Source organism: Streptomyces sp. NPDC088157, from assembly GCF_044741545.1.
GTDB lineage: Bacteria > Actinomycetota > Actinomycetes > Streptomycetales > Streptomycetaceae > Streptomyces.
The window spans coordinates 178,207-235,877 of sequence record NZ_JBIUSU010000009.1 but is presented as its reverse complement, the minus strand read 5'-3'; the positions used below and the strand labels follow the sequence as shown (position 1 = coordinate 235,877).

The window sequence follows — 57,671 nt, the reverse complement described above, 5'->3', positions numbered from 1 at the left end:
AGAGGGCCGTCGCCTGCGGCCAACCGGCATGCATCGCTCTGTACCTCGCCCCGCCCCGCTACGGCCTGGACGCCGTACGCGCGGCCGCTATCCGTCTCGGCTGGGACGTCCCGGCCTCCGGCCTGTCGGTCCGCTGCCCGGGCTGCCGGGTCGGCTCCGGGCCCGTGACCGAGCGCGGTCTCTGCCCGTGCTGCGGCGGCTCCACGACGCCCACGGAGTTCGGCGCGCACTGCACCTGGTGCGGCCGCACGAGGCCGTACGACCGCGCCGCAGTCGACTCCCACCCGGTTCTGCCGTAGCGGCCGCCGACGACCACCAGGAGGACACCGACCCCATGACCATGACCCGGGCCATCACCTGCAACACCACAGGCTGTGTCGCCCTGTACCTCGGGGATCCGTTGCTCACCCTCACCGCCGTCCGCCTCTCCGCCCAGCGCGCCGGGTGGGACGCCAAGGACGCGGGCACCTCGGACCGCTGCCCGAGCTGCCGAAGCGGCGGGCTGCCCGTCCTGGAGCGCGGCGAGTGCCCCGTGTGCTGCGGCTCCACGTTCGCCACCGGGGAGGGCGACCGGTGCCACCACTGCGGGCACGTCATCCCGGCCCCGCCCGACGAGCTCGCCGACGAGGACGAGGACCAGGAGCACGGCGAGCAGCTGCACGCGGCGGAGGACGACCGGTGACCGGCGGCCCGCTTGACGGCCTCCCGGTCCGGCCCGAAGACCTCTCGCACTCGATGCTCGTCGCCGTCCTCATGGCGCACGGCGGCTCCCTGACCATCCCGGTCACCGCGTTCGAGCCCGACTCCACCGGAGGCCCTGACGGGTCCTGGCACGCCGTGGCCCTGGAACCGCTGGGGGACGGCACGGTGCGCCTGTCCGTCCGCCCCCGGCCGCCCGAGGTCGACGGCCCCGGCGTCCGGTTCGAGTGACACCCGCACCACACCGGCGGCCGCCGCTCCAGGCCGCCGCCGGCCTTCCCGACACCACCGAAGGAGCACCCCGCATGCGCACCACGACCAGCACCGCCGCGGCCGCCCAGTTCGCCGCCGTCTACGCCCTGCTCACCGCGTCCCACGAGGTCGCGGACTACTGGGTGCAGCAGGACAGGGACGCGGTCGCCAAGGGCCGCCAAGGGCACGAGGGACGGGCCGCCTGCGCCCGGCACGTCGCCTCCTACACCGCCACGCAGGCCCTCGCCCTGGCGGCCGCCTCCCGGCACCTCGGGCTGCGCCTGGACTGGCGGCGCGCTGCCGCCGGGCTCGCCGTCTCCGCCGTCACGCACTACGTCGCCGACCGGTGCGCCGGCCACTGGCGCGAGGACGGACCGGAGGCCCCGGCCCTGGTCCGCTTCGCCCACCGCAGCGGCAAAGGTCAGTGGCTCACCCGAGACCCGGGCGCCGGGCCCCTACTGGATCAGTCCTGGCACAAGGGATGGATCGCCCTCGCCGCCCTGATCGCCACCGGGCCCACCGGCTGACCGACGTACGGCTTTCCGCGCGGCCGCCTCCGTCCTCGAGGCGGCCGCGCGGCACGAGTGATCCGCCCTCAACCCGTCCACGTCCACCGGCCCGGCCCACGCAGCCAGCAGGTCACCGACACGAGACGAGGCAACACCGTGACACTCATCAGCCCGAACACCGTCCTCGCGAACGCCCTGACGAACGTGGAGGACGTCCTCGCGCCGCGCATCCACGCCAACAAGCCGCAGCGGATCGCCCTGGTGGTGGGCACGCAGATCAACGGCGCCCCGCACGCCGGAACCTCGCTGGTGCAGTCGATGGCGTTTGCCACGGCCGCCCGGCTCCACGACCGCCACGGCCTGCCCGTGGAGGTCCGGTTCTCGGCACTTGACAACGCGCCCCACGAGATCGTCACCGACCCCGAATCGGGGAACCGCTATCAGCGGGCCTACGCCCACGCCCTCGGTACGGACGGCATCACCGGCCTGGTCGGCGCCCTCTACCGGCCCTTGTTCGACGCCCTGTCGGAGCGGCTGGGCGTGCCGTACGGCGTGGAGACCTACTCGCAGCAGCAGGCGACCGGCCTGTTCCGGGAGACGTGGCTGCGGGTGCTGCCGCGCCTGGACGCCGCAAGCCTCTGGCTGGCTCCCTCCACGGGAGTGCCGCACCTGCGGGTGCCCTGCCCGCAGTCCTGCGGGTGGGCGGAGAAGTACGCGCAGCGCACCCGTGTGGAACTCGCCGGCCGCGGCTTCGCCCGTGTGTCGGCGGTCTGCCTGCACCACGGCCCCTACGCGGCCACGATCACGCCCACCAGCGGCGGCTACCTCGACCTCGCCACGCTCTACCGGAACATGGTCAAGGAACTCGCCGCGCTCGCGGAGGCCGACGTCCTCCAGGTGATGGTCAAGGGCACCGACTGGATGCCCGGGAGCCTCCTGGTCGACGGCGCGCTTCAGGCCGTGGGCCTGACCCGTGGCCAACTGCCCGCTCGGCTGTTCTGCCCGATGATCGTCGCCGAGACGGGCGCCAAGCTCTCCAAGAGCCTCATCCGCTCCGGGGAGGCGGCGTTGCCCGCAGGCGCCGAACCCTGGATGCTCGACACCCGGAAGTGGCCCGGCACCGTGGGGGAGTTCGCGGACCGCCTGCTGAACCTGGCGGGACTGCTGCTGTCCCACCCCCGGCACTTCTTCCGCTCGTACTCGGCTGCGGAACTGGCGCGGCTGATGTCCGTACCCACAGGGAGCCCGACCACATGAGTCGCACCACCTCAGCCCGCGTCATCGAGCTGAACCTGTACCCCCAGTACTTCGACCTCGTGGCCACCGGCCGCAAGACCCGGGAAGTCCGGGTGAAGTACCCGAAGTTCGACGGCCTGGCCGTCGGTGACCTGATCCGGTTCGCCGTGAAGAACACCGACCGGTCATGCATGACGCGGGTGACACGGGTCGCCGAGTACGCCTCGTTCGAGGAACTCCTGGACGCCGAAGGGCCCTCCCAGGTGAACCCCGATGCGACCCGTGAGGAGCAACTGGCCAACATCCGGCGCATCTACCCGCCGGACAAGGAAGCGCTGGGGTGCCTGGCCATCGGTATCGAGCTGGTCGACTAACCCCACACACAAGGCCCCCGGCCGCCCCTCCACGGAGGGCGCGGCCGGGGGCCTTTTTGCGTTCCGGGGACGTCCACCTGATGCGCCACAGCGCACGAGGATTCGGCACCTGATGCGCTACACCGCATCTGGCCTCGTAGGAGGGCAGCCGGAATGCACCGGAAACGTGCCGTAAGCCGGGGCGGAACAGCGAGTTGCTCGCGACCTGGTGACCCTCGGCCCCAGTTGGCCAGACCGCTCCGCTGCGAGACGCCCGGTCAGCGCGTCCAGCCAGCCGCGCGCGCCTTCTCCAAAGCGCCGAGGAGCAGTAGGAGGGCCGCCCCTGCCCGGTGACCGTCCCGTATCAGGTACGGCTCGTACGGGCTGTAAGTGGTGTCCGGCTCAGAATGAGACCCCACCACGAACACGTCGGTGTAGACCTTCTTCTCGTTGTCGCTCACCTTGCCGACTTCGAGTCCCTTCTCATCCCAGACCTTGCCGTACTCGTTGACTCTCCCCCTGAGCATCCCCAACGTGTCGTAAACGCGCCCGGAGGCATCTACCGAGCCGACTTTGGATTCGGATGAGTCATACACGGAACCGGAGCGGTACCAGCCACTAACCATTCCCTTATCGTCGTAGATCTCGCCCATGGGCTGCTCCGTTCCGTTGAACGAGCCGCACAGCACATGAGTGGATGTACAGCCGCATTCCGGTGGGGTCTTGGAGGCGAACGAAATCCCCAACTTCCATTGCATCACCGCAGCCTGAGGAGTGCATCTGGGCTCAGGGCCAGCCCGGTCTGAGGGCATTCCCCCGGGCTGCGGGACGAGACAACCGGATGCACCGCCCGCTCGTTGGAGCAGTACCCCCGCCCCGGCATCGACACTGACGCCCTGCGGCACGTTTCCGGCGTATTCCGGCTGCCCTCCTCGTACGCGACACCGCATGTGGCCTGATGCGCTACAGCGCACGTAAAGAAGAACCCAACAACAAGAACCAACCCAAAACCTTTGCGGGGTGCGGAACGATTCCGACCTCGCGACTGTCGTCGCCTCGCGTGAGCCCGCGCGCGTAGGACGGTCTCACGAGTTCCACGCCGCCCCCCTCTCCGCAGGTCATAGCCCTGACGTCCGGTCTCACGAGCGGCCCGTCTTCCGCCGACACCGCAAGAGGCCGGAATGGGTTAAGGCGCCCGGCCGCTCCCGGCTGTCCCCGCATGGGACCGGCTGGGACGTCCGCCCGCACCCGAGCGAAGGAGGCCCCGTGGGCACCGCCGACGACGACGGCCCCGAGTGGCTGACGCGCGCCCAGTTCGCCGCCGCCCTCCAGGTTCACCCCAAGACCGTGTCCCGCTGGATCGCCGCCGACCGGGAGATGCGCGTACAGCGCCTCGGGCCCACCGGCCACCGCGTCCGCGTCCACCGATCCGAGCTGGAGCGCCGCCGCTCCGGCATGTCCCCAATTGGGGACACCACGGCGACCGCCTGACGTCGCCCGCGCGCTGTTCTGGGCCTGGCGCGCTGCACCACCCGGAGGCTGGCCACCGCGCCGCCTCCTGACGCCGATGGTTGAGGGCCTGGCGACACCCACGAGCACGGAGGCGCCCATGCCTGCCGTCGACCTCATCAGCCGACCGTCCGCCGGACCCGTCCCGGCCGCCTACCTCGGGCAGCTCGCCCGCGAGTGGGAGGCCACGATGCCGGCCGTCCTGCTGCGCTCCCGGTTCCTCGGGCTGCTGTACGTCTTGTCCAGGACCTCGCCCGCGGTGCCTGCCTGCGCACCGAGGACGCCGTGCGCTACCTCGCCGCCGCCGTCGCGGCCGGGGTCGTCGTACGCCGGTCTCCCGACGTGCTCACCCTCACGCCCTCCGCCGTCCCCGACTGGACGGCCGCCGTCGACCACCTCACCGCCCCACCGACCCGAGAGGACACCCCGTGAAGGCCAGCAAGCCCACCGCCGCCGACAGCATCGCCGGAAGCCGTAGCCCCGAGGACAACCGGTGCTGGCTGTGCGCCGCCCCCGGCATCCCGGAACGCACGCTGCGCGCCGACGTCCACGTATCCGGGCACCTCTGCCTGCGCTGCTGGGACCTCCAGCCGCGCGGCCGCAACTCGTGGTGCCGGGCCGCCTCCGCCCTGTACGTCGCCCTCGGGCTGCCCCGGTCCTGGCATGACACCGGTTACCGCGCCGGGTGGCTGGAGACCACCGCGAAGCGCTACGGCGTCACCGCCTGGCACGACGTCCCCCGGGCCACGGAGCCCCCGGCCGAGCCGTTCGGCTGGATCGCCCCGGACGTCCTGGAGGCCGCGGCCGCCGACCTCGCCCGCCAGGAGGAGGCGTTCGAGCAGGCCCGCATCCCTCCGTCCGCTCACGCCACGGGAAAGGCCGGCCACCGGTGACCCCTCCCCGCTCCCGGCCCGGCGAGGAGCTACAGAAGGGCTACGGAAGTACTGCAAAAACGCTGACTTTTGTTAACCCTCGCGCGGGCCGGGCCTCCGTACCGCTACACATCCGTGCAGGTCACGACCGGTGAGCCTGTATACGCCCCTGACCCCGAGTGCCAGACCCCACCGGAGGCCCGCCCCATGGCGTCCAAGCCGCTGACCACCCGCGTCTCCCCGGCCGTCCATGAGGCCCTGACCGCGCTCGCCGCCCGCCGCCGCATGTCCCTCGCCGCGACGGCCTCCGACCTGCTGAGTGCCGCCGTCGCCGACGAGGACGGCACACCGCCCCCACCGGACGGCGAACTGACCGCTGCCGTACTGCGCGCCCTGGAGGAGGTCACCGCACCCGCCGCCGTGATGCACCGGGAGGTCGCCCTACAGATGGCCCGGATCATCGAGCGCGACGGACGCGGCGCCACGGGTGCAGCGCGACGACTCATGGAGGCCGCCGACAAGGCCCTCCACCTCCAGGAGCGCGCGGACCGGCCCCTCGACCCCGCCATGGGCACCCTCCTGGCCGGACTCTTCCCGGGCCTGTAGGGACGGCCGGGAGGCCCTTCCCGGACACTCCCGGCCCCTCTACACCCCGGAAACCGCCCCTTCCCGCCCACACCCCACCGCCCCACGACCAGGCCCTTTCGCACGCTGAGCGTTCGCTCACTAGGTGACAAGGGATGCGAACAAGGACAACGACCACCAGGAGGAGCCCATGGCGTCCGCTGCCCAGCTCGCCGCCCGTCCCGTCGTCCCGCGCCTGCCTGACGGCACGTACGCCGTCCGCGACCCCCACCACCCGGAGGTGACCACCCTGTGGCGCGTCGACGGGGGCAAGCTGCACCCGTGGCCGCTGCGGCAGCGCTGGGCGCCCCGGCCGCCGAAAGCCGACCCGTCCGTCCCGCCCGAGGAGCGCCGGGCCCGCCGTGAGCGCTGGTACGCAGAGGTCTACTGGCCGTGGAAGCTCGCAATCGCCGAGGAGATCCGCCGCGCGCCCCTCACCGCGGGCGACCTGTTCGAGCGCCTGGTGCCCGAGCACGAGCGGCCCCGGGCCGTGTTCGCCGCCATCCTGGACGGCCGCCCTACGCGCGAGGAGCTGGACGAGGCGGAGCGCCAGGAGGAGGCCGACCGGGACCACCTGCGCACGGTCGCGGTCCTGGCGGCCGCCGGCCTCCCGTACCGGCACATCGCCCGGGCCTACCGGGTGTCGACGTCGACCGCGTGGCGCTGGGCGCAGCGCGGCACGGAGCTATGGCACCGGAAGGGCAGCCCCGAGGCCCTGGCGGCCGCTCTCGCCGCCCTGCCACCCCTGGACGACCTCAAGGCCCGGACCGCCCGCCCGACCGTCCCCACGGCGCGACAAGAGACGCCCGAGGACCCGCAGGACCGGCCGCTGCCCGAGGACACCGACGAGGCGTTCACCGCATGGGCAGAGGCCCGCTTCGGCGTTGACCCGGCGGACCTGGCGGAGTTGCTGGACGTCGCGGCCGCCGACGACTTGACCGAGCTGGAGACCGTGGCCGCCCTCGACGTCGACCAGCTCGCCGCGCTCCTGGACGACCTCCCCGACGAGGACCTCGGAGCCTGACCGGCCGCGCCACAAGACGCGCCGCACCCTCGGGCCTGTACGTCAACGTGATGACGTACAGGCCCGAGGGATGACGTACGCGGCGAGCACGGCCTCGCCCCCGCCAGAACCGCGCACGCGGTCAGCGCGAGCACGGCAACCAGAGCGTGCCGTACGCCGCGGAGGGTCTCGCGGATCGGGCACCTCGGCCAGCCGCTCCAGCAGGCGCGGGACCTCGTCGGATATGACCTCAGGATGCTCGCGGAGCTGGTCAAGGGCAGACGGGATCAGCGATGATGCGTCGGCAGGCACGGTCTTCCAGTCGGATCACGGAGCGTAGAGAACTCCATGATCTTGGAAGCCGTGCCTGTCGCGTTCCAGAGCACACCAGCAAGCTGACAGAACGTCATGACCCGGTCGTCACACGACTACGTCGAAGCCCTGGGGGATCGACCGGTTGGAGTCGGTTCTACGGCGATGTCGGCGCCGGCTCTGCGGTGCCGGTGCTCGGCTCCTTGATCACGAGCGGGTGCAGCTCCCACGCGTCGACCGCGAACCCGAGGCGGGTACCCGGTGCGCTGCGGGCCTCAAGTCGCCACGGGCCTTGCCCTGTGGGATAGCAGCGCAGGGTGAGGACCTGGCCGGTGGTGATCAGGAAGATTTCGACGATGGAGTGGTCGACGACCACGCGCAGGTCGACCGGCTGACCAGAGGGGCAGGGCATCCGGTACGAGCCGCCGCGGGCCCGGTTGTCCAGTGAGGCGTGGTCGCGGTCGACGACCAGTTCGCCCGCATCGGTATCGACGCGGATGTCGAGGTACTCCGAGCCGTCCGGGGTGGTGAGCAGCCGCAGACCGGCGTTTCCGGTCGGCTCCAGACAGGCCGTCAGGTCGAAAGCGCGGCCCACGCTGCCGAGGTCCACCGGCTGCGGGCCGTGCGTCGCGCCTTCGGCGTGGATGGTGTGCTCGCCGCGCAGGGCGAGCAGTTCGGTGGCGGGCTGCTGGCGCAGTGTGCCGTCGTCGTGGACGTGGATCTCGCGGGGCAGGGTGAGGACCCCGGCCCATCCGTCCGCGACGGCCCAGGCTTCGTCGCGGGCTTCCCATGACCAGCCCCACAGCAGCCACCGGTCGCCCGGTGCCCGCAGCAGGGCGGGCGCGTAGCAGTCGGGGCCGTGGTCGGCGGGTACCGCTGGGCCGGCCTCGAAGTGGCCGTCATGCTCTTCGCCGATCAGGGCTGTGACGCGCATCGGGCCGGTGGGTTCGGTCCAGGTGCTGAAGATGAGGGCGCCGGGTCCGTCGGCTGCCGGGAGGTATTGGGGGCATTCCCAGCCATCGCCGGTGAGCTCCTCGGTGCCGCCGACGGGCTCTGGACGGCGGGCTGCGAAGGGCCCCCGGTAGGTCCAGTTCTCCAGGTCGGGTGAGTCGTAGAGAAGGGCGGCGGCGCGGCCGTCCGCGAGGGCGGCGCCGACCAGCATCCGCCAGCCGTCGCCGTCCTGCCAGACGTACGGGTCGCGGTACATGGTGCAGCCCTCGGGCAGCTCGGGGATGAGTAGTTCGCCGCGCGGGCGGAAGCTGTTGCCGCCGTCGTGGGAGACGGCGCAGGTGACCGGCTGGTGCTGGAACGAGCGGTCCTCGCGGTGCGCGGAGTAGAAGGCGACCAGCCGGTCGCCGTCGGAGACGGCGTTGCCGGAGAAGCAGCCGTCGGCGTCCACGCCACTGGGGGTCGGGGACAGGGCGATCGGCAGCGGCTCCCAGGTCAGCAGGTCGGGGCTGCGGAAGTGGCCCCAGTGCATGTTCGCGTGGGTCGCGCCGTACGGGTTGTACTGGTAGCACACGTGGTAGTGGCCGTCGTGGAAGACCAGCCCGTTGGGGTCGTTGATCCAGTTGCGGGGCGGCCGCAGGTGCGCCACGGGGCGGTGCGGATGGCGGGGTGTGGTGGACACACGCGTGCCTTTCGGTGTTTCAGATGGAACCCGCCCCGCCGGCCCTCGATTTGGCGGGGCAGCAGGCCGGCGGGGCGGGGGTCTTCGAGCCCGTATGCGGGCTACAGGTTCAGATACGGGGTTCAGGTCCCGATGCGGAATCCCGCGCTCAGCTGCTGCTCCCGCCGTGAGCTGGGGCCGACGCGGAGCATGAACTCACCCGGTTCGACCACTCGGCGGTTGTCCGCGGTGACGAGTGAGCAGTGAGTGGCCGGGATGTTGATGGTGGCGTCCAGGCTTTCGCCGGGAGGGATTTCGACCTGGGTGAAACCCTTCAGCTCCTGCTCGGCCCAGGTGACGCTGGTGGTCAGGTCGCTGATGTACGCCTGGACCGTTTCCAGGGCCGGACGGTCCCCGCTGTTGGTCAGTCGTACCGTGGCGTCGACGGTGCCGTCGGCCGAGACGTCCGGGTCGTGCACGACGAGGTCGGAGTAGGTGACGGTGGTGTAGGTGAGGCCCTCGCCGAACGCGAATAGGGGGTCTTGGGTGAGGTCCGCGTAGCGGCTTCCGTGCTGGCCTCGCACCTGGTTGTAGAAGACCGGTTGCTGTCCGACGTGGCGTGCGAACGACAGTGGGAGTCGGCCGCTGGGTTCGATGAGTCCGAGGAGGAGTTCGGCGATGGCGCGGCCACCGCGCATGCCCGGGTTGAACGCCTCGATGAGGGCTGCCGCGTTCAGTGCCGACTCGGGGAGGGTGCTCGGCTTGGACTGGGCGAGTACGACGATCATGGGTGTGCCGGTGGCGGCGACCGCGTCCAGCAACGCGATCTGGCCCCCTTGGAGGTCGAGCGTGGCCGTCGAGCGCACCTCGCCGGTGAGGGCGATGGTGTCTCCCACGACCACGACGGCGTAGTCGGCGGCCGCTGCTGTGGCGACAGCCTCTCGAAGCTGCGCATGGTCGACCGGGGCGGGGGTGAAAACGGGCGGCAGTGGCTGGCCGTCGGGCCCGGTGGACCATTCGGGGGCATGGGCGGGGCTTGCTATGTCGGCTCCGCGTGCGTGCGTGACGGTCCAGTCGGCGGGTGCGATGGCGCGAAGGCCGTCGAGCACCGTCTCCACCGTCTCGCGTGGATGTCCGTCGGGCATCCACGGGACCTGACCGGTGGCGCCCGCCCAGTCGCCGAGCATGGCTTGCGGGCTGTCGGCGTTGGGGCCGATGACCGCGATCGTCCGCGCTGTGCCTTGGCTCGCGGCGCGGCCGGTTCCGTCCGAGGTCAGCCCGCCTTCGAGGGGCAGGATCCCCGCGTTGCGCAGCAGTACCAGGGAGCGCCGGGCGGTCTCGAGGTTGAGGTCGGCGTGTGCGCGGCAGCCGATCACCTGCGCCTGCCGCTCGGGGTCGGGGGTGCGGGGGTCCTCGAAGAGCCCGAGCTCGAACTTCAGCCGCAGAACCCGCCGTACCGCGTCATCGATCTGTTTCTCGTCGACCAGGCCGCGGGCGACCGCCTCTTGCGCGCCCTCGAAGAACTGCGGCGTGGCCATGATGAGGTCGTTCCCGGAGTTGACGGCGACCGCCGCCGCCTCGGCGTAGTCGGCGCAGGTGCGCTGGTCGTAGACCATCCGGCCGACGTTGTCCCAGTCGGTCACCAGCGTCCCGGTGAAGCCCCACTCGCCCTTGAGCACATCGTTGATCAGCCACTGATTCGCGGTGATGGGTACACCGTCGATCGACTGGTACCCGAGCATGAAGCCGCGGCAGCCGGCCCGGGCCGCCCGCTCGAACGGGGGCAGGAACCACGAGCGCAGCTTGCGCGGGCTGAGATCGGCTTCGCTCGCGTCGCGCCCGCCCAGGGTTTCGGAGTAGCCCGCGAAGTGCTTGGCGTATGCCAGCACGGCTGTCGGGTCGCTGAGGCCCTCGCCCTGGTAGCCGCGCACCATTGCCGCGCCGAGTTCGCCGATCAGGAAGGGGTCCTCGCCGAACGTCTCGTTGATCCGGCCCCAGCGCAGGTCCCGGGTGATGCACAGGACCGGGGAGAACGTCCCGTGGATTCCGGTCGCCGCGATTTCGGTCGCGGACGCCCGGGCCACCCGGTGGAGCAGAGCGGGATCCCAGGTGCAGGCCATGGCCAGCTGGGTCGGGAAGATGGTCGCGCCGGGCCAGAACGAGTGGCCGTGGATGGCGTCGTCGGCTGTCAGCAGCGGAATGCCGAGCCGTGTCCGCTGGGCCATTTTCATGGCCTCGGGCATCCGTTCGGGAGTCACATGCAGAACGGACCCGGCCAGCTTGGCCGACAGGATGTCCACCAGGTCCCCGTGTTGGGCGTCGAGCATCAGCAACTGCCCGACCTTCTCCGGCAGGGTCATCCGGGACAGCAAGTCGTCGATTCTCGCTTCCACGGCCGCTTCCGGATCCAGGTACACGGCAGAGTGGACCGGCTGTCCCACGGTGTTCTCCAAGAGATGAGTCGTCACAGATCAGAGAGTTGATGGGCGACGCGAGTGCCTCGTCGCGCGCACGCTGCCGCCCTGCGCGGCGGGGCTCGCGCGCTGCCTGCCCGCCGCCCCGGACGGAACCGGGGCGGCAGGGGGCGGTGCGGTGGGAGTAGGGGTGTCACTTCAGGCCGGTGGTGGCGATGCCGGCGACGAAGCGGCGCTGGAAGAGGAGGAAGACGATCATCACCGGGAGCAGGACGACGACGGCGCCGGCGAGGAGGATGCCGTAGCGGGTGAAGTCCTGTCCGCCGCTGGCCAGGGCAAGGCCGACCGGCAGGGTGTACTGGTCCTCGTTCTGGGCCACGACCAGCGGCCACAGGAAGTTGTTCCAGGAGCCGAGGAACGTGATGATCCCGAGGGCGGCGAGGCCCGGTGTGGTCAGCGGCAGGATGATCTTCCAGAAGATCGCCAGTTCACGGCAGCCGTCCACGCGGGCGGCGTCGATCAGCTCGTCGGGCAGGGAGGAGATGAACTGCCGCATCAGGAACACCCCGAGGGGGGTGACCAGGTACGGCAGGATCAGCCCGAGCAGGGAGCCCGCCAGTCCCAGGTTGGACACCACGACATACAGCGGCACGAACGTGACCAGGGGCGGCACCATGAGCGTGCCCATGACCAGAGCGAAGACGCCGCGCCGGCCGCGGAACTCCAGCTTGGCCAGGGCGTAACCCAGCATCGAACAGAAAAGCAGGTTCCCGGCGGTGACGACCACAGCCACGATCACGGAGTTGACGAACATGCCAGTGAAGTCGAGCCTGCTGAACAGTGCCCGGTAGTTCTCCAGCGTGGGCGCTGTGGGAATCAGGACGGGCGGCACCTTGCGGATGTCGGCCTCGGGCTTGAAGGCGCCGGACAGCATCCACAGAAACGGGGCGATCATCAGCAGCAGAGCGCCGGTGAGCGGCACGTACAGCCAGGGCTGGCCCCAGGTCTGCCGGATGCGGCGACGCCTGATGGCCCGGTCGGCATCCGGTTGTTTCCGAAGGGTGGAGAGGGTGCTCATGAGGTATCAGTCCTTGTCTCGCAGCATCCGGAACTGCAGGAGGGTCAGCGCGACGATGAGGACGAAGACGACGTAGCCGGCGGCCGACGCCATGTCGTAGTTGCCGTTGCCGAACTGCTGATACGCGTACATCGTGGCCGACAGGGTCGAGTCCAGCGGACCGCCCTGGGTCATCACGTACGGCTCGTCGAAAAACTGCAGATAGCCCACGCCCATGATCACGGCATTCAGCAGCAGCGCCGGGCGCAGCAGCGGGAAAGTAACCCTCCAGAACCGCTGCCAGGCACCGGCCCCGTCGAGTTCAGCCGCCTCCATCAGGGAGTGGGGCACGGACTGCAGACCCGCCAGCATGATGATCATGACGGTGCCGAGGTTGCGCCACACCGCCATCACGATCATGACGGGCAGGGCGAACCGGGTGTCCGCCAGCCAGGCAGGCCCGTCGATCCCGACCCAGCCCAGGGCGGTGTTCACCAGCCCCGCCTGTGGATCAAGAAGCGTCTTCCACACCACGGCGACGGCCACGACGCTGGTGATCACCGGCAGGTAGAAGCCGACCCGGAAGACGGCACGGAAGCGGCGGATGCCGCGGTCGAGGGCGACCGCCGCGGCGAGCCCGGCGGCCAGCGTCAGAGGCAGACCCACCACGACGAACACGGCCGTGTTGCGCAGGGCGTGAACGAACTGCTCGTCCTGGAAGAGCCGCACGTAGTTGTCGAAGCCGGTGAACGACACGTTCAGCGGGGTGCGCAGGTCGGCGCTCTGGGTGTCGGTCAGGCTCATCAGCAGCGACCACACCACCGGCAGCAGCATGAAGGCCGCGAACAGGGCGAGGAAGGGGGCGGCGAGAATCCAGGCGGCCCGGGTCTGCCTGCCGCGCGCCGTGCTCCGGAGCGTTTGCTGCGGCCCTGCGGTGCTCGGCTCGTGGGTGTCGCCCCGCCCGGGAAGCGTTTTCGTGGACATGGATGTCATCCGTCCCTACGAGGGGTGCTCACGCCGCGGCGCTCAGCGGCCGGTGCCGATGGAGGTGGCCTTGGACTGCAGCGCCTGCTGCACCTGAGCGACCGTGGCCTTGCCGAGGGACAGCCTCTCCAACTGGGAGTCGACTGCGTCAGCGATCTGCTGCCAGGTGCTGATGGCGGGCGGCGCCTTGCTGACCTTGAGCTGCTCGGCGAACGCCTTCATGTTCTCGTCGTTACTCAGCTTCGCCTCGTCCCACGCGGTGGGCGAGGGCGGAATGTTGCCGGTGGCCTTGGCATAGGCCGCGAGGTTGGCCGGTTCGGTGAGGAACCGGGCGAACTTCCATGCCGCGTCGGCGTTCTTGGCGTCCTTGAACACCGCCAGGTCGCTGCCGCCGGCGAACCCGGCGGGCTGCTTGGAGTACGGCAGTGGCGCGGTCTTCCACGTGCCGTCCAGCTTCGGGGCGTCGTTGTGGAGGCTGCCGCCGACCCACGGGCCCTCCTGGTAGGTGGCGATCTGGCCGGCCTGGAACGCCGGCATGCTTTCCGTCTTGTCGGTCGGTGCCAGGCCCTGCTTGGGGATGCTCGCGTAGTACTCCAGCGCCTTGGCGACCTCGGGCGAGTCGAAGGTGAACTTCCCGGTCTTGGCGTCGTAGATGTCACCGCCCTGCTGCCAGACCAGCGGCAGCCAGAAGATCCAGGAGTTGAAGCCGATGTTCCACCCGGTTGAGTAGCGCAGCTTGGGATTCTGCTTGCCGGCGGTGGCCTGGATGGTCTTCAGGTCCTTCAGGTACCCGCTCCAGTCCGTGGCCGGGGCGCCCTTGATGCCGGCCTTCTCGGTCAGGTCGGTGCGGTAGTAGACCACCATGGTGTTCGCGATGAACGGCACACCGTAGGACGTGTCCTTGTACTTGGTGGTGTCCCACTGGCCGGGGTAGAAGCTTGAGGACTTGATCGACGCCGGGGCGGCCTGGAAGCCGTTCATGGCGGCCATCTCGGCCATCCAGGTGGTGCCGATCACGGACATGTCCGGTGTGTTGCCACCAGCGATCGCGGTGGTCAGCTTGTCGTGGGCGGAGGCCCACGGGACGGAAGTGATCTTGACGTGGGCGTCCGGGTTCTCCTGCTCGAACTTTTTGGCCAGGTTCTTCAGGGCGGGGTCGGTGTCACCCATGGACCACATGACCACCGTCCCCTTGGCCTTGCCCGCGGCAATCTCGGCGGGTGCGTCCTTGCCGGGGCCGGAATCCTCGCTCCGGCCGCAACCGGTGGCCACCAGGGCGGCCGTGACGGTGACGCACAGGATCTGGACGGTTCTGACAGCGTGACGGGTGGTGATACGCATGATGCGGCTCCTTGCCGTTGGGCGATACAGGCGCGGGGGGCTAAGGGTGAGAGCGGGCGGACGCCCGGATGGCCGGCGCACGGGTGGGGACCGTTTGCGCTGACAGCGACATCGGCGGTCAGTCGCAGGGCGCGGCTGGAGCATCCGACGCGGACTGGGTAGGGGCCGGGCGGGGTGGGCCAGGCGCGCCGTTCGGTGTCCCGGATCGGGAACGCGCGAGCGGAAGGGTGCATGTGGGCGGTGCCGCATGAACGCGTGTGCAGCCGCCATGGTTGCGAGGAAGGCGAGGCCGAAGTGTGTCGCCGAGGTTTCAAGGAGACGGGGGGCGGTGCGTCACAGGCGACGCACCGCCCGGCTGCGAGGTGCCATCACGTACGCATCGTGATGACGTCGCGTCAGTTCGAGCTCGGCTCTAACGTCGAGCCACGGATCACGAGGCTGGTGGGAATGATGCGCGAGGGGGCGGCCTCGGGTGATCTGCGCACGTGGTCGAGCAGCAGACGCGCCGCTGCCTCACCCATCTCCCGCATCGGCTGGCGGATGGTGGTCAATGCGGGATAGGTGTACGACGCCACCTCGACGTCATCGAACCCCACCACGGCGACATCCCGCGGAATCTTGAGGCCGGCCTCGTGCAAGGCCGCGAGCACGCCGGCCGCCGAGGGGTCGTTGTGCCCGAAGACCGCGTCGAACTCCACGCCGTCCGCGAGAGCTTGCGCCACCGCGCTCCGGGCTGTGTCGAACAAGAAGTCACCGCCGATGATGCTGCGCGGTTCGAGCTCGATCCCGGCCTGCGCATAGACGTCGACGAAGCCGCCCAACCGTTCCTGAGTACAGCCGTACTCATCAGGACCGGTCACCACCAGAGGGCGACGGCGACCGAGGTCCAGCAGGTGGCGCGCCGCCTGCTCACCGCCCTCCCGGTTGGTGGTGGCCACATAGGGGAATCCCGGCCGCTGGAAGCGGTCGTCTATCAGCACCACCGGCAGTCCGGCCTCGTGCAGTTCCGTGATGGCCGCCAGGGCCCCCTCGGGCTCTATCACCAGCAGCCCGTCGAACGACTTGGCAGCGACCTGCAGGCCCAGCCTGCGCAGTGACTCCTCACCGCCGTTCACGGTCAGCATCCGCAGCCCGAAGCCCTCGGCCTCCAGCGTCTCGACGACCGCCTGCACGATGCCGGCCCAGACCCATGCCAGGTCAGGGACCAGCATGCCGATCATCTGTGTCGTGCCGCGTGCCAGCCCCACGGCCCCCGCGCTCGGCACATAGCCGAGCTCCGAGATCGCCTTGCGGACCTTCGAGACGGTGTCCTCGCTGATCTCGCCCTTGGCGTTCAGCACCCGCGAGACCGTCGTCTTGCTGACGCCGGCCCGCGTGGCCACGTCGGCGATAGTGACTCCCATGTCACCTCCCCTCCCTTTCTGCAGAGGCGGAAGACTTCCCTCCCGCGCCGAAGGGACGATCGTACAGAGACCCGTGTAACCGGTACCGGAAGCAGTCCCGGAACCGGTTTCGGTACCGGTTCCGGAAGTGAAGCACCGAGAGGCCCCACCGGTCAACACCCCGGAAACAACTCGTTAACGCAGCCGATCTCGGTCTCGCGCGAGGCCGCGGAAGCCTGCCGATTGCCACTCAAGCAACCGCTCTGACCTGCGCGGTTACCTACTCCCACCCACCATGGCCGAGCTCATTGGTGCGGCTGCCGGCCGCTGACGATGCCCGACGGACCGCAGACCCGACCCCGGAGCAATCGCGCCCGCACCGTTGACGCACTTGCCCTTCATAATCGGGCACTCGCTGTCATCGATGACATTCGTCGTCGCTGACACCCCAGGGGCTTCGTTGTAGTCGGCTTACATCCGTTTTGTGATCACGCGAGGCCGAGGATCGCGAGAGGGCGGCGGGCGTCACGTGCGTTGTGGCGGAGGGCGGCGGCGATGTTCCTGACACCGCCCAGCCGGAGGGCGCCTATGGCGAGGTTGCGCCAGGTCGCCATGGCCCGGGGAGCGTTCCCGGTCCGCAGTTGCGAGGCGTCCTCGGCGAAGGTGGTGTCGCGGACGTGGTGCAGGGCCTCGATCTTCCAGTGGTCCCGGATCAGCTTCGCGAGCTGGGTCGGGGTGGCCTGCTCGGCGGTCAGGCTGGTGACCGCATAGACGGTGGCGATGGTGACCTTGCCGGTCTGGCGGCGGTGTACGAGATCCCCTCAGCGCCGCGAGTTCGCGGGCGGCCCTCTTGGTGTGCTTGTCGTCGGTCATGACCGGTCGCTCTCCCGGCGGGTGGACCCCGCGCGTTCCCCGCCGTGGCGTCGGTGGCCAACGGAAGGTGTTCGGGGCGGTGCTGACGTCACGTGAGGCTCACGGCCCCTTGTCCTCGGTCACCGCTGCGGCGTGGGCGCGTACGGCTCGGAGTCCGGCCGACGTGGCGGCCGCGACCACCGTAGCGAGAGCCGGGCGGTGCTGTACGTGAACCGGTTGACGTACGGCGCGCATCGGGTGTTGCGATCTGCTTCGGTCCGTTGCGGTGCGTTTCGGTCCGCTACATGTCTAGCGTCGGATAACCTCTCCTTATCCGACGCGACAGAACGGGACGTATCGATCCCGTCGAGACGAGCGTCGGCGAAGGGGGAAACCCAGACGTGAGCACGCACCCTGACCTGCCCGACACCCTGGTCCACTTCACCGGTCGGCCCCGCGGGCAGACAGATCTCCCGCCGGACTTTGCGCAGGGCACGCCGGAGCAGCGCCTGGTGAGCATCCTGCACAGCGGGACCCTGCGCGGGGCCACGACCTTCGGGACCGACGCCCCGGTGATCTGCTTCAGCGAGGCGACCGAGGACGCCCGCCGCACCATGCTCCGCGACGGGGCGGGGGCGCGGGGCCCCTACGCTCCGTGGGGCCTCGTGCTCGACCGCCAGCAGCTCATAGGCGCCGGCGCCCGGCCCGTCCTCCACGTCTCCCGCGAGGAGCGCGCCGAGATGCAGGCCGGCATGCCCCGGCAGACGTACAACCGCTGTGTCGCCTACGAGCCGGATCCCGCGCGGGGGCGCTCGGACTGGCTGCACGAACGAGAGTGGCGGATCTGCTTCGAGGCCGGGAACGAACCCGTGCTGCCCATCACCCCGCAGCCCGTCGTCGAGGCCGGAGAAGCGGTGTCCTTCACGCCCCACCTCGTCGTCGGCGTCATCGTCGGCACCCTGGGCTGGACGCCGCCGCTCCGAGACCGGAGCACCGAGGAGATGACCTCCAGCTTCGTGACCTCGATACAGGCCGTGCGGCGCGCCATGACGGAGAGGAGCGACCTGTCGTGGTCGCGCGTGACGGTGAACTCGCGCAGCATCGGTTTCGCCCGGCCCGCAAACGGCCTGGCCCGCTGGTACTGGAACGGCGCGGAGCTCGTGCCGGACGGCGTCATCGACATCCAGGCTCAGGAATGGGAGACCACGATGCGCTGGGGCGGCACCCTGCCCGGGTTCAGTGTCACCCTCGACCCTGAAGAGGGCTGGGAGGAACTGCGCGGTGACGGCCGTGTCTGAGCACCTGTCAGGAGACGCCGCCGCGCCTCTCGTTCCGGCCGCCTCCGAGGAGCGGCCCGCCCTAGTCGTCCAGTGGGCGCAGCGCCACGGCGTGGAGGTCGCCCAGCGTCTCGCGGACGCGGAGGACTTCGCCGACGAGGTGCAGCGCCGACTGCGGCCGGCGAACACGACGGACACGTACGCGAAAGCCTGGCGTGTCTGGGAGCGATTCTGCGCCGCCCAGGGGTTCCCAGAGTTGCAGGCCACGCGCGGCGCCTTGGTGGCGTTCGTGGTGTGGCTGCTGGACCGGGGCAAGGCGAACGGGGAGGGTTACGCCGCGTCGTCGGCCGGGACGATCCTCGCCGGGGCCGTCGTGGAGCTGCGTCGCCGTGGCGCGGAGGTGAGCCGGGACGACCAGGCGCAGGCCCGGGCGACGATGGAGGCGGCCGCCGTGGAGCTGCTCAAGGCCGGCGAGCGGCGCGGCCGGGGACAGGCGGCGGCCGCCGAGGTGCCCGACCTGTACCGCGTGGTGCAGGCCTGCCCGGACACCCTCGCCGGAGCCCGGGACAAGGCGCTTATCCTGACCGGCTTCCACTACGCCTCACGCGCCCAGGACCCCGCCGGCCTCCTGGCCGGGGACGTCGCTCTGACACCGCGAGGCATGGTCGTGTCGGTACTCACCGGCAAGACCAAGCACAGCGTCCGCGACGCGAAGATCAACCGTCAGGGCGACCCGGAGATCTGTCCGGTGGAGGCGTGGACGGTGTATAGGGCGCGTCTTGCCGCCGAGGCTCCGCCACGCTGGTCGGAGCCGACCGCGCCCGCGTTTGTCGGCGTCGACCGGCACGGCAACGTCACCGGCGGCATGGTCCCGGACTCCGTGACCCGGGCCGTGAAGCGGATCAGCGCACGCGCAGGCGTCCCCCTCGCCTGGACCGGCCACTCCCTCCGCATCGGCCTGGCGACAACCGCCCGCAAGCGCGGGAAGGATGCCGTGGCGATCGCCGACCAGGGCGGATGGGCCCGCCACTCCCGTTCCATGAACGGCTACTTCCAGCGGGTTGACGGTTGGGAGGACAACGCCACCGCTGGTCTCACCTGACCACTCTCCCCGGAGCAGACCGGAGGCCCCATGGGGCGCACGATTCACGAGGACATCGCAGAGGACGAGTTGGCCGACATGCTGGCCGACCCCGATCAGGCGGAGCACCTACAGACTTGTGGCCTCCGGCCTTCGGGAGGGACGTTTCCCCCGCTGGCTCGCCGCCATGGTCGGGCAGACGCCGGCGCGGTCAGGGCCTTGGCCGTCACATCAGGTCGCCGCGTTCGTGCGCGTCATGACCGGGCTCGCCTACGGCAAGGTTGCCCGCCGTCGCATCCGGGTGGGTGCGTCACCCGGAGCGGACGCCGACCGAGTGGGTAACGCCGCTCGCCTCCGGGGGCTCCCTCTGCCGTTCGTGGCGCACCTGGACCTGACCCAAAACGGGGCCGACAGCGACGGCTCGCTGGAGTGGACGGAGCCGATCACCGCGTGGCGCAGCACGGTCGTTCCCGTCCTGGGCGCGCACGTGTTGCACGGAGCGATTCAAGCGCCGTTCGAGGTGCGCCCGTTCTCGGTCCCGCTGGAGGTCGGGTACACCCTGCCGAGCCGCACGTTCGCGCACCTACTCACCGAGGGCGCTGTGGCCCGCTGGCCGTACGGCGAGGACGAGATCCACCTTCTGGTCGACATGGAGCGCGCAGGGCTGCACATGGGCACGCGTCCACTCCCGGCCGACGTACAGCCGATGCGGGTGCTGTAGGCGCTCTGGAACCGGCAGGGGCCCGCGGTTCCGGCCGCGGGCACGTCTGCGATCAGCTCTGGTTCTCGTACCACTTCACTAGGCGCTGGTAGACCGGGTCAGATCCCGTGTTCGGCGGCACGTAGTAGCAGGCGTCGCAACAGGTCTTCACCCACGCCATACCACCCCAGTCCAGTCCGACCCAGACGACGCGCTTGCGACCCGGAGACGGGCATGTCTGGCAGGTGACGGAGGCTTCCCCGATGGCCCTGTGGATCACAGCGCGGACCTCGGGGGCCGCGTCATAGGGCACGTACTTCCAGCACAGGTCGCCGTACTTCTCTTCCCAGAGCGGTCGGGGGCAGCCGGGCCACACCTCGCGCAGCTCGCGCTCCGCCCGTCGGATGATGGGCGCCCATCCCGCGCCCTCCGTGCTGAACATGGCGTGCTCAACGGCGGGTCGCCGCATGGTGGGGCGGGTTTCGGCTCGGAGGGCGGTCGTGTACTTCTCGCCGGTCGCGGCCTGTCGTTGACGGGCCCGCTGTGCGGCGGTCGACGGGTTCTTCTTCGGCACCTTTGACGCTCGCTCCTGGCGGTCCCCACGCTCCCGCCGGACGAGGAAGGCCGGGGGTGCGGGCTCCCGCAGGAGCCTTGGCCGGTCGATCACCTGTGGCGTGGGCGCGGGGTGTCGGCGGGCGGCGTACGCATCTTGCCGGGCGAGAGCTTACCGCAATGCAGACGTGGCGCGAGATAACTCTGCGGGGCCTCTGCATGTTCCTGGGGAGCCGCTCTCTCGATCGAGCACCCCTGACCGCGGTCGCTTTCAGCGCCGTCGCTGTACCGGTGCTCCCCAAGATCGAGGCCCTGCCTGCGTTACCGAGGCGGTCGGTTCGCTGGTGCCTCGCGATGCACGCTTTGGCGCGGATCTATGACGCTATTGGGTTCTCAGACTGCAACCTTCCGGTCTGAATACCGACATTGAGGCGGCGTCACCGCGCATTGACCTGCCGTTTCGGTGGGTCAGGGTCCTACATGGTGGTGTTGGTGGTCTGGATCTCCCAGTGCCTCCGGCACCGGTGACGAGGGGGTGCGGGAGTAGCGCTCGCAGTTCGTCCGGACCACGGGGCTGGAGGCATTCTCTTCACGGGGGCACCGCCTGGGTGCCGGCGGAGGAGAACGAGGCCATGGTCCAACGTGTGATGACCCGGGAAGAGTCGATCGAGTACTTGTTGCAGCGCTCCGGACGCAAGGACGGAGTGTTCCCGATACGCCGGGAGTTCGTCCAGAAGAGCCACATCAAGAGTCTGCCCGGAGATCCCAGCACCGGGCCGGGGCCCCTGTCCAAGCTGTTGCGGGCCCCCCACGCCCTGGAGCTCCTGCTACTGGTCTACGCCGTCACCACCGGCAGGGACTTCGGCGTCACCGAGCGCTCGCAGCTCTGGGCGCGGGCGGCTGGCATCTACATGCGTCCCGATAAAGGGGCGAGCGTGGCCGTCTCCCGGCAGTGGGAGCACCTGGAGAAGTTGGGCCTGATCGAACGGAGGCAGCACGGTCGCTTCAAGCGCATCGTCAAGCGCCACGAGATCGGACGGGTCGCCGGCATCACGTTGCCCTACACCGTCCCGACCGGCGCCAAGAGCGATGTCTACTTCCGGGTCCCCTTCGCCTACTGGCGCGAGGACTGGCATTTGAAGCTGAACATGCCCGGCAAGGCCGTCCTGCTGGCCGCGATGAGCAGGCGGAAGGAAGCCTTCACCCTCCCGCAGGACACCCGCGGCGCCCGAGCCCTGGGCCTGGGCCGTCACACGGTGGCGCGGGGGATCGAGGAGCTGCTGAAGCATGAGCTGCTGGTGAAGATGGGGCCGGACGAGGTGGTCGACGGGCGCGCCATACGCGGCTTCGAGTGGGTGCACACCTACCAGTTGACCAAGCCGTTCAACATCAACCTGAGCAAGGCCGAGGTCGAACGCCTGGAGGCCGAGGAGCGCGGCCCCCTCATGCCGCAGGACGACGCCGACAGCCACGACGGACAGCTGGGATGACCGCCGCCGACCACCTGCGTTCGCGGAGTCGAGGACCACCGGCCACGTCCGGCGTCCCGAACGCAACGACGAACGAGAAAGGAGGGATGAGGAGCAATGAGGATGACACCCCGCCGACGCGAGCGGCAGCAGCCGACGGTCAAGTACGGCCGGTTCGTGCGCTGGTCGATGACCGAACGTGGCAGATTTGCGTGGCACGCGATGGACACCGTGCTGGTGGCCGCGCCAGCCTTGCTCAGTTGGTGGGCCGGCCGTCGATGACGGACCGGCCCCTGGCTACCCGACCCGGGGGCCCGTGCTCGCTTTCGCAGGGCAAAGACACGGGCCTCTGGTCATGAAGGCAGCCTGCGGTGAGGGTCTATCCGGCCCTCACCGCCCGGCCAGCGTAACCCCGGGCGATCGGCGTGCCGCAGCGGCGACAGCCCGGATGGGGGACCGACCGAGAGACCGGGAACACCTTGCCGCCCCGCCGGGGCGGCGTCGGCGTCCTGGCCATCCTCGGCCAGCCCGTCCTGCGGTGGATGTCGGAGGGCTTTCTGACCGCTGCCTGGCACTTGGTCGTGCACGGACCGACGCGGACCGGCAGCTGATTGAGTCGGCGCGCGCCATCCTCCGCGATGGCGGCCACCGTCCCGAGGGACAGTCCGGCATCGCCCTCGTGACCGCCACGGTCCCCGCCGACGAGGACGTCGTGCTGCGCATCTGGCCGGAACGCGGGGCACGGCGGTCGGGTGGACGGCGTGCCCCTGGCCCTCGTGGTCGGTCCGGTTCCCGCTTTCGCTCGGCTGCGGCACCATGGGGGTGCGGACTGGCCGTTGGACGAACACACTTCGCGATCAGCTGCCCAGGGAACCTGGCGCCTTCTCGCGAGGGCGAGCGTTCCCGAACGCCGCCGCGGCCAGCGCCGATAGCGTTCGGACATGCGCTTCCGCTGGGACTGGATCGAGCCGGTCATGCCGGTGCCGTACGTGCCGACTCTCGGGCCCGTCCACCACCGCAACCCCCTGCCCGACCTGTTCGCGGCCGTCTTCGGCGCCGCAGGCACCGGCCGCTTCCTGCCTTACGACAAAGATCGCCGCTGGTCCGCCACAAAGACAGAGCGCGTCATGGTCGAGGCGATCGAGCACGACGAGCGCCGGACCCTGATGCCGACGCTCCTGGAGCGCGGACCGCGTACGGTCCGGGTCCACGTGTACGGGTCCGTGCCGGACGGCCTGTCTGCTGGCGCAGAACTCGCGCGGAAGCTCGCCGCCGTCCACGGCATCGGTCGGGCCCGGGTGGTGGCTCCTCGGGCCCGACCAGCCTGACGCGTACGCCTGGGGTGTCCGCGTCCAGCTCAAGGACTTCGCCGACGGGCCGGGCCCTACGCCGGACGGTCGGGTGCTGGAGTACAGGCAGCTCCCCGACCCTTCCCGGTTCGCCGCCTTTGCTGAGGAGATGGCGGGCGACGGCTTCGCGTTCCTTTACGGCCGGATGCGGGCCGGAACGGTGGGCCCGGTCTTCACCGTCCTCGACGAGGACCGGGTGATCGGTGCCATCGGCCCGATGGAGACGATGCCCGACGCTGTGGGACAGGTCCGGCTGCTGCCCCAGTACTTCGGCGTCCTCCCGGCGCACCGGGGAGCCGGTCACGGCCGGGCCCTGTGGCGCGCAGCGATGCATTGGGGTCATCGTCAGGGCGCCGCGTACCAGCTCCTACAGACCAGCGTGGGCGGCGCCTCCGACCGTCTCTGTGCGGCCGAGGGGCTGACGTCCCTCGGCTTCGTCAACCAGCGCGGCGTCTAATGCCGGCGTTCCACTTCTTGATCAGAGGAGTGGCCGTTGGTTAGGCTCCACCGATACGGTGTGTCACGCTTGGGGAACATCCTGTGTGCAGCCACCGGTGCAGGGGGTGGGTGTGCCTGACTCGATAGCCGTGCCGACGGGTGTCCAACCAATCAGCTTCGACGTACACGCAGTCCGCGGGGGAAGCCCCGGCGGAGCCCGCGACGACTTCGAAACGATGATCGCTCAGCTTGCCGCCGCGACGACCCCAAACGTACGGTCCGTCGCTGCCAACCCGGGCGACTGGGGTATCGACGCTTTCGCCGGAAACCTCGGCGGAGCGATCACAGTGTGGCAGTCCAAGTACTTCATGCCGGTCACCACCAAGAAGCACGTACAGCAGGTCGAAGACTCGCTCGACAACGTGCTGAAGGCAGCCGTCAAGAACGGCCACACCATCGCCAGCTGGATTTTGTGCATCCCCTCCAGCATGGACGGCCCCATGACGGCATGGTGGGACACGTGGACGAAGGCGAGGGAGAAGGAGCACAGCCTCGTCATCCAGCTCTGGGACGAAACCGCTCTCCGGAAGAAGCTGCTTAGCCCCGAGGGCGACGACGTGCGTCGCGGCTTCTACGAGACGTACGCTCAGGCCGCTCCCGCTGCCGTGGAGCAGCTTCGGCTGGTACTCGATGTCGAGGACGACAAGGCAGCCGCCCTTGGCTCCGCCCTGTTCATTCGACAGATGACCGAGGCCGGCCACGTGGAGCTGGACTCGGCAAAGAGGCAGTTCTTCAATGCCGATCTGGTGGCTCGCGAGATCGCGCACAAGGATGTTCCGGCGGAGGTGGCGGCGCTCAGTTCCGCCGATGCGACGCTCCACGGTCTATGGGAGATGCAGTTCAACGAATGCGTGGCCGAGGACGCGCTTCGGGTTCTCCACACCCGTGTCTGGCGGGAAGTACGCAACGAGCACGACAAACTGCCGAAGTCGCTCCGCCTGGAGCTGGTGCACAGCTGGGGGCTGGTCCACCGGCTCGTGGACAACCGCAGGGCGGGCTGGGTCAAACACTGGCGGCAGATCGCCGCCGAGCACTCCGACGGCTGACCGCCGTTGCCTGTCCTGCCAGACCTACGAGGAGTTCGCTGTGGAAGCACACCGGCCGGTGATGATGCCGGAGGACGAGGTGACCTTCCGGCTGGCGCAGCTGCTGCTTCTTCTCGACGCTGTCGCCGGACAGGACGCGAAAGGGGCGAGCCTGGAGCGCATCGGTTACTACGACTTCCTGTCGGCGAACCCCTTCCTCGTCGTCGATTCCGACGGCCGGGAGGGCAACATGCTCAGGCTGGCCGGGTTCGATCCGCAGGTGCTCTCGTACGCGTCCTCCTCGCAGCGCTTCACCAGTCGACGCGAGCGCATCCAGCACGACCTCGGACTGCTCGTGGCTTACGGGTGTTGCGAGGTCCACAACCGCAACGGCGCCTTCGCCTATTCGATCAACGACCGCGGTCGGGAACTCGGGGCTCGCTTCACCGCCACCTATGCCGCGTCGTTCACCACTGCGGCGTCCATCGTCGTGCGTCGCCTCCGCAAGCTCAGCGACAAGGCGCTGCGGGAACAGACCGCACGGTGGCTGCGGCCGCATGGAGAGGGCGGGCCCGGTGCCGCGCTCCTCAGCGTGCTGGGACCGGAAGCGCAGGCACCTGACATGCCCTGGGAGGGATGACCACCATGCAGCCTCTGCCTGGCATCCGGATCCGGCGCCTGCGCCTTGCTGGCGTCAGCCGGAACTATGACGTCGATTTCACGCAGGACCAGCAGGTGCGGGACCTGTCCGTGGTGGCCGGGGCATTCAGCTCGGGCAAGACTGCGGTGTTGGAGTTCATCGCCTACGGCCTCGGTGGGAAGCGCCATCCGCGGCATCCTGAGGTGCTGCGGAAGGTCCGTTCCTGCCTTCTGGAAGTCGAGCTGTCCGGCGAACCGCACGTCATCGAGCGTCCCGTCGGGGAGCCGTCGAAGGTCGCCTACGTACGTCGGGGGACGCTGGACAGCCCGCCGCTCTCCAAGCCCGAGAGCAGGACCATCGAGCCGGCGGGAGCGCCCGAGAGCCTCTCCGCTCTGCTGCTGGGACACTGCAAGCTCGAAGGCGTTCAGCTGCGGGAGGCCCCCTCCAGCCGTGAGTCCCGGACCGACCCCCTGAGCATCCGCGACCTCATGAACCTTGCGTTCTTGCCCAACGAGCGCATCGCCTCCAAGAACTTCTTGTTTGAGAACGAGTACATGAAGAAGCACAAGCTGAAGCAGGTGGTCGACGTCGTCTTTGGCGTTCACGACGACCGCGCTGTCGAGCTTGGGCAACGCATCAAGGAACTGGGCGCCCGACTCACCCAGTCACGTTCCGAACTCGCCGCAGCACGTGCGTTCGTCGACGAGCAGGACGTTCCCACGGTCGGCGCGCTGACCGCTGAGCAATACCAAGGCGAGCTGCGGGAGCTGACCGAGCAGCTACGGGCCCTCGATGAGGCAGCGCAAGCTGGCACCACCTTCGCTGGGCGTCTGCGCCGCGAGCACCAGGAAGCTGCCCAGCGCGCCCGGCGAGCCGCTGGTGTAGTACGTGACTGCGAGACGCAACTCACCCGGATGATGCCACTACGGGCGCAGTACGCGGACGACCTTGTCAAGCTCAATATGCTGGCCGAAGCGCAGCGCCTGTTTGACCCCCTCAGCGTCACGACCTGCCCGGCGTGCCTGAATCGGCTGCCCGCCCCTCCGTCGGTGGAGAACGGCTCGTGCAGTCTGTGCAGCCACGAGCTGCCCCACGGCGACGAGCACCTGACGCTCGGCACCGCCACAGCCGAGCACTCGTCGGATGAAGGGCGGCTGGATGTCGCGGCCGAGATCAGGGCCACCAAGGCCCGTTTGAAGGAGATCACTGCCTACGTTGAGGGCCTGGACAGCTCGCTCGCCACGTTCAAGCTCCAGGCGGAAGACGCCGCCATCGACGAAGAGCGTGCCGCGGCGGCTGTCGACGAAGCCACTTCGCCCACCGTCACCCCGTTCCTCGCCGCTCGCGACAACCTCCAGCGCCGGCGCGAGGAAGTCCTCCGTCATCTCCAGCACGCCGAGAACGCGACGAAGCTTCAGGCTGGCCTGGAGAAGCGTGCTGCGCTCGTGGAGCGGCAGGAGGCACAGATTGAACGCCTGCGGGAGGAACGCGACCGGCTGGGAGATGCCGCACAGGACCGGGACCTGGCCGTCGGCCGAATCAGCGGCCGGTACAGCGAACTCCTGCGGCAGTGGCGCTACCCGAAACTCAGCCAGCCGATGATCGACACGAACCTGGTTCCTCACGTACGTGGCGACTCCTACCGCGAGGCATCATCCGGCGCCCGAACGCTCCTGACCTTGGCCTGGCAGCTGGCCGTCTTCGAGGTGGCCGTCGAAACATCGGCCGCCCACCCCGGCTTCCTCATGATCGACAGCCCGCAGAAGAACCTGGGCCACGGCGCCACCCGGGACGCGGTAATCGCAGACGCGATCGCCATTGACGACTTCTACCGCCACCTGACCAGCTGGCTGGTCGAACAGGGGGCGGGCGCCCAGGTGATCATCGTCGACAACAGTCCGCCCGTGCTCGTGGAAGAGAACGTCGTGGTCCGGTACAGCCGCAACGAGGACCGGCCCCCCTACGGGCTGATCGACGACGAGACCACTGCAGACGAAGGCAGCCCCGAATAACCTCCTCACCCCGCCTAGACCACGGCCACCTTCGCATTTCGTCTGGGTGGGGCTGGCCTACGTGATGGGCCGTGGACCGTCCCAAGACCTGCAGACGTAGACCGGACGCGCCAGCACCGCGCCTCCGCCCTGCTTGTGGGCAAGGAACCCTCGGGGAAGGAGTGCCGGAGGCCGGATGAACGCACCGATCGCCAAGTGGCCCTACTGACCTCACAAGGTGATCACGACACGGAAATCTCCTCAGTAGTCCAAGGACGAGGCGGAAGGCCGGGCCCGCCGTTCAGAACGCTCAACTTGCCCAACCACACAGCCACACGCTCATGCGATGCCTCCACGTGAGGTAGGACCACCCAGAGACGAAGGAAGAACATGAGCGTGAACGCAATGGTGTCCCTGCTCGACCGATCAGTCTCCGCGACAGCCTGCTCGACCCACCCGTTATCGTTGTCGCGGAACATGTTCTTGATCAGAGCACCGGGTGCCGCATGGGCCTGTTCCGACCACACCCGGTACAGAATGTTGTAGTGATAACTTCGCATTGGGTCATCTGACAGCCTTGCGAGTTCGGCCGTGTCCTTCCGGCACCAACTTGACACCCACCTCACCGAGCCGTCTGCTCTCGGCTTGGCCTGGAAATCGTTGAACTCGTTCTTTAGGTGGTCATTGACCACGGCAGCCATCTGCTCATTAACCGGATGGCCCTTCTCCCGGTTGTACGCGAACCGTCTTTCCTCCGCCAGCAGGAACTGAAGCAGACCGAATCGGGCGAACAGCAACGTCGCCTCCCCGCGGTCTTCCACCGTGCCGAGGTACTCCATGTTGACGAGCAGTTCGAACAGCTGACGCGTAACACCTACAGCGTGTTCCCAATGGCCGTGCTCCAGCAAAGACCGCACGGCCTTAACGCTGTTGATCCCTCGCACGAGAATCTCCGCGTCGAACCGCGTGAGCTGGTTCTCGACATCAGGCGTCTCTAGTACGGTCCTGTCTGCGGTCGATGTCACGTCCTCCATCAGCTTGAAGAACGGTCGAAGCCGACCTCGAGGGGAAGAGACACGTTCCACCTGCGGGTTGCCCGACATCTGTGCGCCTGGACGCTTCCTCTGCTGACTCTTCCGCTTCCTACTGGTCGCCATCCCCGGACCGTAGCCACCCAGTTGAGGGTTCGCCTGCCATTTTCTGCGATCTGTTTGGCTGCCTCGGGCCCCCATCGGCCGGCAGTCACCCCCGCAGGCGAAGGGAAACGCGCCTCCCGGCAGGTGTCCGAGCCGGGCAACCTCGGCAGGGAATCTTCACGCGATCATGTTCGGGGGTCCGGCCTCAGCAACTGTTCCCCAAGGTGCCGTCGGTGGCACTGTCGACGCACTCCTCCAGATCGTTGCTCGACTCTTGCTGCACGCCCTGATCGATTGCGTGGAGGATGGTCTGAGCAGACGCCCGGTCCGTGCTGCTGAAGCAGTTGGGGTTCTGCAGGATCGCAACTGGACGTATTTGGGCAATCCCTTTGAGTAGCAGTCGGTCATGGTTTTTGCGTGCGGGAGGATCAAGCCGGTGTTGAGATATGCGCCGTCATCGAGCACCGCGCCGCCACCATTGCGGCACAAGCCAGCCGTGACTCATCGTGTCCGCTGCATCAGGCAGTTCGCGAATACGCGACACCTCAACATGCGAGCCCACCAGATTACTCGCGCTGACAGCTCAACTCACAGACCGGCAGAACCAAGAACAGCGGGCTGCGTCCGCCGTTCCGTTCAGATTCTCAATTCTCTTGGGTGGATCAGGAGCGGCATCTGCCCACGGCGCGCGGGTCCAGCAAGGATCAGAGCGAGCCACACGCAGTATGCCTGGCTGGCCAGCAGCCGATCGACTGGCTCAAACATGCTCATAACCGCACTCAGGACGTAATCGAAGAGCCAAACTCCATACACGATGGCGAGGTCTGCGTGGACGCCTGCAAACGGCTTTGAGGAGATGTCCACAGCGTGGTCGGTGCCCCATACCATTCGCGCCATCTCGTGCAGGTTGGCGTGCACCGCCTTGGAACTGAGGAAATAAAAGAACTCGTACACGGGTAGGAGATCCGCCGCCTCAGCCATGCTGCGAACCGACGGACCGCGCTTCCCCCAGCCCTGAGCCTGACACAGCGCTACCAGCTCGTCACGGGCTTGCCTCAAAGCCTCAGCGACATCGCCGAATCCGAGGTCCGGAACATCTGTCTCGAGTCGCCGGTAGGCAACGGGCAAGAATTGTTGCTGTGCCTTGACAGCCAGCAACGCCTCCACACGGGCGCTTCGTTGCACGTACTGTGTTGCGACCCCTGCATCGAGCCCAAGGAGCCATTTCACAAAGATCAAGTCTTCGGCCATCGCTCGAAGATGCACGCGTGCGTTGGCCCGGGCCGGGGAGTCGACGGCGACCGTGACCGCCGCAAGCGCATCGTGCGCGCGCCTCACGATGGTCCGGCTGACGATGTCCCCATTGAAACCTGCCGTGATAGGCACGCCAAGGCAGACCTCATCAACATGAGGCGCTGCCAGCGTGACGATGCGCTCGGCGGCTCGCCACAGAGTCCGCTCGCCGTGCAGCACCTCGGCCACGTCGGCAAAAAGGGCCGACTCGGTCTCAGCATCGTCCTCCGAGTGCTCCCCGCGATCCGCATCCTCGCGAACTCCGGCCATGTCCCCCCCAGTTGTTGTGATCTGGGCCTGCCTCTTCGCCAATGCCCTGGCGACCACTTACGGTGTACTCCAGGGACGCAGTGCTGACGAATACGCGACACCTGAACATGCGAGCTCACCCGTCCCGAGGCTGGATAAATACAGCCCCTGGAGCCCCCTGCGGTAAGTCACACGCGACATCTTGACTCGCACATGCCGCCGACCTACCAGCCCCGCTCGTGCCACTCCCCGAGGTGCGGCCGCTCGGCGCCAAGCGTGGTGTCGTTGCCGTGGCCGGGGTAGATCCAGGTCTCGTCCGGGAGCACGAAGACCTTCGCCTCCAGGCCCGACATCAACGAGGCGAAGTCCTCGGGGCGTGTTGTACGCCCAGGCCCCCCGGGGAAGAGGCAGTCGCCGGTGAACACGTGGGGGTGGCCGTGGGGGTCGTCGTAGACCAGCGCGATCGAGCCGGGTGTGTGCCCGACCAGATGACGTGCGGTGAGCTCCACGTTCCCCACCCGGATGACGTCACCGTCGTCGACCGGGACGTCGGTCGGTACGGGGATGCCCTCGGCGTCCTCCCGGCCGGCGTAGGTACGCGCGCGGGTGGCCGCCACGACCTCGCCGAGCGCCTGCCAGTGGTCGCCGTGCTGATGGGTGGTGACGACGGACGCGATGCCGTCGTCACCGATCGTGCCGAGCAGGGCATGCGCGTCGTTCGCCGCGTCGATCAGCAGCTGCTCGTCCGTGGCCCGGCAGCGCAGCAGGTAGGCGTTGTTGTTCATCGGGCCGACCGCGATCTTGGTGATCATCAGGTCCTTGAGCTCGTGCACGTCCGCCGGGCCGCCGACCGTCACCTCTCCGCTGTACGTCATGGCGGCAGCCTATAGCGGCGGGAGGACCGGCAGCGGCCCGCCGTCGGCAGTCAGCGCCGAGCCGTCGCGGCGCCCGGCGAGCCACCCCAGGAGGTCCGCGGGCGGGCCGGTGACGGTCACCTCGGGCCCGTCGGCCTCGCGGCCCGTCCGCCACACGCGTGTGCCGTCCGTCAGCCGCGTCGGCGGCACGTCGGCACGCCCGGTGAACCGCTCCGCGAGGAACTCGGTCTCCCGCGCGGTGAACTCCTCCGGCAGGTCCTCCAGCTCGTAGCCGATGCCGAGGTCCACGGCGTGCAGCTCCACCTCCACCCACCGCCGGAAGGGCACGCGCGCCGCCGAGTCGACGACCCCGTTGCGCAGCTCCACCGTGCGCGACCAGTCGGCGGGCGCGGCACCCGCTGCCTGGAAGCGGGCCCCGCTCTCCCGTACGTCCGCCAGCTGGACGCCCAGGGGCCGCGGGGCGTCCCGTTCGATGTCGGCGTCGCGGGCGTCCGCGTCGGCGTACATGGGCCGGCCCTCGAGGACGTTCACGAGGGCGTCCGCGTTGCGGGCGATGTGAGCCAGGACATGCCCGCGGCTCCAGCCGGGCAGACGCGACGGCTCGGCCACGGATGCGTCGTCCAGTTTGGCGACAGCGGTGAGGAGCCGCTCGGTCGCGTCACGTACAGACTCCAGGTCATGAGCGTGATCAATCATGGTGCTGACCCTAGCCTCGCCACCTCTTCGGGTGAAGGTGGTCGACAGAGCCCGCAAATCGAATGCGCGTGCTATATGGTCGATGGCGGCGTCGGGCATGCTGGAAGGCCGGGGATTGTTGTGAACCGGTGAATCCCGACCGGCGTTGTCAGTGGCTCCCCCTAGTCTGGGAAAGACGGGGGCCCCGCCCCTGTCACTTCTCTCAAGAAAGGTGCGGACCGGCGTGGCCGACCGTCTCATCGTCCGTGGCGCGCGCGAGCACAACCTCAAGAATGTCTCGCTCGACTTGCCTCGCGACTCGCTCATCGTCTTCACGGGCCTGTCGGGGTCGGGCAAGTCCTCGCTGGCCTTCGACACCATCTTCGCCGAGGGCCAGCGGCGCTACGTCGAGTCCCTCTCCTCGTACGCCCGCCAGTTCCTCGGCCAGATGGACAAGCCGGACGTCGACTTCATCGAGGGCCTCTCCCCGGCCGTCTCCATCGACCAGAAGTCGACCTCGCGCAACCCGCGCTCCACGGTCGGCACGATCACCGAGGTCTACGACTACCTGCGTCTGCTCTTCGCGCGCATCGGCAAGCCGCACTGCCCCGAGTGCTCCCGGCCGATCACGCGCCAGTCGCCGCAGGCCATCGTCGACAGGGTCCTGGAGCTGCCCGAGGGCAGCCGCTTCCAGGTGCTGTCGCCGCTGGTGCGCGAGCGCAAGGGCGAGTTCGTCGACCTGTTCGCCGACCTCCAGACCAAGGGCTACTCCCGCGCGCGGGTCGACGGCGAGACGATCCAGCTGTCCAACCCGCCCACGCTGAAGAAGCAGGAGAAGCACACCATCGAGGTGGTCATCGACCGCCTCACGGTGAAGGAGTCCGCCAAGCGCCGGCTCACCGACTCGGTGGAGACCGCCCTCGGCCTCGCCGGCGGCATGGTCGTGCTCGACTTCGTCGACCTCCCCGAGGACGACCCCGAGCGCGAGCGCATGTACTCGGAGCATCTGTACTGCCCGTACGACGACCTGTCCTTCGAGGAGCTGGAGCCCCGCTCCTTCTCCTTCAACTCGCCCTTCGGCGCCTGCCCCGAGTGCTCCGGCATCGGCACGCGCATGGAGGTCGACCCCGAACTGATCGTCCCGGACGAGGACAAGTCGCTCGACGAGGGCGCCATCCACCCCTGGTCGCACGGACACACCAAGGATTACTTCGGCCGGCTGATCGGCGCCCTCGCGGACGCGCTCGGCTTCCGCACGGACATCCCCTTCGCGGGGCTGCCGCAGCGGGCCAGGAAGGCCCTGCTGCACGGCCACAAGACGCAGATCGAGGTCCGCTACCGCAACAGGTACGGGCGCGAGCGCGTCTACACGACCCCCTTCGAGGGCGCCCTGCCGTTCGTGAAGCGTCGGCATAGCGAGGCCGAGAGCGACGCCAGCCGTGAGCGCTTCGAGGGCTACATGCGCGAGGTGCCCTGCCCCACCTGTGAGGGCACCCGCCTGAAGCCGCTCGTCCTCGCGGTCACGGTCATGGAGAAGTCCATCGCCGAGGTCTCCGGGATGTCCATCAGCGACTGCGCGGACTTCCTGGGCCAGCTGAAGCTCGACGCCCGCGACAAGAAGATCGCCGAGCGGGTCCTGAAGGAGGTCAACGAGCGACTGCGGTTCCTCGTCGACGTCGGTCTGGACTACCTCTCGCTCAACCGCGCGGCCGGCACGCTCTCCGGCGGCGAGGCCCAGCGCATCCGCCTGGCCACCCAGATCGGCTCCGGCCTCGTCGGTGTCCTGTACGTCCTCGACGAGCCGTCCATCGGTCTGCACCAGCGTGACAACCACCGGCTGATCGAGACCCTGGTCCGCCTGCGGGACATGGGCAATACGCTGATCGTCGTCGAGCACGACGAGGACACCATCAAGGTCGCCGACTGGATCGTCGACATCGGTCCCGGCGCCGGGGAGCACGGCGGCAAGGTCGTGCACAGCGGCGGCCTGAAGGAACTGCTCGCCAACGCCGAGTCGCAGACCGGGCAGTACCTGTCCGGCAAGAAGGCGATCCCGGTGCCCGACATCCGGCGCCCGCTGGATCCGTCCCGTCGACTCACCGTCCACGGCGCCCGGGAGAACAACCTCCAGGACATCGACGTGTCCTTCCCGCTGGGCGTGTTCACCGCGGTCACCGGCGTGTCCGGCTCCGGCAAGTCGACGCTGGTCAACGACATCCTGTACACGCACCTGGCCCGCGAACTGAACGGCGCGAGGAACGTCCCGGGGCGGCACACGCGCGTGGACGGCGACGACCTCGTCGACAAGGTCGTACACGTCGACCAGTCGCCCATCGGCCGTACCCCGCGCTCCAACCCGGCCACGTACACCGGTGTCTTCGACCACGTCCGCAAGCTGTTCGCGGAGACCACCGAGGCGAAGGTCCGGGGCTACCTGCCCGGTCGCTTCTCCTTCAACGTCAAGGGCGGCCGCTGCGAGAACTGCGCGGGCGACGGCACGATCAAGATCGAGATGAACTTCCTCCCGGACGTCTACGTCCCGTGCGAGGTCTGCCACGGCGCCCGCTACAACCGGGAGACCCTGGAGGTCCACTACAAGGGCAAGTCCATCGCCGACATCCTGAACATGCCGATCGAGGAGGCGACGGAGTTCTTCGGGGCCGTCCCCGCGATCGCCCGCCACCTCAACACCCTGAAGGACGTCGGCCTCGGCTACGTCCGGCTCGGCCAGTCCGCGACCACCCTGTCCGGTGGTGAGGCCCAGCGGGTGAAGCTCGCCAGCGAGCTCCAGCGCCGCTCCACCGGCCGCACGGTCTACGTGCTGGACGAGCCGACGACCGGTCTGCACTTCGAGGACATCAGCAAGCTTCTGAGGGTGCTCGGCGGCCTCGTCGACAAGGGCAACACGGTCATCGTCATCGAGCACAACCTCGACGTGATCAAGACCGCCGACTGGGTCGTCGACATGGGCCCCGAGGGCGGCGCCGGTGGTGGCCTCGTCATCGCCGAGGGCACGCCGGAGGAGGTGGCCGGGGTGTCGACCAGCCACACCGGCAAGTTCCTGCGGGAGGTGCTCGGCGCCGACCGGATCAGCGACGCCGCTCCGGTGAAGGCCCCGCGCAAGGCGGCGGCGAAGAAGACGGTCGCGGCGAAGACCGCGGCGCGCAAGACCGCGACGGCCAAGACGACCACGGCCAGGACGACCACCGCCAAGACGGCCGCGGCCAGGACGACGGCCGCCGGCACCACGGCGGCAACGGAGGCCACCGGGGCGACGAAGGCGACCCCCGCGAAGAAGACCACGCGGGCCCGCAAGGCCTGAGGGGCACGGACCGCGAGGTCCGACGAGGCACGGACCGCGAGGTCCGATGAAGGCACGGCCCCCGGCCTGGCGCTATGCGCGAAAGGTGCGGCGCCCCGCGGGAACTTCCCGCGGGGCGCCGTCCGTCGTTTCTTCGGCCGCTAGTCGAGGCACGACCGGGACAGGTTCTGGAACCGGCCCAGTTCGGCGGCGTGGCCCAGTTCCGCGGCGTACGGCGGTTCCGCGCCGGCCCGGGAGCAGGTGACCGCCGCCGCGCGGGCGGCGAACCGCAGCAACTGCTCCCAGTCGTCCGCGCCCAGGTCCGCGAGCCCTGCCGGGGACAGCGCGTTCCGAACCGAAAGGCCGTGCAGCAGAGCCGCGTTCACGGTGTCCCCGGCGCCGATGGTGTCCACGACGTCCACCTGCTCGCCCGGCGCCGAGTACACGTCGCCGCCCTGGGTGAAGGCGGTCAGCCCGTCGCCGCCCTGGGTGATGACGACGGCCGACGGACCGGCGGACAGCCACTCGCGCGGGGTGCCGCCCAGCCACGACGCGTCCTCCTCGGAGAGCTTGAGCAGGGACACCGAGGGCAGCCAGCTCTTGAAACGGGCCCGGTAGGCGTCGGCGTCGGGGATCAGCCCGGCTCGGACGTTCGGGTCGAGCGTCGTGAACAGCCCCTGCGCGGAGGCGGCCCGCAGCAGCTCCTCGTACGCGCTCGCCCCCGGCTCCAGGACGAGCGAGCAGGTGCCGAAGGACACCGCGCGCGTGCCCGCGGGCAGCGTGTCCGGGGTCGTGAACAGGCGGTCCGCGGTGCCGTCGACGTAGAAGGAGTAGGCGGCCGAACCGTTCCCGTCGAGGGTGGCGACCGCGAGGGTGGTCGGCTCCGGACCGCGCTGCACCGCGGACACGTCCACACCCGAGTCCCGCAGTCCGTCGAGCAGCGCCTCGCCGAAGGCGTCCTGCGAGGTGCGGGAGCAGAAGGCCGTGGGCGAGCCCAGGCGGCCGAGGGCGACGGCCGTGTTGTACGGGCCGCCACCGAGCGCCGGCTGTAGGCCCGCGAGAGCCCCGGTGCCCTGCGGTACCAGGTCGATCAGGGCTTCACCGGCGACGACGATCACGGGGCGGGTTCCTTTCGCTGACTGTCCACGACTGCTCGGACCATTGTCCGTGGGGCAGCCGCATGACGTGCGAGGAACGAAGGAGCGGGGCAGCCGCAAGGCCCGGGCGGGACGGTCGGGCGGAGCGGCGTTCGGGGAGTACCCGCCAGCCCGCCAGCCCGCCAGCCCGCCAGCCCGCCCGCTCGACCGGCCGGCCGGACCGGAGGCGGCGGGCCGGAGGCCGCCGACCGCCGTCACTCCCAGTCCCGTCACTCCCAGTCCCACCCGATGCCGACCATGCCCGACCGCACCCGTGGTTCGACGAGGTGTACGGAGCGGTGCCGGCCGCTGAGCGGCAGCTCCTGGCGACCGCCGCGCGGGGCCGCCGCCGAGTGCTGGGTGAACCGGTGGCAGCGCACGGGCACGGCGTTCTCGTCGAAGCGGATCTGCAGGGCGTACTGGCCGCCCGCCGCGCCGAAGCCGCGGACGTACTCGCGCGACACGTCGGCGGTGCCGTCCTCGACGCCGTAGCGGAAGAGGAAGGTGTCGCCGGCCCGCAGGCGGGTGTCGAAGAGGAGCTCGGCCACAAGCACACCGGTGCCGTGGTGGCGGCGGACGCGGCCGGCCCGGCAGTTCTCCAGGGCGTGCACCGTCATCCGCTCCGGCGCGCATCCGGGGTCGCCGTGGTGGACGGCCACGAAGCGGTCCACGCCGTCGCGGTGGGCGCGCACGATGTGCTGCGACTCGCGTCCCAGGAGCTCCCGGCGCGACCCGATGCGGACGCGCTCGTGGTGACCCAGGGTGTGCAGCCCCCCGTCGACAGGGCACTCCAGTTCACCGAGCAGTTGTTCGAGGATGCCGGAGGCCTCCAGGAGCGAGCGGTAGGACCGGCCCGCGGACTGTCCCGGCACCGTGCCGCCGTCGCCGCCGTCGGGCTCCGCGAGCAGCCGGATCAGGGACTCGTCCGGCAGATGCAGGATCTCCTCCAGCGCGCGTACGGCGCGCAGCGACTCGGGGCGCTGCGGCCGCCGGGCGCCCTGCTGCCAGTAACTCAGGCTCGTCACACCCACCTTCACCCCGTAACGCGACAGATGGTGCTGGACGCGTTGCAGGGGCAGGCCACGGGCGGCGATCGCGGCACGCAGCGCCACGTGGAAAGGACCGCCTCGCAGGGCCGTGTCCAGTTCCGCGGAGGCGGCGTCGACGGCGGCGTCCGCGTGCTGTGTGGCGTACGGCATGCAGGGGCCTCTCTGTGAATGCTCACGACGGCTGGTCGGACCGTTCGTGTGGGTGGTCGGGGCCCCGGCCGGCGTCGCCGGAACTCCTTCACATCCGTAAGGCGGCCCTCAGGGCCCGAGTTCCCCCGCATTGAAGCGTGTTGACCAAGTCCCGACAACACCTGATGCCCGAGTGGCACGTGCGTGTGGCCGAGTCGGTGCCTCCGGGGCCCGCCCCCGGCGCCCGCTCGTTTGCGGCCCCGGCGGACACCCGGCCGTCGTCCACAGCCCACCGGAGTGTCACCGCGCGCCAGTAGGGTGTGAGACATGGCCGACCCCTCCAGCTACCGCCCCAAGCCGGGACAGATCCCGGACTCTCCCGGGGTGTACCGATTCCGCGACGAGCACCGCCGGGTGATCTACGTCGGAAAGGCGAAGAGCCTGCGCCAACGCCTGGCGAACTACTTCCAGGACCTGGCCGGCCTTCACCCGCGCACCCGCACGATGGTCACCACGGCCGCGTCCGTGGAGTGGACGGTGGTGTCCACGGAGGTCGAGGCGCTCCAGCTGGAGTACTCCTGGATCAAGGAGTACGACCCCCGGTTCAACGTCAAGTACCGCGACGACAAGAGCTACCCGTACCTCGCGGTGACGATGAACGAGGAGTTCCCGCGCGTCCAGGTGATGCGCGGCCACAAGAAGAAGGGCGTCAGGTATTTCGGGCCGTACGCGCACGCGTGGGCGATCCGGGACACGGTCGACCTGCTGCTGCGGGTCTTCCCCGTGCGCACCTGCTCCGCCGGCGTCTTCAAGAACGCCGCCCGCACCGGCAGGCCCTGTCTGCTCGGCTACATCGGCAAGTGCTCCGCGCCGTGCGTCGGCCGGATCTCCGCCGAGGAGCACGGCGAACTCGCCGAGGACTTCTGCGACTTCATGGCCGGCCGCACCGGCACCTACCTCCGCCGTCTGGAGAGGCAGATGATGGAGGCGGCCGAGGAGATGGAGTACGAGCGGGCCGCCCGTCTGCGCGACGACATCGAGGCCCTGAAGAAGGCCATGGAGAAGAACGCGGTCGTGCTCGCGGACGCGACCGACGCCGACCTGATCGCGGTCGCCGAGGACGAGCTGGAGGCGGCCGTCCAGATCTTCCACGTACGGGGCGGACGCGTACGCGGTCAGCGCGGCTGGGTGACCGACAAGGTCGAGGACGTCACGACCGGCGCCCTCGTGGAGCACGCCCTCCAGCAGCTGTACGGCGAGGAGCGGGGCGACTCCGTGCCCAAGGAGGTCCTGGTCCCCGCCCTGCCCGAGCCCGTCGAACCCGTCCAGGAGTGGCTCACCGAGCGCCGCGGGTCCAACGTGTCACTGCGGATCCCGCAGCGGGGCGACAAGAAGGCCCTGATGGAGACCGTCGCACGCAACGCGCAGCAGGCGCTCGTCCTGCACAAGACCAAGCGCGCCTCCGACCTGACGACGCGGTCGCGCGCCCTCGAGGAGATCGCCGAGGCCCTCGACCTGGACAGCGCGCCGCTCCGGATCGAGTGCTACGACATCTCGCACCTGCAGGGCGACGACGTCGTGGCCTCCATGGTCGTCTTCGAGGACGGACTCCAGCGCAAGAGCGAGTACCGCCGCTTCCAGATCAAGGGCTTCGAGGGCCAGGACGACGTCCGCTCCATGCACGAGGTGATCACCCGCCGCTTCCGGCGCTACATCGCCGAGAAGGAGCGGACGGGGGAGTGGACCGACGGCGAGGACGCCCTCGCCGACGACACCGGCACCGCCCTCGCCGACGCCGGCGAAGCGCCCCTGACCAGCAGCCTCAAGGACGACGACGGCCGCCCCAAGCGCTTCGCCTACCCGCCCCAGCTCGTCGTCGTCGACGGCGGACAGCCGCAGGTCGCGGCGGCCAAGCGGGCACTGGACGAGCTCGGTATCGACGACATCGCCGTCTGCGGCCTCGCCAAGCGCCTGGAGGAGGTCTGGGTGCCGGACGACGACGACCCGGTCGTCCTGCCGCGCAGCAGCGAGGGTCTCTACCTGCTCCAGCGCGTGCGCGACGAGGCCCACCGCTTCGCGATCACCTATCAGCGCACGAAGCGTGCCAAGCGCTTCCGCGCCGGCCCGCTGGACGAGGTGCCCGGCCTCGGCGAGGCGCGCAAGCAGGCACTGATCAAGCACTTCGGCTCGGTGAAGAGGCTGCGGGCCGCGACGATCGACCAGATCTGCGAGGTCCCGGGCATAGGCCGCAAGACGGCCGAGACCATCGCCGTGGCCCTCGCGCGGGCCGCATCTCCCGCCCCCGCCGTGAACACGGCGACCGGAGAGATCATTGATGATGAGGAACCCGATACGACGGCGGGATTCCCCGGAGATCCCGTGAAGACGGGCGCCCCGGAAGAGCGACGGGGGCAGGAGACATGACCGAGCACGAAGCACACCCCACGGCAGAGCAGGAACAGGCGCCCACTACGGTGCCCACGGCCGCGCCCCGGCAGGGACCCGGGAAACCCGGTGAGGATTCCACCGCGCACCCCGCGGTCACCGACACCCCTCAGCAAGAAGTACGCCAGGAAGACGGAGCACAGGTGAGTACGGACGTCACGCCGCCCGGGATCCCCGAGGCGGCCATCCCCGAGCTGGTGATCATCTCCGGCATGTCCGGGGCGGGCCGCTCGACGGCAGCCAAGTGTCTGGAGGACCTCGGCTGGTTCGTCGTCGACAACCTCCCACCCGCCCTGATCCCCACCATGGTGGAGCTGGGCGCCCGCTCCCAGGGCAACGTGGCGCGGATCGCGGTCGTCGTCGACGTCCGCGGCCGGCGCTTCTTCGACAACCTCCGCGAGTCCCTCGCCGACCTCGAGTCGAAGAGCGTCACCCGGCGGATCGTCTTCCTGGAGTCCTCCGACGACGCCCTGGTGCGCCGCTTCGAGTCGGTGCGCCGCCCGCACCCGCTGCAGGGCGACGGCCGCATCGTCGACGGCATCGACGCCGAGCGCGAGCTGCTGCGTGAGCTGCGCGGCGACGCCGACCTGGTGATCGACACCTCCAGCCTCAACGTGCACGAACTGCGCGCCAAGATGGACGCCCAGTTCGCCGGTGACGAGGAGCCCGAGCTGCGGGCCACCGTCATGTCCTTCGGCTTCAAGTACGGCCTGCCGGTCGACGCCGACCTCGTCGTGGACATGCGCTTTCTGCCCAACCCGCACTGGGTACCGGAGCTGCGCCCCTACACCGGCCTCAACGAGGAGGTCTCGGCGTACGTCCTCAACCAGCCCGGTGCCAAGGAGTTCCTCGACCGGTACGCCGAGCTCCTCCAGCTGGTGGCCGCGGGCTACCGCCGGGAGGGCAAGCGCTACGTGACCATCGCGGTCGGCTGTACCGGCGGCAAGCACCGCTCGGTGGCCATGTCGGAGAAGCTCGCCGCGCGTCTCGCGGCCGAGGGCGTGGAGACGGTGGTCGTGCACCGGGACATGGGACGGGAATGACAGGACGTTCTCCACGGCTCGGCCGGCTGCGCAGGGTCGCCCCCGACGGGCGCGTGAGCCGGCCGGTCGAGGCCCGGGGCGGCAAACCGCGCCGCCGCGGCACTCAGCCCAAGGTCGTCGCCCTCGGCGGCGGTATGGGACTGTCCGCCTCGCTCACCGCGCTGCGCCGGATCACCGGCGACCTCACCGGTGTCGTCACGGTGGCCGACGACGGTGGTTCCAGCGGACGTCTGCGCGAGGAGCTGGGCGTGCTGCCGCCCGGGGACCTGCGCAAGGCGCTCGCCGCCCTGTGCGGTGACGACGACTGGGGCCAGACCTGGGCCCGGGTCATCCAGCACCGTTTCCAGTCGCAGGGCGAGATCAACGGCCACGCGGTGGGAAACCTGCTGATCGTCGCCCTGTGGGAGCAGCTCGGCGACCACGTCCAGGCTCTGGACCTGGTCGGCAAGCTGCTCGGCGCGCAGGGCCGCGTGCTGCCCATGTCCGCGGTGCCGCTGGAGCTGCAGGCGCTGGTCAAGGGGCACGACCCGGAGCGGCCGGACGACGTCGACACCGTACGGGGACAGGCGACCGTGGCGTTGACGCCCGGGGAGGTGCAGTCCGTGCACCTGGTGCCGAACGACCCGCCGGCCGTCCCGGAGGCGGTCGACGCCGTCCTGGACGCCGACTGGGTGGTGCTCGGGCCCGGCTCCTGGTTCTCCTCGGTCATGCCGCACCTGCTGGTGCCCGATCTGCTGGACGCCCTCATGGAGACGAAGGCGCGCCGGGTGCTCTCCCTGAACCTCGCCCCGCAGCCCGGAGAAACCGACGGCTTCTCCCCGCAGCGTCATTTGGAGGTTTTGGGACGACACGCCCCTAAACTCGCCCTGGACGTGGTGCTGGCCGACGTGGCCGCCGTGCCCGACCGCGACTCGCTGACCGACGCCGCCAAAAGGTTCGGCGCCGCGGTCGAGCTGGCGCCGGTGGCCCGGCCCGACGGAACCCCGAGGCATGACCCGGAGCTGTTGGCCGCCGCGTACGACCGTATTTTTCGGATGCATGGAAGGATCGGCCCATGGCGATGACGGCAGCGGTGAAGGATGAGATTTCCCGGCTTCCCGTCACCCGGACCTGCTGCAGAAAGGCGGAGGTCTCCGCCATTCTGCGGTTCGCCGGCGGCCTCCACCTGGTGAGCGGGCGCATCGTGATCGAGGCGGAGCTGGACACGGCGATGGCGGCCCGTCGGCTCAAGCGGGACATTCTGGAGATCTTCGGCCACAGCTCGGAGCTGATCGTGATGGCCCCGGGCGGCCTGCGCCGAGGCTCGCGCTATGTCGTGCGGGTGGTCGCCGGCGGTGACCAGCTGGCCCGGCAGACGGGGCTCGTGGACGGCCGCGGCCGTCCGATCCGGGGTCTGCCCCCGCAGGTGGTCTCCGGCGCGACCTGCGACGCGGAGGCGGCCTGGCGCGGGGCCTTCCTGGCGCACGGCTCGCTCACCGAGCCCGGTCGCTCGTCCTCCCTGGAGGTGACCTGCCCGGGCCCGGAGGCCGCGCTCGCGCTGGTCGGTGCCGCCCGTCGGCTGTCCATCGCCGCGAAGGCCCGCGAGGTGCGCGGGGTCGACCGGGTCGTGGTCCGCGACGGCGACGCGATCGGCGCGCTGCTCACCCGGCTGGGCGCGCACGAGTCGGTGCTGGCCTGGGAGGAGCGCCGGATGCGCCGCGAGGTGCGCGCCACGGCGAACCGTCTCGCGAACTTCGACGACGCCAACCTGCGCCGTTCGGCGCGCGCCGCCGTCGCCGCGGGCGCTCGCGTCCAGCGCGCCCTGGAGATCCTCGCGGACGACGTGCCCGAGCACCTGGCGGCGGCCGGCCGGCTCCGCATGGACCACAAGCAGGCCTCCCTGGAGGAGCTGGGCGCGCTCGCCGACCCGCCGCTGACGAAGGACGCGGTCGCCGGGCGGATCCGCCGGCTGCTGGCGATGGCCGACAAGCGTGCCTCCGACCTCGGTATCCCGGGTACGGACGCCAACCTCAGCGACGACCTCGCCGACAACCTGGTCGGCTGACTTCCCTTCAGAACGCCGGTGGTGTCGCCCATTTGGGCGACACCACCGGCGTTTGCGTGGCCATGAGGCGCCCTTGACTGGATCATGAACTGTCATGAGCCTGGCAGAGTTCGCTGCTGGGGCGAACTCAGGCTAGGGGGGTTCATGAGACGAAGAGCGAGATCGATCCTCGCTGTCGGCGCGCTGCTGCTCGGCGGAGCGGCGCTCGTACCCGTCGCCCAGGCACAGCCCGGCAACACACCGAAACCCGACGCGGACGAGGTCAAGGTCTTCCGGGCCGACGTCACCCAGCAGCAGGTACCCCTGCTGCTGGCGACGGGCCAGGACGGTCAGGAACTCAGCGAGCAGGTACCCGAGAAGGGCACCGCGACGGTCGAGGTCTACCTCACCGACAAGCAGGCCGGGAAGCTCGAGAAGCAGGGTGTCGAGCTCACCGAGCACACTCTTTCGGCCAAGGCGGAGGACCGTCTCGACGCGGCCGCCGACGGAGTGTTCCGCCCCTACAGCGGCAGCGGCGGCCTGCGGGAGGAGATCCTCCGCACCGGCCAGGAGAACCCGGGCCTCACCAAGGTCGTCTCCATCGGCAAGACCGTCGACGGCCAGGACATCCTCGCCCTCAAGCTGACCAAGAACGCGAAGAAGTCCACGGACGGCTCCAAGCCGTCGGTCCTGTACATGTCCAACCAGCACGCGCGTGAGTGGATCACCCCCGAGATGACCCGGCGGCTGATGCACTACTACCTGGACAACTACGGGACCGACCGGCGCGTCCGGAAGATCGTCGACTCCAGCGAGCTGTGGTTCGTCCTGTCGGCCAACCCCGACGGCTACGACTACACCTTCCAGAACACCGACAACCGGCTCTGGCGCAAGAACCTGCGGGACGTCAACGGCGACGGTGCGATCTCCACCGGCGACGGCGTCGACCTCAACCGCAACTTCGCCTACAAGTGGGGCTACGACAACGAGGGTTCGTCCCCCAACCCCACCAGCGAGACCTACCGCGGCGCGAGCCCCGCCTCCGAACCGGAGACCAAGGCGCTCGACGCCTTCGAGAAGCGGATCGGGTTCACGTACGGCATCAACTACCACTCCGCCGCCCAGCTGCTCCTCTACGGCGTCGGCTGGCAGGTCGCCACCGACACCCCGGACGACGTCGTCTACAAGGCGCTCGCCGGCACCCCCGACAACTCCGCGGTCCCGGGCTACCACCCGCAGGTCTCCTCGGAGCTGTACACGACCAACGGCGAGGCCGACGGGCACGCGTCGAACGTCAACGGCATGGGGATGTTCACCCCCGAGATGTCGACCTGCCAGACCGCGTCGGGCCTCGACCCGAACGACCAGTGGAACGCCTCCGACTGCCAGTCGGTCTTCAACTTCCCGGACGACGAGAAGCTGATCCAGGACGAGTTCGCCAAGAACGTCCCGTTCGCGCTCTCCGTCGCCGAGACCGCCGCGCACCCCGACACGCCGTCGTCCTCGGTCGGCCTGAGCGCCGCCGACTTCACCCCGGCGCCGTTCACCACGTCGTACTCGCGCGGCGCGGACCAGGAGATCTCCGTCGTCGCACGCAAGGCGGTGCGTGACAAGGAGCTCCGGTACCGCGTGAACGACGGCCGTACCCGGGACCGCAGGCTCAAGGCCTGGAAGGGCGGCGAGACCTACGGCGGTGAGGACGACCTCTACTTCGACGAGTACCGGGCCGAGGTGAAGGACGGCGAGCCGGGCGACAAGGTCGAGGTGTGGTTCACGGGCGAGACCAGGAACGGCAAGAAGGTCTCCAGCGCGCACTTCACCTACACGATCGCCGAGCGGGCCAAGGCCGACACCCTCGTCGTGGCCGAGGAAGGCACGGCCGCCACACAGGCGCGGACCTACGTCGACGCGCTGAAGGCCAACGGCCGCAGGGCGATCGTCTGGGACGTCGCCACCCAGGGCGCGCCCGACGCGCTCGGCGTGCTGAGCCACTTCGACACGGTCGTCCACTACACGGGCGCGAGCGTCCCCGGCAATCCGACCCAGCTCGAACTGCGTGCCTTCCTCAACGAGGGCGGCAAGCTGATCGAGGCGGGCGAACTGGCCGGCGGCAGCGTCGCCCTCGCCGACGGCACTCCGTCGAACGACTTCAGCCAGTACTACCTGGGCGCCTACTCGCGTACGTCGACCCCCGGCGCCACCGGCTTCACCGGCTCCGGCAGGCTCGGCGGTCTCAGCGGGGCCCTCGGCCCGGCGACCGGCAACCCGCTCGACAGGGCGGGTACCTACGGCGTCACGTCGGACGAGCTGCCGGCCGGCGCGTACCCGCGGTTCGCCAGCGCCGGTGCCGGTCAGTTCGCCGGGACGGTCAACCCGTACGGGCCGTACACGGGCTCGTACATGGCCGCCGCCGTGCACACCGACGACGGCTACAAGCGCCTCACCCGCACCATCGACCTCAGTGGTGTCGCCGCGGCGAGCAAGCCGGCCCTGCGCGCCCGGCTGCTGTGGGACACCGAGCCCGGGTACGACAACGCGGTCGTCGAGATCCACACGGTCGGCGCCGACGACTGGACGACGCTGCCCGAGGCGGGCGGCGCCACCAGCACCGCCGTACCCGCGGAGTGCGGCGCCGGCTTCTACGTCAACGAGCACCCGTGGCTGGGGCACTACCTCACCCTCGGTTCCGGCGACTGCGCCGCGACCGGCACCACCGGCTCCTGGAACGCGCTCACCGGTGCCTCCAGCGGCTGGCAGCAGGTGAACTTCGACCTGAGCGGCTACGCGGGCAAGAACGTCGAGATCTCGATCGCCTACGTCACCGACCCCGGCAGCGGCGGCCACGGAGTGCTCGCGGACGACGCCTCGCTGGTCGTCGGCGGCGCCGCCACCGAGACGGAGGGCTTCGAGACGTCGCTCGGCGCCTGGCGGGCCTCGGGTCCTCCCGCGGGCAGCCCGGCCGTCCTGAAGGACTGGGCGCGCACCGGCGCCCTGTTCCAGACCTACGGAGCGGTCACCACCGACGACACCGTCCTGCTGGGCTTCGGCCTGGAGCACGTGACCTCGGCGACCGACCGCAAGGTGCTCATCGGAAAGGCGCTCGCCTCACTTGAGAGCTGAAACGCGGCAGTCAACACCGTGTGACGGTTCGTAATCAAATCGAGCGATCGGGCTTTCCGGCCCGGGCGGTCCGTACCCCTACTGGCGGGTACGGACCGCCCTGCCGTGTATGGGCGGAGTCGATGTCACCCCGGCGGCCTCGGAGAGGTAGGGTCGGGGTTGGTCGGGGACATCCCAAATACAGCTCGCCGGCACCGCATAGCCGGCGTACCAACGAGGAGATCGGTTCGTGACGATCCGCGTAGGCATCAACGGCTTTGGCCGCATCGGTCGTAACTACTTCCGCGCGCTGCTGGAGCAGGGTGCTGACATCGAGATCGTGGCTGTCAACGACCTGGGTGACACCGCGACCACCGCACATCTGCTCAAGTACGACACCATCCTGGGCCGCCTCAAGGCCGAGGTGTCGCACACCGCCGACACGATCACCGTCGACGGTCACACCATCAAGGTGCTGTCCGAGCGCAACCCGGCGGACATCCCGTGGGGCGACCTGGGCGTCGACATCGTGATCGAGTCCACCGGCATCTTCACCAAGAAGGCCGACGCCGAGAAGCACATCGCCGGCGGCGCCAAGAAGGTCCTGATCTCGGCTCCGGCCAAGGACGAGGACATCACCATCGTGATGGGCGTCAACCAGGACAAGTACGACGCGGCCAACCACCACGTCATCTCCAACGCCTCCTGCACCACCAACTGTGTGGCGCCGATGGCCAAGGTCCTCGACGAGAACTTCGGCATCGTCAAGGGTCTGATGACGACGGTCCACGCGTACACCAACGACCAGCGCATCCTGGACTTCCCGCACTCGGACCTGCGTCGCGCCCGCGCCGCCGCCGAGAACATCATCCCGACCACCACGGGCGCCGCCAAGGCCACCGCGCTGGTCCTCCCGCAGCTCAAGGGCAAGCTCGACGGCATCGCCATGCGCGTGCCGGTCCCGACCGGCTCGGCCACCGACCTGGTCGTGACCCTCCAGCGCGAGGTGACCAAGGACGAGGTCAACGCCGCGTTCAAGAAGGCCTCCGAGGACGGCGACCTCAAGGGTTACCTGGCCTACACCGAGGACCCGATCGTCTCCTCGGACATCGTCAGCGACCCGGCCTCCTGCACCTTCGACTCCTCCCTGACCATGGTCCAGGAGGGCAACTCGGTGAAGATCCTCGGCTGGTACGACAACGAGTGGGGCTACTCCAACCGCCTCGTCGACCTCACGGTCTTCGTCGGCAATCAGCTCTGATCGTCGGATCAGGCACCTTGATGTGAGTGCAGGGCTCGGGCGGCGCAGGGACGCGCCGCCCGAGCCCTGACGCACGTACGGATCAGCCTTCTTCACGGTCGCCGGCGGTCACGAGCGATCACCGGCACCACGAGCCCTTCTCAGGAGCCCCCGTAATGAAGACGATCGACGAACTTCTCGCCGAAGGCGTCGCAGGCAAGCGGGTCTTCGTCCGCGCCGACCTCAACGTGCCGCTCGACGGCGGCACCATCACCGACGACGGCCGTATCCGCGCCGTCCTGCCGACCGTCAAGGCCCTCGCGGACGCGGGCGCCAGGGTGGTCGTCGCCTCGCACCTGGGCCGTCCCAAGGGTGCGCCGGACCCGGCCTTCTCCCTCGCTCCCGCCGCCGCGCGGCTGGGCGAACTCCTCGGTTCCGCCGTGGCCTTCGCCACCGACACGGTCGGCGAGTCCGCGCGGTCCACGGTCGGGGGCCTCACCGACGGCCAGGTCGCCGTCATCGAGAACCTGCGCTTCAACGCCGGGGAGACGTCCAAGGACGACGCCGAACGCGGCGCCTTCGCCGACCAGCTGGCACAGCTCGCCGACCTGTACGTGGGCGACGGCTTCGGTGCCGTGCACCGCAAGCACGCCTCGGTCTTCGACCTCCCGGCCCGTCTGCCGCACACCGCCGGCTACCTCATCGCCACCGAGGTCGCCGTCCTGAAGAAGCTCACCGAGGACGTCAAGCGGCCCTACGTCGTCGCCCTCGGCGGTTCCAAGGTCTCCGACAAACTCGCCGTCATCGACCAGCTGCTCGGTAAGGCGGACCGCCTCCTCATCGGCGGCGGCATGGTCTTCACCTTCCTCAAGGCCAAGGGGTACGAGGTCGGCGCGTCCCTTCTCCAGGAGGACCAGATCCCGGTCGTCCAGGAGTACATCGAGCGGGCCGAGAAGAACGGCGTCGAGCTGGTCCTTCCCGTCGACGTGCTGACCTCCACCGGGTTCCCGGACCTGAAGACCAAGGCGCCTTCGAACCCCCACACCGTCGCCGCGGACGCCATCCCCGCCGACCAGCTGGGCCTGGACATCGGTCCGGAGACCCGCAAGCTGTACGCCTCGAAGCTCGCCGACGCCGGCACCGTCTTCTGGAACGGCCCCATGGGCGTCTTCGAGCACCCCGACTACGCCGAGGGCACCAAGGCGGTCGCCCAGGCCCTCATCGACTCCCCGGCCTTCACGGTCGTCGGCGGCGGCGACTCCGCCGCGGCCGTCCGCATCCTGGGATTCGACGAGACGGCATTCGGCCACATCTCGACCGGCGGCGGCGCCTCCCTCGAATACCTCGAGGGCAAGACGCTCCCCGGTCTCGCCGCACTGGAGGACTGACCCCGCATGACCACTCGTACGCCGCTGATGGCGGGCAACTGGAAGATGAACCTCAACCACCTCGAGGCCATCGCCCACGTGCAGAAGCTCGCCTTCGCCCTGGCCGACAAGGACTACGAGGCCTGTGAGGTCGCCGTCCTGCCGCCCTTCACCGACCTGCGTTCCGTGCAGACCCTGGTCGACGGCGACAAGCTCAAGATCAAGTACGGCGCCCAGGACGTCTCGGCGCACGACTCCGGCGCCTACACCGGCGAGATCTCCGGTTCGATGCTGGCCAAACTCAAGTGCACGTACGTGGCCGTCGGCCACTCCGAGCGCCGCCAGTACCACCACGAGACCGACGCGGTCGTGAACGCCAAGGTGAAGGCCGCCTACAAGCACGGCCTGACGCCGATCCTGTGCGTCGGTGAGGAGCTGGAGGTCCGCGAGGCGGGCAATCACGTGACGCACACGCTCACCCAGGTCGAGGGTGGCCTCAAGGACGTCCCGGCCGAGCAGGCCGAGTCCGTCGTGATCGCCTACGAGCCCGTGTGGGCCATCGGCACCGGCAAGGTCTGCGGCGCCGAGGACGCGCAGGAGGTCTGCGCCGCCATCCGCGCCAAGATCGCCGAGCTCTACAGCCAGGATCTGGCCGACCAGGTCCGTATCCAGTACGGCGGCTCCGTGAAGTCCGGCAACGTCGCCGAGATCATGGCGCAGGCCGACATCGACGGCGCGCTGGTCGGCGGCGCCTCGCTGGACGCCGACGAGTTCGTCAAGATCGTGCGCTTCCGCGATCAGTGATCCGAACCGTGAGTATGCGGTAGGGACGATCCGTCGTACCCTTGCGGGGGCACAGCGCCACGCGGCGGAGCCGCACATGGACAACGACGCTGTGCCCCCGTTGTTCGTCCCAGTCGTTATCCGAATCCGAGGAAGTTGGTTCAGCCGTGGTTTTGGGGTTCTCGATCGCCCTGATCGTCTTCAGCCTGCTGCTGATGCTGCTGGTGCTGATGCACAAGGGGAAGGGCGGCGGCCTCTCCGACATGTTCGGCGGCGGCATGCAGTCCTCCGTCGGCGGCTCCTCGGTCGCCGAGCGCAACCTGGACCGCATCACCGTCGTGATCGGTCTGCTGTGGTTCGCCTGCATCATCGTTCTCGGCATCGTGATGAAGACGAACAGCTGATCAGCTTCGCACAGGCACGCACATTCCGGTACGTAACGCCCCATGTTCGGTACGCGCAGCTGAGCGCGGCCTATCATGGGGCTTGCGTCTTGGTGTGGAAGCTGTAACTCCAATCACTGGACGCGCGTTGGGCCTTACGTAGACTGAGGCGCTCGCAGTGAAGCGAAACGCCGACTCGCTTCGCGGCACCATCACGCAGGGAGTTACGACCGTGGCAAGTGGCAACGCGATCCGAGGAAGCCGGGTCGGGGCGGGGCCGATGGGCGAGGCCGAGCGGGGCGAGTCCGCGCCGCGTCTGCGCATCTCCTTCTGGTGCTCCAACGGACACGAGACGGTGCCCAGCTTCGCCAGCGACGCGCAGGTTCCCGACACCTGGGACTGCCCGCGCTGCGGCTTTCCCGCCGGGCAGGACCGGGACAACCCCCCGGCCCCGCCGCGCACCGAGCCCTACAAGACGCACCTCGCCTATGTGCGGGAGCGACGCAGCGACGCGGACGGCGAGGCGATCCTCGCCGAGGCGCTCGCCAAACTGCGAGGCGAGATCTAGCGACCGAGACCGGCCGGGTATCCGAGGGTGCCTGGCCGGACCTGTTTCCCGCACGGGCGGCTGTTCGCCGGCGGGCCGTGGACGCCGTACGCGGGCTGCTCGTCGCCGCCCGCGCGCTCCTCGCGGGCCCCGGCCATGCCTCCGTCCCCCTGCCGCTCTCCCCGCCTTCCCGCTGACCACCCTTCAGCCGCGCTCCGACGACGCCTCCACGGCCCTGCTCCTCGCACTCGCCGTCGCCGCGTTGATACCCGTGGGCAAGTCGGACGTACCTGTTGTCGCCCCGCACGACAGCGGCACGTCCGCTCACGTGCCGCGCTGATCAACTAGGTTGGAACCGGCGGGGCAAGCGTGCGCAGCACGGACAGATGAGGAAGAGGGCTGAAGTCCGACATGAACGCAGACGGCCGTACGAGGCTCAACCAGACGCCCGAGTGGACCGCTCTGGCCAAACACCGCGAGGAACTCGGCGGGGTACGGCTGCGGGAGCTGTTCGCCGCCGATCCCGGGCGCGGCGCCGGATACACGCTGCAGGTCGGTGACCTGCACATCGACTACTCCAAGCACCTCGTCACCGACGAGACGCTGCGGCACCTGCGCGAACTGGCAGCCGCCACCGACGTCTTCGGCCTCAGGGACGCCCTGTTCCGCGGCGAGAAGATCAACACCACCGAGGGCCGAGCCGTCCTGCACACCGCCCTGCGCGCCCCGCGCGACGCGGTGATCGAGGTCGACGGCGAGAACGTCGTCCCGGCGGTGCACGCCGTCCTCGACAAGATGGCGGGATTCGCCGAGCGGGTCCGCTCCGGCGCCTGGACCGGCCACACCGGCCGCCGTATCCGCAACGTGGTGAACATCGGCATCGGCGGCTCCGACCTGGGCCCGGCGATGGCCTACGAGGTGCTGCGCGGCTACACCGACCGCGACCTCACGGTCCGTTTCGTGTCGAACGTGGACGGCGCCGACCTGCACGAGGCCACCCGCGACCTGGACCCCGCGGAGACGCTGTTCATCATCGCGTCGAAGACCTTCACCACCATCGAGACGATCACCAACGCGACCTCGGCCCGCACCTGGCTGCTGGACGCCCTCGATGGGGGCGCCTCCCGCTCGAGCGAAGTCGAGGGTGGGGGACGGGCGGCCGTCGCCAAGCACTTCGTCGCGCTGTCGACGAACGCCGAGAAGGTCGCCGACTTCGGCATCGACACGGCCAACATGTTCGAGTTCTGGGACTGGGTCGGCGGCCGCTACTCCTATGACTCGGCGATCGGCCTGTCGCTGATGATCGCCATCGGCCCGGACCGCTTCCGCGAGATGCTCGACGGCTTCCATCTCGTCGACGAGCACTTCAGGACCGCGCCCGCCGAGTCCAACGTGCCGCTGCTGCTGGGCCTGTTGGGCATCTGGTACGGCAACTTCCACGACGCCCAGTCGCACGCCGTGCTGCCCTACAGCCACTACCTGTCCAAGTTCGCCGCCTATCTGCAGCAGCTGGACATGGAGTCCAACGGCAAGTCCGTCGACCGGGACGGCAGGGCGGTCGACTGGCAGACCGGCCCGATCGTCTGGGGCACGCCGGGCACCAACGGGCAGCACGCCTACTACCAGCTCATCCACCAGGGCACGAAGCTCATCCCGGCGGACTTCATCGGCTTCGCCGAGCCGGCCGCCGAGCTGAGCGAGGAGCTCAAGGCGCAGCACGACCTGCTCATGGCCAACTTCTTCGCCCAGACCCAGGCGCTGGCCTTCGGCAAGACGCCCGAGGAGGTGCGTGCGGAGGGCGTGCCCGAGGAACTGGTGGCCCACAAGACGTTCAAGGGCGACCACCCCACGACCACGATCCTCGCCCGTGAGCTGACCCCCTCGGTCCTCGGCCAGCTCGTCGCGCTCTACGAGCACAAGGTGTTCGTGCAGGGCGCGGTGTGGAACATCGACTCCTTCGACCAGTGGGGAGTGGAGCTCGGCAAGGTGCTCGCCAAGCGCGTCGAACCCGCACTGACCGAGGGCGCCGAGGTCCCCGGTCTGGACGCGTCCACCAAGGCCCTCGTCGCCAAGTACCGGGAGCTGCGCGGCCGGTAGCGGTCACCGCAGGAGACAAGCGGGAAGCGGGAAGCGGGCGGCGCGTGGCCGTCCGCTTCCCGTAGACTCCCCGGCGATCATGAGGACGAGCGCTCGGGGGAGAGCAACGTGACCGGTGCACGCAGGAGTTGGACCGACGGCTCGCTGACCGTCCGCTCCTTTCTGAAGCCCTATCGGGTGGCTTCGGCGGTGTTCCATCCGGTGTGGATACCGGAGGCGCTCGATCCGACGGTGGAACGGCTCAAGCGCGGCAGGGTCATCGCCGGGGCGGTGGCGGCCCTCGGCGTCTACACCTTCGTGCAGGGCGGTTTCGCCTTCGAGGAGATGCTGGAGAACACGGTGATCGCCTCCGCCGTGCTGTTCGTCCTCACCCCTGTGACGGTCGGCGTGATGCTCTTGGTCTGGCGGCGCACCGGTACCGTCCGGCAGCTGAGGACGCCGCTGGTCGACTCGCTCAAGCTGCTGCTGCTCTTCGTCGGCTGTGTCCTCGCCACGGTGGGGATCTTCCAGGCGAGCGAGAGGTTCGGGCTGGTGCCGAGGTTGCTGCTCTATCTCGTGGGCCTCTGGATGGCCGTCCTGCTGATCGCCGGCGCCGTCCGGCTCTCGGGGAACTTCTTCGGTTCCGCAGCGGTGCACCGCTGCCTGCCGCCGCTGCTCGCCACGGTGACGGCCTGGCTGATGGCCGTCCCCGACCTGTTCACCGGTGATCTGCACGGCCTGAGCCTCACCCTGGGCATCGTCTTCATCCTGGGCGCACCGGTGACGGTCACAGGGCTCGCGCTGCTCGAGATGCGCCGCCTCAAGCAGCGCTACGGCATCCGGCTGACGGCTCATCCGGCCACCCTGCCACCGACGCCCGTGGGGGAGCCGCCCCAGGTGCCCCCGCAGGTGCCGCAGCAGGGACATCCGTACGGACAGCAGCACGGACACCCGTACGCACCGGGCCCGGGGCAGTCGTACCCCCAGGGCAATCCGTATCTCCAGGGCAACCCGTACCCCCAGGGCAACCCGTACCAGCAGGGCGCGACCGTGCCGCACGCCCCGTCGCCGCGGCATCCGTACGATTCCCACGGGTCCCACAACGGGCAGAACCCGTACGGCGGTTGACCGTACGGGTTCTGTGCGGGCGTTGATCGGTCAGGCGGACGCCGGAGGGTACAGCGACCTCGGGAGCCGGGAGGCCGCCGCCGAGTCCAGGAGCCACAGGGTGCGCGACCTGCCACGGGCTCCCGCCGCCGGGGCCTGGATCTCGCCCGCGCCGGACAGGGCGATCGCCGCGGCCTGTGCCTTGTCCTCGCCGGCCGCCAGCAGCCACACCTCACGGGCCGCCCGGATCGCCGGGAGGGTGAGGGTGACCCGGGTCGGCGGGGGCTTGGGCGCGCCCCGGACGCCGACCACCGTCCGCTCGGTCTCCCGCACGGCCGGCAGCTCCGGGAAGAGCGAGGCCACGTGGGTGTCCGGGCCGACGCCCAGCATCAGGACGTCGAAGGCGGGCACGGTGCCATGGTTCTCCGGGCCGGCCGCGCGGGCCAGCTCCTCGGCGTAGGCGGCCGCTGCCGCCTCCACGTCGGCGCCGTACGGACCGTCCGACGCGGGCATGGCGTGCACGCGCTTCGGGTCCACGGGGACGGAGTCCAGCAGGGCCTCACGGGCCTGCGTGACGTTGCGCTCGGGGTCGCCCTCGGGCACGAAGCGCTCGTCGCCCCACCACAGGTCGAGCCGGGACCAGTCGACGGCGTCACGGGCGGGCGCGGCGGCCAGCGCGGCCAGCAGGCCGTTGCCGTTGCGGCCGCCCGTGAGGACCACGGACGCCTGGCCCCGGGAGGCCTGGGCGTCCACGATCTTCGTGATGAGGCGGGCCGCGGCGGCCTGCGCCATCAGTTCCTTGTCGTGGTGCACGACCAGCTGCGGAGTGCTCACTGCGGCTCCGCTTTCCTGACCGGCGGCATCTGGGCCGGAGACGGCCGGTCGGTGTCGCCGGGACCCGGCGGGGCGGTGGGCGGCAGAGCCGGCTCGGAGTCGCGGCCGGCGGCCGCCGGGTCCGCCACCGTACGGACCGGGAGGGACGGCGGGGGATGGGAAGCGGCCTCGGCCCGCTCCGCCACCCGCTCCGCGGCCGACTGGATGCCGCCCAGCCGGTCCACGCCGAACCGCAGGGCCGACGCGTACGTGTCGTCGGGGTCGAGCCGGCGCAGTTCCTCCGCGAGCAGCTCGGACGTCTCGCGGCGCTTGAGCGCCACCGCGCGGTCCGGCTGGCCGGGCAGCGCCAGGGTGGCCATCGCCCCGTCCGACCGGTGCAGCGTGATCGGGCCGCCGGTCGTCTCCATCCGGACCTGGGTCAGACCGGGACCGGCCGAGACCGCGCGCCGGACGTGCACATGGAGCCGGTCGGCGAGCCACATGGCGAGCAGTTCGACGCTCGGGTTGGACTCCTCGCCCGCCACTTCGGCGGAGACGATCTCGCAGCTGACCTGGTCGAGGGCGGCGGCCAGCATCGAGCGCCACGGGGTGATCCGGGCCCAGGACAGGTCGGTGTCGCCGGGCTCGTAGCTCTCGGCTCGCGCCCGCAGCTCGTTGATGGGCTTCTCGGCCGCGTAGCTGTCGGTGACCCGGCGCTGGCCCAGGGCGCCCAGCGGGTCGCCCGCCGGGTCGCGCGGCGCGTCCACCGACCACCAGACCACCACCGGGGCGTCCGGCAGCAGCAGCGGCAGCACGACGGACTGGGCGTGGTCGGAGACCTCGCCGTACAGCCGGAGGATCACGGTCTCGCCGCTGCCCGCGTCCGCGCCCAGCCGTACCTCTGCGTCGAGGCGGGACTGGGTGCGGCCCCGGGGGGAGCGCGAGACGCGCTTGATGACCACGAGCGTGCGCGAGGGGTGCTCGCGCGACGCGTCGTTGGCGGCCTTCAGGGCGTCGTAGGCGTTCTCCTCGTCCGTGACGACGACGAGGGTGAGCACCATGCCGACGGCGGGTGTGCCTATCGCGCGGCGGCCCTGCACCAGCGCCTTGTTGATCTTGCTGGCAGTGGTGTCCGTGAGGTCTGTCTTCATGGCCGGCGCCAGCTCCGTCCGTCTCGCTCGAGCATCTGGTCGGCCTCGACGGGCCCCCACGTGCCCGAGGGGTACTGTGCGGGCTTGCCGTTCTTGTCCCAGTACTGCTCGATCGGGTCGAGGATCTTCCAGGACAGCTCCACCTCTTCCGTGCGGGGGAAGAGGTTCGAGTCGCCCAGCAGCACGTCGAGGATGAGGCGCTCGTACGCCTCCGGGCTGGACTCCGTGAAGGACTCGCCGTAGGCGAAGTCCATCGACACGTCCCGGATCTCCATGGAGGTGCCGGGCACCTTGGAGCCGAAGCGGACCGTGATGCCCTCGTCCGGCTGGACGCGGATGACGATCGCGTTGGCGCCGAGCTCCTCGGTGGCAGTGGAGTCGAAGGGGGAGTGCGGGGCCCGCTGGAAGACGACCGCGATCTCGGTGACCCGCCGGCCGAGGCGCTTGCCGGTGCGCAGGTAGAAGGGGACGCCCGCCCAGCGGCGGTTGTCGACCTCCAGCTTGACGGCCGCGTAGGTGTCGGTCTTCGACTTGGGGTCGATGCCGTCCTCTTCGAGGTAGCCGACGGCCTTCTCGCCACCCTGCCACCCGGCCGCGTACTGACCGCGCACGGTGGCGCGGCCCAGGTCCTTCGGCAGCCGCACGGCGCCGAGCACCTTGGTCTTCTCGGCGGCCAGCGCGTCGGCGTCGAAGGAGGCGGGCTCCTCCATGGCGGTGAGGGCCATGAGCTGGAGCAGGTGGTTCTGGATGACGTCACGGGCGGCGCCGATGCCGTCGTAGTAGCCGGCCCGGCCGCCGATGCCGATGTCCTCGGCCATGGTGATCTGCACGTGGTCCACGAAGGACCGGTTCCAGATCGGCTCGAACATGGTGTTGGCGAAGCGGAGCGCCAGGATGTTCTGGACGGTCTCCTTGCCGAGGTAGTGGTCGATGCGGAAGACCTGGTCCGACCCGAAGACCTCGTGGACGACCTTGTTGAGCTCCTCGGCCGAGGCGAGGTCGTGGCCGAAGGGCTTCTCGATGACCGCGCGTCGCCAGGAGCCGTTGTTCTGATCGGCCAGCCCGTGCTTCTTCAGCTGCTGGATCACCACCGGGAACGAACGCGGCGGCACGGAGAGGTAGAAGGCGAAGTTGCCGCCCGTGCCCTGCGCCTTGTCGAGTTCCTCGATCGTGGCCCGGAGGCGCTCGAACGCGTCGTCGTCGTCGAAGGTGCCCTGCACGAAGCGCATGCCCTGGACGAGCTGCTGCCAGACCTCCTCGCGGAAGGGCGTGCGGGCGTGCTCCCTGACGGCGTCGTGGACCTCCTGCGCGAAGTCCTCGTGCTCCCACTCCCGGCGCGCGAAGCCCACCAGTGAGAAGCCCGGCGGCAGCAGACCCCGGTTGGCGAGGTCGTACACGGCGGGCATGAGCTTCTTCCGGGACAAATCGCCCGTGACGCCGAAGATGACCAGGCCCGACGGCCCCGCGATACGCGGGAGCCGTCGGTCGGCGGGGTCACGCAGCGGGTTGCTGCTCGACAGAGTTCAGCCCTCCGAGGGGGCGAGGCGCTGGAGCTCCGCCTCGGTCGACTTGAGCAGGTCGTTCCAGGACGACTCGAACTTGTCCACGCCCTCGTCCTCGAGGAGCTGGACCACCTCGTCGTAGGAGATGCCGAGCTTCTCGACGGCGTCGATCTCGGCGCGGGCCTGCTCGTAGGTGCCGGCGACGGTGTTGCCGGTGATCGCGCCGTGGTCCTCGGCGGCGAACAGGGTCGCCTCCGGCATGGTGTTCACCGTGTTCGGTGCCACCAGGTCGTCCACGTACAGGGTGTCCTTGTAGGCGGGGTCCTTCACACCGGTGGAGGCCCACAGCGGACGCTGCTTGTTGGCGCCCGCCTTCTCCAGCGCGGCCCAGCGCTCGCCGGCGAAGACCTCCTCGTACGCCTGGTAGGCGAGCCGGGCGTTGGCGAGGCCGGCCTTGCCGCGGGCGGCCTTGGCCTCTTCGGTGCCGAGCGCGTCGAGCCGCTTGTCGATCTCGGTGTCCACGCGGGACACGAAGAAGGACGCCACGGAGTGGATCTTCGACAGGTCCAGGCCGCGCTCCTTGGCCTGCTCCAGGCCGGCCAGGTAGGCGTCCATGACCTGGCGGTAGCGCTCCAGCGAGAAGATCAGCGTGACGTTGA

General features: G+C 69.6%; 52 protein-coding genes (2 of these 52 only partly in view). 33 read left to right on the top strand and 19 right to left on the bottom strand.

Going from position 1 to position 57,671, the window contains the following annotated elements; all coding sequences use genetic code 11:
- The 6 genes from ACIPFH_RS33055 to ACIPFH_RS33030 form a co-directional block, all read left to right on the top strand.
- A protein-coding gene (locus ACIPFH_RS33055) for a hypothetical protein (RefSeq protein WP_401832296.1) crosses the window boundary here: on the top strand, positions 1 to 299 show its 3' portion. It extends 10 nt beyond the left edge of the window; the window shows 299 of its 309 coding nt (coding positions 11-309); its start codon lies beyond the left edge, outside the window; its stop codon occupies positions 297 to 299.
- Positions 300 to 334: 35 nt separating this feature from the next.
- Positions 335 to 682 carry a hypothetical protein gene (locus ACIPFH_RS33050; protein WP_401832295.1) on the top strand — a complete coding sequence of 116 codons (348 nt, stop codon included), beginning with the start codon at positions 335 to 337 and terminating at the stop codon, positions 680 to 682.
- Complete coding sequence (locus ACIPFH_RS33045; protein ID WP_401832294.1) at positions 679 to 930, top strand: pRL2-19; 252 nt, start codon at positions 679 to 681, stop codon at positions 928 to 930. The genes ACIPFH_RS33050 and ACIPFH_RS33045 overlap by 4 nt, the downstream gene beginning before the upstream one ends.
- Before the next feature lie 74 nt (positions 931 to 1,004).
- Positions 1,005 to 1,478: a hypothetical protein gene (locus ACIPFH_RS33040; protein WP_401832292.1), complete on the top strand. Its 474-nt coding sequence runs from the start codon at positions 1,005 to 1,007 to the stop codon at positions 1,476 to 1,478.
- 138 nt (positions 1,479 to 1,616) lie between these two features.
- Positions 1,617 to 2,717, top strand: a complete 1,101-nt coding sequence (locus ACIPFH_RS33035; protein ID WP_401832291.1) for a hypothetical protein — start codon at positions 1,617 to 1,619, stop codon at positions 2,715 to 2,717.
- The gene (locus tag ACIPFH_RS33030) at positions 2,714 to 3,070 is read left to right on the top strand and encodes an ASCH domain-containing protein (RefSeq protein WP_389158621.1); all 357 of its coding nucleotides are present in this window, start codon (positions 2,714 to 2,716) and stop codon (positions 3,068 to 3,070) included. Before ACIPFH_RS33035 ends, ACIPFH_RS33030 begins: the two co-directional genes overlap by 4 nt.
- A gap of 257 nt (positions 3,071 to 3,327) precedes the next feature.
- Here the strand turns inward: ACIPFH_RS33030 and ACIPFH_RS33025 are convergent, their stop codons facing one another.
- Positions 3,328 to 3,702 carry a hypothetical protein gene (locus ACIPFH_RS33025; protein WP_401832289.1) on the bottom strand — a complete coding sequence of 125 codons (375 nt, stop codon included), beginning with the start codon at positions 3,700 to 3,702 and terminating at the stop codon, positions 3,328 to 3,330.
- Between the two features lie 613 nt (positions 3,703 to 4,315).
- On the opposite strand from ACIPFH_RS33025, the gene ACIPFH_RS33020 reads away from it, so the two are divergent.
- From ACIPFH_RS33020 to ACIPFH_RS33000, 5 genes are all read left to right on the top strand, one after another.
- The gene (locus ACIPFH_RS33020) at positions 4,316 to 4,540 is read left to right on the top strand and encodes a helix-turn-helix domain-containing protein (RefSeq protein WP_401832286.1); all 225 of its coding nucleotides are present in this window, start codon (positions 4,316 to 4,318) and stop codon (positions 4,538 to 4,540) included.
- 303 nt (positions 4,541 to 4,843) lie between these two features.
- Positions 4,844 to 4,990 (top strand): hypothetical protein, encoded by a 147-nt coding sequence (locus ACIPFH_RS33015; protein ID WP_401832284.1) that lies wholly within the window; start codon positions 4,844 to 4,846, stop codon positions 4,988 to 4,990.
- Positions 4,987 to 5,451: a hypothetical protein gene (locus tag ACIPFH_RS33010; protein ID WP_401832281.1), complete on the top strand. Its 465-nt coding sequence runs from the start codon at positions 4,987 to 4,989 to the stop codon at positions 5,449 to 5,451. Before ACIPFH_RS33015 ends, ACIPFH_RS33010 begins: the two co-directional genes overlap by 4 nt.
- A 186-nt stretch (positions 5,452 to 5,637) precedes the next feature.
- Positions 5,638 to 6,036: a hypothetical protein gene (locus ACIPFH_RS33005; protein WP_401832279.1), complete on the top strand. Its 399-nt coding sequence runs from the start codon at positions 5,638 to 5,640 to the stop codon at positions 6,034 to 6,036.
- Positions 6,037 to 6,160: 124 nt separating this feature from the next.
- The gene (locus ACIPFH_RS33000; protein ID WP_401832277.1) at positions 6,161 to 7,078 is read left to right on the top strand and encodes a helix-turn-helix domain-containing protein; all 918 of its coding nucleotides are present in this window, start codon (positions 6,161 to 6,163) and stop codon (positions 7,076 to 7,078) included.
- Positions 7,079 to 7,526: 448 nt separating this feature from the next.
- Here the strand turns inward: ACIPFH_RS33000 and ACIPFH_RS32995 are convergent, their stop codons facing one another.
- The 7 genes from ACIPFH_RS32995 to ACIPFH_RS32965 form a co-directional block, all read right to left on the bottom strand.
- Positions 7,527 to 8,999 carry a glycoside hydrolase family 32 protein gene (locus tag ACIPFH_RS32995; RefSeq protein ID WP_401832275.1) on the bottom strand — a complete coding sequence of 491 codons (1,473 nt, stop codon included), beginning with the start codon at positions 8,997 to 8,999 and terminating at the stop codon, positions 7,527 to 7,529.
- Between the two features lie 122 nt (positions 9,000 to 9,121).
- Positions 9,122 to 11,419: a glycoside hydrolase family 3 N-terminal domain-containing protein gene (locus ACIPFH_RS32990; protein ID WP_401832640.1), complete on the bottom strand. Its 2,298-nt coding sequence runs from the start codon at positions 11,417 to 11,419 to the stop codon at positions 9,122 to 9,124.
- A 166-nt stretch (positions 11,420 to 11,585) separates the two neighbouring features.
- Positions 11,586 to 12,470, bottom strand: coding sequence for a carbohydrate ABC transporter permease (locus ACIPFH_RS32985; RefSeq protein ID WP_401832274.1), 885 nt, complete (start codon positions 12,468 to 12,470; stop codon positions 11,586 to 11,588).
- A gap of 6 nt (positions 12,471 to 12,476) precedes the next feature.
- A complete protein-coding gene (locus ACIPFH_RS32980) occupies positions 12,477 to 13,442 on the bottom strand; it encodes a carbohydrate ABC transporter permease (protein ID WP_392782136.1) in 966 nt (321 codons plus the stop codon).
- A gap of 33 nt (positions 13,443 to 13,475) precedes the next feature.
- Positions 13,476 to 14,774: an extracellular solute-binding protein gene (locus ACIPFH_RS32975; protein WP_401832273.1), complete on the bottom strand. Its 1,299-nt coding sequence runs from the start codon at positions 14,772 to 14,774 to the stop codon at positions 13,476 to 13,478.
- Positions 14,775 to 15,169: 395 nt separating this feature from the next.
- Positions 15,170 to 16,177, bottom strand: coding sequence for a LacI family DNA-binding transcriptional regulator (locus ACIPFH_RS32970; protein WP_401832270.1), 1,008 nt, complete (start codon positions 16,175 to 16,177; stop codon positions 15,170 to 15,172).
- A 467-nt stretch (positions 16,178 to 16,644) separates the two neighbouring features.
- Positions 16,645 to 16,938 (bottom strand): hypothetical protein, encoded by a 294-nt coding sequence (locus tag ACIPFH_RS32965; RefSeq protein WP_401832637.1) that lies wholly within the window; start codon positions 16,936 to 16,938, stop codon positions 16,645 to 16,647.
- Positions 16,939 to 17,409: 471 nt separating this feature from the next.
- On the opposite strand from ACIPFH_RS32965, the gene ACIPFH_RS32960 reads away from it, so the two are divergent.
- The 3 genes from ACIPFH_RS32960 (at position 17,410) to ACIPFH_RS32950 (ending at position 20,087) form a co-directional block, all read left to right on the top strand.
- Positions 17,410 to 18,306, top strand: coding sequence for a hypothetical protein (locus ACIPFH_RS32960; protein WP_401832268.1), 897 nt, complete (start codon positions 17,410 to 17,412; stop codon positions 18,304 to 18,306).
- Complete coding sequence (locus ACIPFH_RS32955; protein ID WP_401832267.1) at positions 18,290 to 19,387, top strand: integrase; 1,098 nt, start codon at positions 18,290 to 18,292, stop codon at positions 19,385 to 19,387. Before ACIPFH_RS32960 ends, ACIPFH_RS32955 begins: the two co-directional genes overlap by 17 nt.
- A gap of 355 nt (positions 19,388 to 19,742) precedes the next feature.
- Positions 19,743 to 20,087 (top strand): hypothetical protein, encoded by a 345-nt coding sequence (locus tag ACIPFH_RS32950; protein WP_401832266.1) that lies wholly within the window; start codon positions 19,743 to 19,745, stop codon positions 20,085 to 20,087.
- Positions 20,088 to 20,139: 52 nt separating this feature from the next.
- Here ACIPFH_RS32950 and ACIPFH_RS32945 read toward each other — a convergent pair whose 3' ends face one another.
- The gene (locus ACIPFH_RS32945) at positions 20,140 to 20,640 is read right to left on the bottom strand and encodes a hypothetical protein (protein ID WP_401832264.1); all 501 of its coding nucleotides are present in this window, start codon (positions 20,638 to 20,640) and stop codon (positions 20,140 to 20,142) included.
- Positions 20,641 to 21,250: 610 nt separating this feature from the next.
- Here ACIPFH_RS32945 and ACIPFH_RS32940 point away from each other — a divergent pair.
- From ACIPFH_RS32940 to ACIPFH_RS32915, 6 genes are all read left to right on the top strand, one after another.
- Positions 21,251 to 22,108 carry a hypothetical protein gene (locus ACIPFH_RS32940; RefSeq protein ID WP_401832262.1) on the top strand — a complete coding sequence of 286 codons (858 nt, stop codon included), beginning with the start codon at positions 21,251 to 21,253 and terminating at the stop codon, positions 22,106 to 22,108.
- Positions 22,109 to 23,028: 920 nt separating this feature from the next.
- Positions 23,029 to 23,415, top strand: coding sequence for a hypothetical protein (locus tag ACIPFH_RS32935; protein WP_401832261.1), 387 nt, complete (start codon positions 23,029 to 23,031; stop codon positions 23,413 to 23,415).
- A gap of 73 nt (positions 23,416 to 23,488) precedes the next feature.
- Complete coding sequence (locus tag ACIPFH_RS32930) at positions 23,489 to 23,893, top strand: GNAT family N-acetyltransferase (protein WP_401832260.1); 405 nt, start codon at positions 23,489 to 23,491, stop codon at positions 23,891 to 23,893.
- A gap of 112 nt (positions 23,894 to 24,005) precedes the next feature.
- Entirely contained in the window at positions 24,006 to 24,980 is a 975-nt protein-coding gene (locus ACIPFH_RS32925; RefSeq protein WP_401832258.1) for a serine/threonine protein kinase, read from the top strand.
- A gap of 61 nt (positions 24,981 to 25,041) precedes the next feature.
- Positions 25,042 to 25,599, top strand: a complete 558-nt coding sequence (locus ACIPFH_RS32920; RefSeq protein WP_401832257.1) for an ABC-three component system middle component 2 — start codon at positions 25,042 to 25,044, stop codon at positions 25,597 to 25,599.
- Entirely contained in the window at positions 25,596 to 27,611 is a 2,016-nt protein-coding gene (locus ACIPFH_RS32915; protein ID WP_401832254.1) for a DNA recombination protein RecN, read from the top strand. The genes ACIPFH_RS32920 and ACIPFH_RS32915 overlap by 4 nt, the downstream gene beginning before the upstream one ends.
- A 221-nt stretch (positions 27,612 to 27,832) precedes the next feature.
- Here the strand turns inward: ACIPFH_RS32915 and ACIPFH_RS32910 are convergent, their stop codons facing one another.
- The 4 genes from ACIPFH_RS32910 to ACIPFH_RS32895 all read right to left on the bottom strand — a co-directional run bounded on the left by ACIPFH_RS32910 (position 27,833) and on the right by ACIPFH_RS32895 (position 31,839).
- Complete coding sequence (locus ACIPFH_RS32910; RefSeq protein ID WP_401832252.1) at positions 27,833 to 28,747, bottom strand: DUF5677 domain-containing protein; 915 nt, start codon at positions 28,745 to 28,747, stop codon at positions 27,833 to 27,835.
- Positions 28,748 to 29,362: 615 nt separating this feature from the next.
- Entirely contained in the window at positions 29,363 to 30,289 is a 927-nt protein-coding gene (locus tag ACIPFH_RS32905; RefSeq protein WP_401832251.1) for a DUF5677 domain-containing protein, read from the bottom strand.
- 203 nt (positions 30,290 to 30,492) lie between these two features.
- Positions 30,493 to 31,143 (bottom strand): MBL fold metallo-hydrolase, encoded by a 651-nt coding sequence (locus tag ACIPFH_RS32900; RefSeq protein WP_401832249.1) that lies wholly within the window; start codon positions 31,141 to 31,143, stop codon positions 30,493 to 30,495.
- Between the two features lie 9 nt (positions 31,144 to 31,152).
- Complete coding sequence (locus ACIPFH_RS32895; protein WP_401832248.1) at positions 31,153 to 31,839, bottom strand: maleylpyruvate isomerase family mycothiol-dependent enzyme; 687 nt, start codon at positions 31,837 to 31,839, stop codon at positions 31,153 to 31,155.
- Positions 31,840 to 32,062: 223 nt separating this feature from the next.
- Between ACIPFH_RS32895 and uvrA the strand changes: the two genes are divergently transcribed.
- Positions 32,063 to 35,140, top strand: a complete 3,078-nt coding sequence (gene uvrA / locus ACIPFH_RS32890; RefSeq protein ID WP_401832245.1) for an excinuclease ABC subunit UvrA — start codon at positions 32,063 to 32,065, stop codon at positions 35,138 to 35,140.
- A 140-nt stretch (positions 35,141 to 35,280) separates the two neighbouring features.
- Here uvrA and ACIPFH_RS32885 read toward each other — a convergent pair whose 3' ends face one another.
- Positions 35,281 to 36,237, bottom strand: a complete 957-nt coding sequence (locus ACIPFH_RS32885; RefSeq protein WP_401832243.1) for a carbohydrate kinase — start codon at positions 36,235 to 36,237, stop codon at positions 35,281 to 35,283.
- 248 nt (positions 36,238 to 36,485) lie between these two features.
- Positions 36,486 to 37,454 carry a hypothetical protein gene (locus ACIPFH_RS32880; protein ID WP_401832241.1) on the bottom strand — a complete coding sequence of 323 codons (969 nt, stop codon included), beginning with the start codon at positions 37,452 to 37,454 and terminating at the stop codon, positions 36,486 to 36,488.
- A gap of 306 nt (positions 37,455 to 37,760) precedes the next feature.
- Between ACIPFH_RS32880 and uvrC the strand changes: the two genes are divergently transcribed.
- From uvrC to ACIPFH_RS32820, 12 genes are all read left to right on the top strand, one after another.
- Positions 37,761 to 39,857 carry an excinuclease ABC subunit UvrC gene (gene uvrC / locus ACIPFH_RS32875; RefSeq protein WP_401832240.1) on the top strand — a complete coding sequence of 699 codons (2,097 nt, stop codon included), beginning with the start codon at positions 37,761 to 37,763 and terminating at the stop codon, positions 39,855 to 39,857.
- Entirely contained in the window at positions 39,854 to 40,921 is a 1,068-nt protein-coding gene (rapZ, locus tag ACIPFH_RS32870) for an RNase adapter RapZ (protein ID WP_401832239.1), read from the top strand. The genes uvrC and rapZ overlap by 4 nt, the downstream gene beginning before the upstream one ends.
- A complete protein-coding gene (gene yvcK / locus ACIPFH_RS32865) occupies positions 40,918 to 41,985 on the top strand; it encodes a uridine diphosphate-N-acetylglucosamine-binding protein YvcK (RefSeq protein WP_401832236.1) in 1,068 nt (355 codons plus the stop codon). The genes rapZ and yvcK overlap by 4 nt, the downstream gene beginning before the upstream one ends.
- Positions 41,976 to 42,965 carry a DNA-binding protein WhiA gene (whiA, locus tag ACIPFH_RS32860; protein ID WP_401832235.1) on the top strand — a complete coding sequence of 330 codons (990 nt, stop codon included), beginning with the start codon at positions 41,976 to 41,978 and terminating at the stop codon, positions 42,963 to 42,965. The genes yvcK and whiA overlap by 10 nt, the downstream gene beginning before the upstream one ends.
- 144 nt (positions 42,966 to 43,109) lie before the next feature.
- Positions 43,110 to 46,064 (top strand): M14 family zinc carboxypeptidase, encoded by a 2,955-nt coding sequence (locus ACIPFH_RS32855; protein ID WP_401832234.1) that lies wholly within the window; start codon positions 43,110 to 43,112, stop codon positions 46,062 to 46,064.
- Positions 46,065 to 46,293: 229 nt separating this feature from the next.
- Positions 46,294 to 47,304, top strand: coding sequence for a type I glyceraldehyde-3-phosphate dehydrogenase (gene gap, locus ACIPFH_RS32850; protein WP_057580303.1), 1,011 nt, complete (start codon positions 46,294 to 46,296; stop codon positions 47,302 to 47,304).
- A 155-nt stretch (positions 47,305 to 47,459) separates the two neighbouring features.
- Entirely contained in the window at positions 47,460 to 48,671 is a 1,212-nt protein-coding gene (locus ACIPFH_RS32845) for a phosphoglycerate kinase (protein WP_401832232.1), read from the top strand.
- Positions 48,672 to 48,677: 6 nt separating this feature from the next.
- Positions 48,678 to 49,454: a triose-phosphate isomerase gene (tpiA, locus tag ACIPFH_RS32840; protein ID WP_401832230.1), complete on the top strand. Its 777-nt coding sequence runs from the start codon at positions 48,678 to 48,680 to the stop codon at positions 49,452 to 49,454.
- A 152-nt stretch (positions 49,455 to 49,606) separates the two neighbouring features.
- On the top strand, positions 49,607 to 49,837 hold the full coding sequence (secG, locus tag ACIPFH_RS32835; RefSeq protein ID WP_020131907.1) for a preprotein translocase subunit SecG: 231 nt from the start codon (positions 49,607 to 49,609) through the stop codon (positions 49,835 to 49,837).
- Between the two features lie 211 nt (positions 49,838 to 50,048).
- Positions 50,049 to 50,384 (top strand): RNA polymerase-binding protein RbpA, encoded by a 336-nt coding sequence (locus ACIPFH_RS32830; protein WP_006373288.1) that lies wholly within the window; start codon positions 50,049 to 50,051, stop codon positions 50,382 to 50,384.
- A 390-nt stretch (positions 50,385 to 50,774) separates the two neighbouring features.
- Complete coding sequence (gene pgi, locus ACIPFH_RS32825; RefSeq protein WP_401832227.1) at positions 50,775 to 52,460, top strand: glucose-6-phosphate isomerase; 1,686 nt, start codon at positions 50,775 to 50,777, stop codon at positions 52,458 to 52,460.
- A gap of 108 nt (positions 52,461 to 52,568) precedes the next feature.
- The gene (locus ACIPFH_RS32820; RefSeq protein WP_401832225.1) at positions 52,569 to 53,567 is read left to right on the top strand and encodes a hypothetical protein; all 999 of its coding nucleotides are present in this window, start codon (positions 52,569 to 52,571) and stop codon (positions 53,565 to 53,567) included.
- Between the two features lie 30 nt (positions 53,568 to 53,597).
- On the opposite strand, the gene pgl is transcribed toward ACIPFH_RS32820, so the two are convergent.
- The 4 genes in view from pgl to tal are tightly spaced (at most 3 nt apart) and all read right to left on the bottom strand, a layout consistent with a single transcriptional unit that may run on beyond the window.
- Positions 53,598 to 54,380 (bottom strand): 6-phosphogluconolactonase, encoded by a 783-nt coding sequence (pgl, locus tag ACIPFH_RS32815; RefSeq protein WP_401832223.1) that lies wholly within the window; start codon positions 54,378 to 54,380, stop codon positions 53,598 to 53,600.
- Positions 54,377 to 55,510 (bottom strand): glucose-6-phosphate dehydrogenase assembly protein OpcA, encoded by a 1,134-nt coding sequence (gene opcA / locus ACIPFH_RS32810; RefSeq protein WP_401832220.1) that lies wholly within the window; start codon positions 55,508 to 55,510, stop codon positions 54,377 to 54,379. Before opcA ends, pgl begins: the two co-directional genes overlap by 4 nt.
- The gene (gene zwf / locus ACIPFH_RS32805) at positions 55,507 to 57,030 is read right to left on the bottom strand and encodes a glucose-6-phosphate dehydrogenase (protein ID WP_401832634.1); all 1,524 of its coding nucleotides are present in this window, start codon (positions 57,028 to 57,030) and stop codon (positions 55,507 to 55,509) included. The genes opcA and zwf overlap by 4 nt, the downstream gene beginning before the upstream one ends.
- 3 nt (positions 57,031 to 57,033) lie before the next feature.
- Positions 57,034 to 57,671 carry the 3' portion of a transaldolase gene (tal, locus tag ACIPFH_RS32800; RefSeq protein ID WP_401832218.1) on the bottom strand. The gene runs 481 nt beyond the window's last position, so the window shows 638 of its 1,119 coding nt (coding positions 482-1,119); its start codon lies off the right edge, out of view — the gene reads right to left on this strand; the stop codon is at positions 57,034 to 57,036.

Excerpts from the sequence above, each read along its gene's own strand:
- ACIPFH_RS33050 (WP_401832295.1), top strand. The coding sequence starts at position 335 with ATGACCATGACCCGGGCCATCACCTGCAACACCACAGGCTGTGTCGCC.
- ACIPFH_RS33040 (WP_401832292.1), top strand. The coding sequence starts at position 1,005 with ATGCGCACCACGACCAGCACCGCCGCGGCCGCCCAGTTCGCCGCCGTC.
- ACIPFH_RS33030 (WP_389158621.1), top strand. The coding sequence starts at position 2,714 with ATGAGTCGCACCACCTCAGCCCGCGTCATCGAGCTGAACCTGTACCCC.
- ACIPFH_RS33025 (WP_401832289.1), bottom strand. The coding sequence starts at position 3,702 with ATGGGCGAGATCTACGACGATAAGGGAATGGTTAGTGGCTGGTACCGC.
- ACIPFH_RS33005 (WP_401832279.1), top strand. The coding sequence starts at position 5,638 with ATGGCGTCCAAGCCGCTGACCACCCGCGTCTCCCCGGCCGTCCATGAG.
- ACIPFH_RS32985 (WP_401832274.1), bottom strand. The coding sequence starts at position 12,470 with ATGAGCACCCTCTCCACCCTTCGGAAACAACCGGATGCCGACCGGGCC.
- ACIPFH_RS32980 (WP_392782136.1), bottom strand. The coding sequence starts at position 13,442 with ATGACATCCATGTCCACGAAAACGCTTCCCGGGCGGGGCGACACCCAC.
- ACIPFH_RS32975 (WP_401832273.1), bottom strand. The coding sequence starts at position 14,774 with ATGCGTATCACCACCCGTCACGCTGTCAGAACCGTCCAGATCCTGTGC.
- ACIPFH_RS32970 (WP_401832270.1), bottom strand. The coding sequence starts at position 16,177 with ATGGGAGTCACTATCGCCGACGTGGCCACGCGGGCCGGCGTCAGCAAG.
- ACIPFH_RS32940 (WP_401832262.1), top strand. The coding sequence starts at position 21,251 with ATGGTCCAACGTGTGATGACCCGGGAAGAGTCGATCGAGTACTTGTTG.
- ACIPFH_RS32935 (WP_401832261.1), top strand. The coding sequence starts at position 23,029 with ATGCGCTTCCGCTGGGACTGGATCGAGCCGGTCATGCCGGTGCCGTAC.
- ACIPFH_RS32920 (WP_401832257.1), top strand. The coding sequence starts at position 25,042 with ATGATGCCGGAGGACGAGGTGACCTTCCGGCTGGCGCAGCTGCTGCTT.
- ACIPFH_RS32915 (WP_401832254.1), top strand. The coding sequence starts at position 25,596 with ATGACCACCATGCAGCCTCTGCCTGGCATCCGGATCCGGCGCCTGCGC.
- ACIPFH_RS32910 (WP_401832252.1), bottom strand. The coding sequence starts at position 28,747 with ATGGCGACCAGTAGGAAGCGGAAGAGTCAGCAGAGGAAGCGTCCAGGC.
- ACIPFH_RS32905 (WP_401832251.1), bottom strand. The coding sequence starts at position 30,289 with ATGGCCGGAGTTCGCGAGGATGCGGATCGCGGGGAGCACTCGGAGGAC.
- ACIPFH_RS32900 (WP_401832249.1), bottom strand. The coding sequence starts at position 31,143 with ATGACGTACAGCGGAGAGGTGACGGTCGGCGGCCCGGCGGACGTGCAC.
- ACIPFH_RS32895 (WP_401832248.1), bottom strand. The coding sequence starts at position 31,839 with ATGATTGATCACGCTCATGACCTGGAGTCTGTACGTGACGCGACCGAG.
- ACIPFH_RS32880 (WP_401832241.1), bottom strand. The coding sequence starts at position 37,454 with ATGCCGTACGCCACACAGCACGCGGACGCCGCCGTCGACGCCGCCTCC.
- uvrC (WP_401832240.1), top strand. The coding sequence starts at position 37,761 with ATGGCCGACCCCTCCAGCTACCGCCCCAAGCCGGGACAGATCCCGGAC.
- rapZ (WP_401832239.1), top strand. The coding sequence starts at position 39,854 with ATGACCGAGCACGAAGCACACCCCACGGCAGAGCAGGAACAGGCGCCC.
- yvcK (WP_401832236.1), top strand. The coding sequence starts at position 40,918 with ATGACAGGACGTTCTCCACGGCTCGGCCGGCTGCGCAGGGTCGCCCCC.
- whiA (WP_401832235.1), top strand. The coding sequence starts at position 41,976 with ATGGCGATGACGGCAGCGGTGAAGGATGAGATTTCCCGGCTTCCCGTC.
- ACIPFH_RS32855 (WP_401832234.1), top strand. The coding sequence starts at position 43,110 with ATGAGACGAAGAGCGAGATCGATCCTCGCTGTCGGCGCGCTGCTGCTC.
- ACIPFH_RS32845 (WP_401832232.1), top strand. The coding sequence starts at position 47,460 with ATGAAGACGATCGACGAACTTCTCGCCGAAGGCGTCGCAGGCAAGCGG.
- tpiA (WP_401832230.1), top strand. The coding sequence starts at position 48,678 with ATGACCACTCGTACGCCGCTGATGGCGGGCAACTGGAAGATGAACCTC.
- pgi (WP_401832227.1), top strand. The coding sequence starts at position 50,775 with ATGAACGCAGACGGCCGTACGAGGCTCAACCAGACGCCCGAGTGGACC.
- opcA (WP_401832220.1), bottom strand. The coding sequence starts at position 55,510 with ATGAAGACAGACCTCACGGACACCACTGCCAGCAAGATCAACAAGGCG.